The organism is Paraplanobispora takensis (genome assembly GCF_016863195.1).
GTDB classification, from domain to species: Bacteria; Actinomycetota; Actinomycetes; order Streptosporangiales; family Streptosporangiaceae; genus Planobispora; species Planobispora takensis.
In genome coordinates, this window is sequence record NZ_BOOK01000057.1 from 1 (window position 1) to 55660 (window position 55660).

At 72.8% G+C, this 55660-nt stretch carries 53 protein-coding genes and 1 pseudogene (1 of these 54 cut by a window edge); 31 read left to right on the top strand and 23 right to left on the bottom strand.

Translation table 11 applies throughout. The features are described from left to right. Window positions 1-149 precede the first annotated feature (149 nt). Window positions 150-1799 carry an ATP-binding protein gene (locus tag Pta02_RS33875; protein WP_203879084.1) on the bottom strand — a complete coding sequence of 550 codons (1650 nt, stop codon included), beginning with the start codon at window positions 1797-1799 and terminating at the stop codon, window positions 150-152. 257 nt (window positions 1800-2056) lie between these two features. Here Pta02_RS33875 and Pta02_RS33880 point away from each other — a divergent pair, with 257 nt between their 5' ends. Next, on the top strand, window positions 2057-2536 hold the full coding sequence (locus Pta02_RS33880; RefSeq protein ID WP_203879085.1) for an STAS domain-containing protein: 480 nt from the start codon (window positions 2057-2059) through the stop codon (window positions 2534-2536). An 800-nt stretch (window positions 2537-3336) separates the two neighbouring features. Here the strand turns inward: Pta02_RS33880 and Pta02_RS42390 are convergent. Beyond that, window positions 3337-4632 carry a sensor histidine kinase gene (locus Pta02_RS42390; protein WP_203879086.1) on the bottom strand — a complete coding sequence of 432 codons (1296 nt, stop codon included), beginning with the start codon at window positions 4630-4632 and terminating at the stop codon, window positions 3337-3339. Window positions 4633-5374: 742 nt separating this feature from the next. On the opposite strand from Pta02_RS42390, the gene Pta02_RS33890 reads away from it, so the two are divergent. Further along, complete coding sequence (locus Pta02_RS33890; RefSeq protein WP_239131441.1) at window positions 5375-5599, top strand: hypothetical protein; 225 nt, start codon at window positions 5375-5377, stop codon at window positions 5597-5599. Here Pta02_RS33890 and Pta02_RS33895 read toward each other — a convergent pair. Next, window positions 5586-5867: a sulfurtransferase TusA family protein gene (locus Pta02_RS33895; RefSeq protein WP_239131442.1), complete on the bottom strand. Its 282-nt coding sequence runs from the start codon at window positions 5865-5867 to the stop codon at window positions 5586-5588. The two genes, Pta02_RS33890 and Pta02_RS33895, sit on opposite strands and share 14 nt — an antisense overlap. A gap of 53 nt (window positions 5868-5920) precedes the next feature. After that, window positions 5921-6577, bottom strand: coding sequence for an ArsR/SmtB family transcription factor (locus tag Pta02_RS33900; RefSeq protein WP_203879088.1), 657 nt, complete (start codon window positions 6575-6577; stop codon window positions 5921-5923). A gap of 58 nt (window positions 6578-6635) precedes the next feature. On the opposite strand from Pta02_RS33900, the gene Pta02_RS33905 reads away from it, so the two are divergent. Together Pta02_RS33905 and Pta02_RS33910 are read left to right on the top strand one after the other, a co-directional pair. Continuing rightward, window positions 6636-7979: an MBL fold metallo-hydrolase gene (locus tag Pta02_RS33905; RefSeq protein ID WP_203879089.1), complete on the top strand. Its 1344-nt coding sequence runs from the start codon at window positions 6636-6638 to the stop codon at window positions 7977-7979. Window positions 7980-8143: 164 nt separating this feature from the next. Next, a complete protein-coding gene (locus Pta02_RS33910) occupies window positions 8144-9430 on the top strand; it encodes an MFS transporter (RefSeq protein ID WP_203879090.1) in 1287 nt (428 codons plus the stop codon). A 576-nt stretch (window positions 9431-10006) separates the two neighbouring features. On the opposite strand, the gene Pta02_RS33915 is transcribed toward Pta02_RS33910, so the two are convergent. Then, window positions 10007-10474, bottom strand: a complete 468-nt coding sequence (locus Pta02_RS33915; RefSeq protein WP_203879091.1) for a hypothetical protein — start codon at window positions 10472-10474, stop codon at window positions 10007-10009. Between the two features lie 187 nt (window positions 10475-10661). Between Pta02_RS33915 and Pta02_RS33920 the strand changes: the two genes are divergently transcribed. From Pta02_RS33920 to Pta02_RS33935, 4 genes and pseudogenes are all read left to right on the top strand, one after another. Continuing rightward, window positions 10662-11114 carry an RNA polymerase sigma factor gene (locus tag Pta02_RS33920; RefSeq protein WP_275423639.1) on the top strand — a complete coding sequence of 151 codons (453 nt, stop codon included), beginning with the start codon at window positions 10662-10664 and terminating at the stop codon, window positions 11112-11114. Further along, window positions 11111-12055: a hypothetical protein gene (locus tag Pta02_RS33925; RefSeq protein WP_203879093.1), complete on the top strand. Its 945-nt coding sequence runs from the start codon at window positions 11111-11113 to the stop codon at window positions 12053-12055. The genes Pta02_RS33920 and Pta02_RS33925 overlap by 4 nt, the downstream gene beginning before the upstream one ends. Before the next feature lie 219 nt (window positions 12056-12274). Beyond that, the gene (locus Pta02_RS41600) at window positions 12275-12349 is read left to right on the top strand and encodes an SAM-dependent methyltransferase (RefSeq protein WP_239131448.1); all 75 of its coding nucleotides are present in this window, start codon (window positions 12275-12277) and stop codon (window positions 12347-12349) included. Next, window positions 12334-12627, top strand: a pseudogene (locus tag Pta02_RS33935) (SAM-dependent methyltransferase); the annotation flags it as partial. The gene Pta02_RS41600 and the pseudogene Pta02_RS33935, both read left to right, overlap by 16 nt. Window positions 12628-12791: 164 nt before the next feature. Here Pta02_RS33935 and Pta02_RS33940 read toward each other — a convergent pair. Together Pta02_RS33940 and Pta02_RS33945 are read right to left on the bottom strand one after the other, a co-directional pair. Next, window positions 12792-13202 (bottom strand): VOC family protein, encoded by a 411-nt coding sequence (locus Pta02_RS33940; RefSeq protein WP_203879095.1) that lies wholly within the window; start codon window positions 13200-13202, stop codon window positions 12792-12794. A 20-nt stretch (window positions 13203-13222) separates the two neighbouring features. After that, window positions 13223-13657 carry a helix-turn-helix transcriptional regulator gene (locus Pta02_RS33945; RefSeq protein ID WP_203879096.1) on the bottom strand — a complete coding sequence of 145 codons (435 nt, stop codon included), beginning with the start codon at window positions 13655-13657 and terminating at the stop codon, window positions 13223-13225. Window positions 13658-13753: 96 nt separating this feature from the next. On the opposite strand from Pta02_RS33945, the gene Pta02_RS33950 reads away from it, so the two are divergent. From Pta02_RS33950 to Pta02_RS33965, 4 genes are all read left to right on the top strand, one after another. After that, window positions 13754-14128: a hypothetical protein gene (locus Pta02_RS33950; protein WP_203879097.1), complete on the top strand. Its 375-nt coding sequence runs from the start codon at window positions 13754-13756 to the stop codon at window positions 14126-14128. A gap of 395 nt (window positions 14129-14523) precedes the next feature. Further along, entirely contained in the window at window positions 14524-14865 is a 342-nt protein-coding gene (locus Pta02_RS33955) for a TraR/DksA family transcriptional regulator (RefSeq protein ID WP_203879098.1), read from the top strand. A gap of 59 nt (window positions 14866-14924) precedes the next feature. Then, window positions 14925-16499 (top strand): PucR family transcriptional regulator, encoded by a 1575-nt coding sequence (locus Pta02_RS33960; protein WP_203879099.1) that lies wholly within the window; start codon window positions 14925-14927, stop codon window positions 16497-16499. A 152-nt stretch (window positions 16500-16651) separates the two neighbouring features. After that, window positions 16652-17896 carry an NAD(P)/FAD-dependent oxidoreductase gene (locus Pta02_RS33965; RefSeq protein WP_203879100.1) on the top strand — a complete coding sequence of 415 codons (1245 nt, stop codon included), beginning with the start codon at window positions 16652-16654 and terminating at the stop codon, window positions 17894-17896. Between the two features lie 41 nt (window positions 17897-17937). Here Pta02_RS33965 and Pta02_RS33970 read toward each other — a convergent pair whose 3' ends face one another. Further along, window positions 17938-18552 (bottom strand): TetR/AcrR family transcriptional regulator, encoded by a 615-nt coding sequence (locus Pta02_RS33970; RefSeq protein ID WP_203879101.1) that lies wholly within the window; start codon window positions 18550-18552, stop codon window positions 17938-17940. A 183-nt stretch (window positions 18553-18735) separates the two neighbouring features. Between Pta02_RS33970 and Pta02_RS33975 the strand changes: the two genes are divergently transcribed. Further along, on the top strand, window positions 18736-19110 hold the full coding sequence (locus Pta02_RS33975) for a nitroreductase family deazaflavin-dependent oxidoreductase (protein WP_203879102.1): 375 nt from the start codon (window positions 18736-18738) through the stop codon (window positions 19108-19110). Between the two features lie 159 nt (window positions 19111-19269). Continuing rightward, window positions 19270-19836: a hypothetical protein gene (locus tag Pta02_RS33980; RefSeq protein ID WP_203879103.1), complete on the top strand. Its 567-nt coding sequence runs from the start codon at window positions 19270-19272 to the stop codon at window positions 19834-19836. Between the two features lie 51 nt (window positions 19837-19887). Here the strand turns inward: Pta02_RS33980 and Pta02_RS33985 are convergent, their stop codons facing one another. The 5 genes from Pta02_RS33985 to Pta02_RS34005 all read right to left on the bottom strand — a co-directional run bounded on the left by Pta02_RS33985 (window position 19888) and on the right by Pta02_RS34005 (window position 24741). Further along, entirely contained in the window at window positions 19888-20235 is a 348-nt protein-coding gene (locus Pta02_RS33985) for a helix-turn-helix transcriptional regulator (RefSeq protein ID WP_203879104.1), read from the bottom strand. Between the two features lie 329 nt (window positions 20236-20564). Beyond that, window positions 20565-20936, bottom strand: coding sequence for a hypothetical protein (locus Pta02_RS33990; protein ID WP_203879105.1), 372 nt, complete (start codon window positions 20934-20936; stop codon window positions 20565-20567). A 365-nt stretch (window positions 20937-21301) separates the two neighbouring features. Continuing rightward, complete coding sequence (locus Pta02_RS33995; RefSeq protein ID WP_239131443.1) at window positions 21302-22054, bottom strand: MBL fold metallo-hydrolase; 753 nt, start codon at window positions 22052-22054, stop codon at window positions 21302-21304. Window positions 22055-22126: 72 nt separating this feature from the next. Beyond that, window positions 22127-23320 carry a L,D-transpeptidase gene (locus Pta02_RS34000; RefSeq protein ID WP_239131449.1) on the bottom strand — a complete coding sequence of 398 codons (1194 nt, stop codon included), beginning with the start codon at window positions 23318-23320 and terminating at the stop codon, window positions 22127-22129. Window positions 23321-23487: 167 nt separating this feature from the next. Next, complete coding sequence (locus tag Pta02_RS34005; RefSeq protein ID WP_203879107.1) at window positions 23488-24741, bottom strand: MFS transporter; 1254 nt, start codon at window positions 24739-24741, stop codon at window positions 23488-23490. 232 nt (window positions 24742-24973) lie between these two features. On the opposite strand from Pta02_RS34005, the gene Pta02_RS34010 reads away from it, so the two are divergent. Next, window positions 24974-25714: an ArsR/SmtB family transcription factor gene (locus Pta02_RS34010; RefSeq protein WP_203879108.1), complete on the top strand. Its 741-nt coding sequence runs from the start codon at window positions 24974-24976 to the stop codon at window positions 25712-25714. A 13-nt stretch (window positions 25715-25727) separates the two neighbouring features. Here Pta02_RS34010 and Pta02_RS34015 read toward each other — a convergent pair whose 3' ends face one another. Continuing rightward, on the bottom strand, window positions 25728-26387 hold the full coding sequence (locus tag Pta02_RS34015; RefSeq protein WP_203879109.1) for a DUF2278 family protein: 660 nt from the start codon (window positions 26385-26387) through the stop codon (window positions 25728-25730). A gap of 89 nt (window positions 26388-26476) precedes the next feature. Next, on the bottom strand, window positions 26477-28708 hold the full coding sequence (gene recD2 / locus Pta02_RS34020; RefSeq protein WP_203879110.1) for an SF1B family DNA helicase RecD2: 2232 nt from the start codon (window positions 28706-28708) through the stop codon (window positions 26477-26479). Window positions 28709-28808: 100 nt separating this feature from the next. On the opposite strand from recD2, the gene Pta02_RS34025 reads away from it, so the two are divergent. Beyond that, a complete protein-coding gene (locus tag Pta02_RS34025) occupies window positions 28809-30086 on the top strand; it encodes a winged helix DNA-binding domain-containing protein (protein ID WP_203879111.1) in 1278 nt (425 codons plus the stop codon). A 40-nt stretch (window positions 30087-30126) separates the two neighbouring features. On the opposite strand, the gene Pta02_RS34030 is transcribed toward Pta02_RS34025, so the two are convergent. After that, entirely contained in the window at window positions 30127-30615 is a 489-nt protein-coding gene (locus Pta02_RS34030) for a hypothetical protein (protein ID WP_203879112.1), read from the bottom strand. 248 nt (window positions 30616-30863) lie between these two features. Here Pta02_RS34030 and Pta02_RS34035 point away from each other — a divergent pair, with 248 nt between their 5' ends. The 3 genes from Pta02_RS34035 to Pta02_RS34045 all read left to right on the top strand — a co-directional run bounded on the left by Pta02_RS34035 (window position 30864) and on the right by Pta02_RS34045 (window position 36818). Next, the gene (locus tag Pta02_RS34035) at window positions 30864-32423 is read left to right on the top strand and encodes a hypothetical protein (protein ID WP_203879113.1); all 1560 of its coding nucleotides are present in this window, start codon (window positions 30864-30866) and stop codon (window positions 32421-32423) included. Window positions 32424-32701: 278 nt separating this feature from the next. After that, window positions 32702-35368: a HelD family protein gene (locus tag Pta02_RS34040; protein ID WP_203879114.1), complete on the top strand. Its 2667-nt coding sequence runs from the start codon at window positions 32702-32704 to the stop codon at window positions 35366-35368. A gap of 94 nt (window positions 35369-35462) precedes the next feature. Further along, entirely contained in the window at window positions 35463-36818 is a 1356-nt protein-coding gene (locus Pta02_RS34045; RefSeq protein WP_203879115.1) for a serine hydrolase domain-containing protein, read from the top strand. Window positions 36819-36931: 113 nt separating this feature from the next. On the opposite strand, the gene Pta02_RS34050 is transcribed toward Pta02_RS34045, so the two are convergent. Next, window positions 36932-37963, bottom strand: coding sequence for a LysR family transcriptional regulator (locus Pta02_RS34050; protein WP_203879116.1), 1032 nt, complete (start codon window positions 37961-37963; stop codon window positions 36932-36934). A 78-nt stretch (window positions 37964-38041) separates the two neighbouring features. On the opposite strand from Pta02_RS34050, the gene Pta02_RS34055 reads away from it, so the two are divergent. After that, window positions 38042-38746: a CTP synthase C-terminal region-related (seleno)protein gene (locus Pta02_RS34055; RefSeq protein ID WP_203879117.1), complete on the top strand. Its 705-nt coding sequence runs from the start codon at window positions 38042-38044 to the stop codon at window positions 38744-38746. A gap of 101 nt (window positions 38747-38847) precedes the next feature. Here the strand turns inward: Pta02_RS34055 and Pta02_RS34060 are convergent, their stop codons facing one another. Beyond that, window positions 38848-39276, bottom strand: coding sequence for a ribosomal protein L7/L12 (locus Pta02_RS34060; RefSeq protein ID WP_203879118.1), 429 nt, complete (start codon window positions 39274-39276; stop codon window positions 38848-38850). A gap of 51 nt (window positions 39277-39327) precedes the next feature. After that, complete coding sequence (locus Pta02_RS34065; RefSeq protein ID WP_203879119.1) at window positions 39328-40671, bottom strand: MFS transporter; 1344 nt, start codon at window positions 40669-40671, stop codon at window positions 39328-39330. 175 nt (window positions 40672-40846) lie between these two features. On the opposite strand from Pta02_RS34065, the gene Pta02_RS34070 reads away from it, so the two are divergent. From Pta02_RS34070 to Pta02_RS34090, 5 genes are all read left to right on the top strand, one after another. After that, entirely contained in the window at window positions 40847-41827 is a 981-nt protein-coding gene (locus Pta02_RS34070; RefSeq protein WP_203879120.1) for a DUF5937 family protein, read from the top strand. Window positions 41828-42008: 181 nt separating this feature from the next. Beyond that, window positions 42009-43310, top strand: coding sequence for a serine/threonine-protein kinase (locus tag Pta02_RS34075; RefSeq protein ID WP_203879121.1), 1302 nt, complete (start codon window positions 42009-42011; stop codon window positions 43308-43310). Between the two features lie 78 nt (window positions 43311-43388). Further along, window positions 43389-44477, top strand: a complete 1089-nt coding sequence (locus tag Pta02_RS34080) for a tyrosine-type recombinase/integrase (protein WP_203879122.1) — start codon at window positions 43389-43391, stop codon at window positions 44475-44477. Window positions 44478-44674: 197 nt separating this feature from the next. Continuing rightward, complete coding sequence (locus Pta02_RS34085; protein WP_203879123.1) at window positions 44675-45280, top strand: RICIN domain-containing protein; 606 nt, start codon at window positions 44675-44677, stop codon at window positions 45278-45280. 119 nt (window positions 45281-45399) lie between these two features. Beyond that, window positions 45400-46287 (top strand): flagellin, encoded by an 888-nt coding sequence (locus Pta02_RS34090; RefSeq protein WP_203879124.1) that lies wholly within the window; start codon window positions 45400-45402, stop codon window positions 46285-46287. Window positions 46288-46334: 47 nt separating this feature from the next. Here Pta02_RS34090 and Pta02_RS34095 read toward each other — a convergent pair whose 3' ends face one another. Then, window positions 46335-46589, bottom strand: a complete 255-nt coding sequence (locus Pta02_RS34095; RefSeq protein WP_203879125.1) for a helix-turn-helix domain-containing protein — start codon at window positions 46587-46589, stop codon at window positions 46335-46337. Window positions 46590-46654: 65 nt separating this feature from the next. On the opposite strand from Pta02_RS34095, the gene map reads away from it, so the two are divergent. Further along, on the top strand, window positions 46655-47422 hold the full coding sequence (map, locus tag Pta02_RS34100) for a type I methionyl aminopeptidase (protein WP_203879126.1): 768 nt from the start codon (window positions 46655-46657) through the stop codon (window positions 47420-47422). A 21-nt stretch (window positions 47423-47443) separates the two neighbouring features. Here the strand turns inward: map and Pta02_RS34105 are convergent, their stop codons facing one another. Further along, window positions 47444-48313, bottom strand: coding sequence for a MerR family transcriptional regulator (locus Pta02_RS34105; protein ID WP_239131444.1), 870 nt, complete (start codon window positions 48311-48313; stop codon window positions 47444-47446). A gap of 162 nt (window positions 48314-48475) precedes the next feature. Between Pta02_RS34105 and Pta02_RS34110 the strand changes: the two genes are divergently transcribed. The 4 genes from Pta02_RS34110 to Pta02_RS34125 all read left to right on the top strand — a co-directional run bounded on the left by Pta02_RS34110 (window position 48476) and on the right by Pta02_RS34125 (window position 53003). Beyond that, window positions 48476-51103, top strand: a complete 2628-nt coding sequence (locus Pta02_RS34110; RefSeq protein ID WP_203879127.1) for a heparin lyase I family protein — start codon at window positions 48476-48478, stop codon at window positions 51101-51103. Window positions 51104-51192: 89 nt separating this feature from the next. Then, window positions 51193-51954, top strand: a complete 762-nt coding sequence (locus Pta02_RS34115) for a MerR family transcriptional regulator (protein WP_203879128.1) — start codon at window positions 51193-51195, stop codon at window positions 51952-51954. A 131-nt stretch (window positions 51955-52085) separates the two neighbouring features. Further along, on the top strand, window positions 52086-52571 hold the full coding sequence (locus Pta02_RS34120; protein WP_203879129.1) for a DnaJ family domain-containing protein: 486 nt from the start codon (window positions 52086-52088) through the stop codon (window positions 52569-52571). 126 nt (window positions 52572-52697) lie between these two features. Continuing rightward, window positions 52698-53003 carry a DUF3817 domain-containing protein gene (locus tag Pta02_RS34125; RefSeq protein WP_203879130.1) on the top strand — a complete coding sequence of 102 codons (306 nt, stop codon included), beginning with the start codon at window positions 52698-52700 and terminating at the stop codon, window positions 53001-53003. A gap of 118 nt (window positions 53004-53121) precedes the next feature. On the opposite strand, the gene Pta02_RS34130 is transcribed toward Pta02_RS34125, so the two are convergent. Next, window positions 53122-53607 carry a carboxymuconolactone decarboxylase family protein gene (locus tag Pta02_RS34130; RefSeq protein ID WP_203879131.1) on the bottom strand — a complete coding sequence of 162 codons (486 nt, stop codon included), beginning with the start codon at window positions 53605-53607 and terminating at the stop codon, window positions 53122-53124. Window positions 53608-53794: 187 nt separating this feature from the next. Between Pta02_RS34130 and Pta02_RS34135 the strand changes: the two genes are divergently transcribed. Next, on the top strand, window positions 53795-54751 hold the full coding sequence (locus tag Pta02_RS34135; protein WP_275423638.1) for an RNA polymerase sigma-70 factor: 957 nt from the start codon (window positions 53795-53797) through the stop codon (window positions 54749-54751). A gap of 72 nt (window positions 54752-54823) precedes the next feature. Here Pta02_RS34135 and Pta02_RS34140 read toward each other — a convergent pair whose 3' ends face one another. Continuing rightward, a protein-coding gene (locus Pta02_RS34140; protein ID WP_203879133.1) for a DUF418 domain-containing protein crosses the window boundary here: on the bottom strand, window positions 54824-55660 show its 3' portion. 378 nt of this gene lie beyond the right edge of the window; only the last 837 of its 1215 coding nucleotides appear in the window; its start codon lies off the right edge, out of view; the stop codon is at window positions 54824-54826.

Consider the following 55660-nt stretch of genomic DNA (forward strand, 5'->3'; position numbering starts at 1 on the left):
CAACCGAGACCGGGCTCAAGCCCCGCGCACGCGCGGCCAGGCCGTACCCTCCGGCGGGCGGGCCGATCATCCGGCCCGCGCGATCGCGGGATGTGATCGCGCGTCGCAGCGGCCACACCACGGCCGACGCCGGTGCGGGTGTCGGCACTTCAGCGGTCAGCGGCACTGGGGAGACGCACGGTGAAGGTGGAGCCCTCACCAAGGGTGCTGACGGCGGTGGCGGTGCCGCCGTGGGCCTCGGCGATCGCCTTGACCAGCCACAGTCCCAGCCCGACGCCCTGGATGGCGTTGTCGTAGGCATAAGCGGTGCGGTAGAAGCGCTCGAAGACGTGCGGCAGTTCCTCAGCGGCGATGCCGACGCCGTGGTCGGTGACGGCGATCGCGACCTGCCCGCCGACCGGAAAGGCGTGCACGATGATCGGGGTGTCGATGGGGGAGTACTTGACCGCGTTGGACAACAACGCGCCGATCGCCCGCACCAGCAGGTCATAATCGGCGCTGATGATCTGCGCATCGGCATCGACGCTCACCTCGATGCGGTGGCCGCTGCTGCGGGCCTGGGCGCTGGCGGCGCGCACCGCCTCGCTCATCACCTGCTCCACCGGCACCGCCGCGGCGTTGACGACCGGCTCACCGGCGGCCAGGGTGCTGACCGCCAGCAGATCCTCGACCAGGTTCTGCAGCCGGGCCGCATTACGCGTCATCGCCTGAAGCATCCGGGCCTGGCCGGGATCGAAGGCGCCCGCATCGGCATCGGCGAAGATCTCCAGGTAGCCGGCCAGGGTGGTCAGCGGGGTGCGCAGCTCATGGGAGATGGTGGCGATGAAGGTGTCCTTGGCCGCATCCAGTTCTTTGAGCCGGGCCACGGTGGCCTGTTCGGCCGCATAGGCCTGGCGCAGCGCGGCCTCGGCGCGGCGGCGCTCGGTGATGTCGTGGATGAAGGCGTGAAAGGCCCACACCCCGGCCTCGCGGGTGGCCCACACCACGATCTCGATGGGGAACTCACTGCCGTCGGGTCGGGCTCCGGCCAGCTCCAACCGGCGGCCCAGCACATTGGAGCGCCCGGTGGCCAGAAACCGGGTCCGGCCGGCGGCATCGGCACCGCGATAGCGCTCGGGCACGATGGCCTCATGCACCAGCCGGCCCAGCACCTGGGTGCGCGAGCGGCCGAACATGCGCGTCGCGGCCGCATTCCACTCGGTGATGTGCCCGGCCGCATCAGTGGAGACGAAGGCCTCCACCGAGGCGTCGATGATCTGCCGCAGCCGGTCGTGACCGGCCGCGGTGGCGGTGCGGACCGTGCGGCGATCAGCCACCCGGCCCAGCTGGTAGCCGATGGCCGTCATCACCCGCAGCAGCGGCTCATCCCGGGCGATGATCTGCGGGGAGAAGAACTGCAGCACCGCCGCCACCCCCTCGACCGCGATGACCGGAAAAGCGAAGGCCGCCCGCACGCCCGGGTCACGGCCGCCCAGCAGAGCCGCCACCACCGGGTCGTCGGTCAGATCGCGCGACCAGACCGGCTGGCCGCTGGCCGCGACCTGGCCGATGATGCCGGTGCCGGGCGCGAACCGGGTGGCATCGGCGATCTGGCGCAACGCCGGGAAGTCCTCGATCGGCCCGGCCCACACCCCCGCCGAGACGAACGCCTGCCCGTCGGCGGCCGGCACCCCCAGATGCCCCAGCGGCCAGCCGGTCACCTCACACACCGCACTCAACGCGGCCCGGCAGGCCTCCGGCAGGTCATCGGTGGCAGCGGCCAGCGCGGTGACATCATCGATCAGCGCGATCAGCGCCATCTCCCGCCGGGTGTCGGCCACCGCCCGTCCCCCCTGCTTGGCCATCGGCAGCGGTGCACCGGCGCGACCGCTACCTGCCGAATCTACCGTTTCAGTATCCGATCGATCACGTACCGGCACGATCGGGGGCCGGGATGATTCCCCCCAGCGGAGAAAACAACCCGCAAGAGCCCCAGCGCGGGTGTGTCACATATTGCGCGTACGTGGCACGCCCCCCTTCACCCGCCCTGGATCCCGCGGGCCCGAGGAGCCTGACCATGCCCCTGCCCTCCGGCCGGCCTCCGGCCCTCACCGCCTCGGCCGGCCTGCACGACGATGCGATCATCGTGCGCGCCGTCGGTGAACTCGACCTGGCCACCGGCCCGGTGCTGACCGAGCAGCTGGAGCGCATCTGGGCACTGCCCGAGGTCGCCGTGCTCATCGTGGATGTCAGTGGACTGACCTTTTGCGACTCCACCGGCTTGACGGTGCCGATCCGGGCGCTGCGGCGCAGCCGGGAGCGCGACAGCCGGCTGCTGCTGGCGGGCGTCGGCGGCCGGTTGGCCCGGCTGCTGGCCACCACCGGCCTGAAGGCGGCCTTCGCCTGCCATCCCGACGTCACTGCCGCGCTGCAGGCGGCCGCCGACCAGCGCGCTGATTCCCGGGGTGCGGCTGCGGCGGGGCCGGATACCGCCCCGGCCGCCGCCTTCTCACCGTGCGACCCCAGCCCGGGCCGGGGATGCGGGTTGAGCCGGTAGATTCCGCAGGCGGGCACGTCCCGTGAGGTGGTGATCCGGCGTGCGGGCGCGGAGGACCTCGGTCCCGGGTCTTTGGGGGTTGCTACGCGCAGGCACACCGGCCTCTGACCGCCCGGCGTCTCGGGTCTTCGTCTTTCGTCGCGCGGGAAAGCAGCCGGTCGTTTCCTCGGGTAAGTTGCTACATCAGGATGATAGTGCCTTAAGGGTATTTTGTGTCACTTTAATTATTCGCTCAATTATTAGTGGCAAGCCGGTGAAATGCTCAATCATCTCCCCGGTCCCACTGCGGAACCAGGTGGACGCGCACAGGAGGCTCAGGCGCGGGCACAGCGCGCCGGGGTCCGCGAACAGAGTGCTCGCGTACGTGCCCGGCAGGCCAGGGAACGGGCGCGCTCCGCCAAGGAACGGGCGCAGTGGATCGCAAGGATGCAGCGACTTCAGGCGGCTGCGCCGGCGAGAACCGCGGCCCCGTCCCTGCCTCATGAAGTCAGCCATGCGGGTTCTCTCCTCCCAAGGTCTTTGGCGACCGGTAACACGTGAGCGTCTCTACGATTGGCGAGGGGCTCGGAATCCCCGTTCACGACGATCTGGAAACCCGGCTTATCGGACGTGCATCGCGGGCTGTCGACCCAGCACCCGGTGATCCGTCTCCCGGAGCGCGAGCGCACGCCTGCTCGGCGGCATGCACCAAGCGCTGGTCTTGCGGAAGGCCGGTGGGTGGCCATGAGGGCAAGTGCAGTTGTAGGCACATGATGCCGCACATCCTGTTGAGAATGACGGAAGACAGGCAGGCCCGGTGGTCAGGTGCCGGAGTCGTCCGGTGCGGCGGGCAGGGTGAAGACGAAGCGGGCGCCGCCGCCGGGATTGTCGCCGGCGGTGATGGTGCCGCCATGGCGCTCGACGACCCGCTGGCAGATGGCCAGCCCCAGGCCGGTGCCGCTGTAGGCGTCGGCAGCCCCGGCGGCGCGGTGGAAGCCGGTGAAGATGGCCTCATGTTCGCCCGTCGGGATGCCGATGCCGCGGTCGGCGACGCTCAGGCGTACCCATCCGTCGCCGGTGAGCCCGCCGGTGATGTCGATGCGGGCGGCCTGACCGGCCGGCGTGTACTTGATCGCATTGCCGATCAGGTTGTTGAACAGCTGACGCAGCAAGGGAGGGTTGCCGCGCACCGGCGGCAGCGTGCCGATGTAGACCTGCGGCACCGCACCGGCCTCCTCGATCCCGGCCAGGTGATCGTCGACGATCTGACGCACCAGGTGAGCGGTGTCGATATCCAGGAGAGTCAATGCGGCGTCGCGGGCGCTGGCGTAGGTGAGCAGGTCGTCGATCAGCTGGTTGGTCTGCTCGGTGACGGTCAGCACCCGCTGCAGATGACCCAGGTCCTCTTGCCGGACATGCTGGTCGGCGAGGCTGTGCAGGGCGATCTCGGTGAAGCCGCCTATCACGCTGAGCGGGCGTTTGAGGTCATGGGCGACGATGCCGGCGAACACGTGCAGCTCGGCCTCGCGCCGCCGGCTTTGCTCATACAGCCGCGCGTTGGCGATGGCCACGCCCGCGGCGGTGGCCAGCGCGGTGACGATGATCTCGTCTTCTTCCTCGAACGGCCCGCCGCCCACCTTCTCGGTCAGATACAGGTTGCCGAACACCTTCTCGCGCACCCGGATCGGCACCCCCAAAAAACTGCGCATCGGCGGATGCCCTTCGGGAAAGCCATAGGAGGCCGGATGGTCGGCCAGGTTCGCCAGGCGCAGGGTTTGGGGTTTGCGCACCAGCAGGCCGAGCAGCCCTTCCCCGTAGGGCCAGTGGTCGACGATCGCGATCTGCTGCTCGGTCATGCCCACCGGGATGAACCGCTTGAGCGTGCCGCCTTCACCGATCACCCCCAAGGCCCCGTAGCGGGCATCGACCAGCCGGGTGGCCGCAATGATGACGCGCCGCAGCGCGCTTTCCAGATCCAGCTCGCCGCCGATCGCGATCACGGCCTCCAGCAGGGTATGGATGCGCTCTTGAGCCGCAGCCAGCACCTGCAGGCGCTCTTGCAGCTCGGTCAGCAGCTCGTTGGTTCGCATCCGTGGCAGCAACGGCTCGTCGTTCACATCCCCGCCCCCGTCACTCTCCCCGTCCGGTTATGACCAGGCCACCCATGTCACACACGCAGCAGTGACTACTCAAGGGGTACCCGTCTTCAGCTGACAGTCACCGGTCGTATCGGCGGTTTTCCGACCAGGCCGCATGGTAGAGGGCGTTTGATCCCGTGATGTCCGTCTGACCGCCGATGACGATCACGTTGCCGGCACACCGGGCCAGGAATGCCCAATCGGGGCCCGCCACGCCGGCTCATGAGACCTGGGCCGGGACGACACAAACTTGATCGGACTACGATTGGCCAGGGCATCGACAGTGGTGGCGATGGAGGCTTCTCGCGAGGTGATGCTCCCCTCGTTGATGCGTCGCAGGAGGCTCAACTGCCGCTCGTCGATCTTTGTTGCACGCTGCGTGTAACGAGCCGACTACAACCCATCGAAAAACGCATCGCGCTGAACACCCTGCGTTGCCTGGCCGGGCCACTCCACCGGCCGCCCGCTTTCAAGATCAGCTCTAGGAGATCCCGACTGCTCGTTCTGTTACTCCCCGGATAAGAAGGAGACGGCCGACCATGGGCGCCCGAGGCCGCACTGGAGCCGCGACCGCCGGCGCTGCGGTGGTGCCGATCCGGCCCGCCACCGACCCGACCGCCGGGCCCGAGGCCGCAGCCGAGGGCGCGCTGGCCGCCTGGCGCCGCCACCTGCTCAGCTCCGGAGTGGCCCCGGCCACCGTCAACCAGGCCCTGGCCGCCTGGTGCTGCTGGCTGAGCAGGACCGCGCCCGGTGGGACCGGGCGGCGATCGAGGAGGCCATCGCGCTGCTGACGCGTACCGCTCGCGTCTGCCGGCGGCCGGGGCCCTACCAGCTGCAGGATCTCGGGCGCCGGGCCGAGGCCCGGCGGGCCGACGTGCGGGCATCGGAGCTGACGGCCAATCCCGCTCAGCAGGTGCTGCTGGAAGAACGGCTCACCTGGACCTGACCGGCAGATCGTCAGGGCCCGGCCGTGCCCCTCGCCGGTCGCTGAGGCGCCACGGCGAATCGGCCTGCGTCGCCCGGGCGGTGGCCTGCACACGCAACGCGTAGGTCGGGCGCCCGGTGTCGGGCAGTGCGCCGAGATAGGCATGGCCGGTCAGGTGGCACCAGGCGGGCAGGTCGATTGGGGCGGCCGGATCGGTCGTGATCAGATGCACCATGGTCTCGGGAGCAAGTGCTTCAGTCAGACGGCGCAGTTCGATCAGCAGCTGCACGCAGCGTCGATCACCACCGTCCAGGACCGTCGGCTCGCAGGCGGCAGCTGCGCTCATACGGCTACCGGCAGGTCAGCCAGGCGCCACTCCAGCATGCCCTCGGCCAGGCGCGCCGCACGGCGGCCGCGGGCGGTCAGCTCCCGCACCGCCTCGTGCGCCATAACGCAGTAGGCGCCCCGGCAGTAGGCCACGATCTGCCCGGTATCGGGCAGATCGGCCAGGCGGTCGGCGAGCTGCTCCAGCGGGATCGACACGGCGCCGGGGATGTGGCCGGCGGCGTACTCGGCGGCCGGGCGCACATCGAGCACGGTGACGTCTCCGGCCCGGATGCGGGCCAGCAGCTCTTCCCGGGTGACCTGCTCGGTGTCGTCGGCACCCAGGTAGGCGGCGCGGGCCCGCCCGGTCTCGGCCAGGTGCGCGGCGGCGACCCGGCGCAGCTGGGCCCACAGCGCGGCCACATCGGTGCCGGCCAGCCGGTAGAAGACCTTGGTGCCTTCCTTGCGGGTGGCCACCAGCCCGGCCTGGCGCAGCACCTGCAGGTGGTTGGAGGCGGTGGTCAGGCCGAGTCCGGCCACGATCGCGAGGGCCTCGACCGAGCGCTCGCCCTGCGCCAGCAGATCCACCAGCTCCAGTCGCTTGCCGTTGGCCAGCGCTTTTCCGACCGAGGCGAAGGCCTCGAACAACGCCGTCTTGGCGGCTGCGTCACCCATTTGACGTTCCTCCAAATATTTCTGGAATAGTGTAGAAGGTGAGGGCGGAGGACACAACATGATCATCCCGATTGTGGACGAAGGGCTGGGCAACAGCTCCTACCTGGTCGATCTCGGTGACGGTCGAGCGTTGGCGGTGGACGCGAGCCGGGATCTGCGCGCTCTGCGGGCGCAGACGGAAAAGCACGGACTGAGGGTGGCCTTCGCCGCCGAGACCCACCTGCACGCCGACTTCCTGTCCGGCGCCCTCCAGCTGGCCGCCGACGATCGGGCACGGGTGCTGGCCTCGGCCGCCGGAAAGCGGGCCTTCGACCACACTCCTCTGGCCGACGGCGACGAGGTCGATCTGGGCGGCCTGACCCTGCGGGCCCTGGCCACCCCCGGGCATACCGGCGAGCACCTGGCCTTCGTGCTGCTGGACGGCGCCGCTCCGGTCGGCGTCTTCTCCGGCGGATCCTTGATCGTCGGCTCGGCCGCCCGTACCGACCTGTCGGGAGCCGAGCACACCGAGACGCTGGCCCGCGCCCAGTACCGCTCGCTGCGGCGCCTGGCGGAGCTGCCGGAGGAGACCGCGCTGTGGCCCACCCACGGGGCGGGCTCGTTCTGCTCGGCCCCGCCCGGCGAAAAGCGCACCTCCACCATCGGCGCCGAGAAGGCCGCCAACGCGCTGCTGCGGGCGCCCGACGAAAAAACGTTCGTCGCCGAGCTGCTGGGCAGCCTGGGCAGCTTCCCGCCGTACTTCTCGACCCTGCCCGAGGCCAACCGGCGCGGTCCGGCCATCATGACCGGCGAGCCCGGGGTCGCGGGACTGGACGCCGGCGCGGTGCGTTCCCTGCGGGCCGACGGCGCAGTCATCATCGACGTACGGCCGGTGCGCGCCTTCGCCGCCGCGCATATCCCCGGCGCGATCTCCATCCGGCTGCGCGGGCAGTTCGCCTCCTGGCTGGGCTGGCTGCTCGATCCGGCCACGCCGTACGTCATCGTCCGCGAGGCCGGTCAGGACGCCGCGGAGGTCGCCTGGCAGGCCGCCAAAATCGGCTATGAGGCGTGCGCCGGGGAGCTGAGCGGCGGCATGAGCGCTTGGGACGGCCCGACGCAGAGCATCGACCTGGTCGGCGCCGACCGGCTGGAGGGCGCGCGCGTGCTGGACGTGCGCCAGGACGCCGAGTACGCCGCCGGGCACGTCCCCGGCGCGGCGCACATCGAGCTCGGTGACCTGCCGGCCCGGGCCGCCGACGTGCCGGGCGGGCCGACGCTGGTGATGTGCGGGCACGGCGAGCGCGCCATGACCGCCGCCAGCCTGCTGGCGGGCACCGGCCACCGCGACCTGCGGGTGCTGGAGGGCGGTCCGGACGACTGGGCCGAGGCCACCGGGCGCGCACTCGTGGACGGTACGGCGTGAGCACCTTCATTCCGGCCATGACAGCCCGGCCGGGCTTGAGGCGCGGTACGGCATGAGCGTCCCGGCCTCCGCTCCGATGAGCGTCCGGCTGGGCCGTACGGCATGAGCGCCCCCGCCTCCTGTCCCGCCTCCACTCCGGCGGGTATCCGGCCGGGCCGTACGGCATGAGCGCCCCTGTCCCGGCCTCCACTCCGGCACCCTCCCCCGGCCCGGCGGGTATCCGGCTGGGCCTGGCCGCCAACCTTCCCCAGTTCGTCCTGCTGGTGGCGGTCAACGCCCTGGTCGGCGGCATGCTCGGCCAAGAACGCATCACCCTGCCGCTGCTGGCCGAGAGCGCCTTCGGCCTGTCGGCCCACACCGCGGCGCTGACCTACATCCTGGCTTTCGGCGCCACCAAGGCGATCACGAACTTCTTCGCCGGCACGCTCTCGGACGCTTTCGGCCGCAAACCCGTGCTGGTGGCCGGATGGCTGATCGCACTGCCCGTCCCGGCGATGCCGGCCTGGGGCCCGTCCTGGGCCTGGATCATCGCCGCCAACGTGCTGCTGGGCATCTCCCAGGGGCTGACCTGGTCGACCACCGTCATCATGAAGATCGACCTGGCCGGGCCGGAGCGGCGCGGCCTGGCCATGGGCCTCAACGAGGCCGCCGGTTACCTCGCGGTCGCCGCCACCGCCCTGGCCACCGGCTATCTGGCCGAGGTCTACGGGCTGCGTCCGGCGCCGTTCCTACTGGGCGCCGCCTACGCCGCCCTCGGCCTGGGCCTGTCGACCCTGGTCGTACGCGAGACCCGCGGGCACGCCCGGGCCGAGGCCGCCGCCCGCCCGACAGGAGGCCACCACCACGCCGAGCTGTCCACGCGGCAGATCGTCTGGCGCACCAGCATCAGTGATCGCTCGCTGTCGGCGGCCAGTCAGGCCGGGATGGTCAACAACCTCAACGACGCCCTGGCCTGGGGCATCTTCCCGGTCATCTTCGCCACCCGCGGCTTGAGCGTCGCGCAGATCGGCGTGCTGGGTGCGCTGTATCCGGCCATCTGGGGGCTGGGACAGACGGTCACCGGCTGGTGGTCCGACCACGTCGGCCGCAAGCACCTGATCACCACCGGGATGCTCGTCCAGGCCGCCGCCATCGCGCTGGTGGCGCTGGGCGAGGGTTTCCCGGCGTGGGCGGCGGCGCAGGTGCTGCTCGGCGCCGGAACCGCGCTGGTCTATCCCACTCTGCTGGCGGTCGTCGGCGATGTCGCCCACCCGGCCTGGCGGGCCCGCGCGGTCGGCGTCTACCGGCTGTGGCGCGACGGCGGCTTCGCCCTCGGCGCACTGCTGGCCGGGACCGTGGCCGACCTGTGGAGCCTGGAGGCGGCCGTCTGGACGGTCGCCGCGCTGACAGCGGCCTCGGGAGCGGTGGTGGCGGCACGCATGACCGAGACCCACCCGGAGAAGATTCGATGAGCCGTCCCAGCCTGGCCGACGGCGCGACCTCAGCCCAGGACCATTTGGAAGATCTGACCCACCGCCCAGGCCGCGAGCACCGAGACGAAGCCCAGCACGATCGAGTACAGGCAGCCGCGGCGGGGAGGCCAGCATGATGACGAAGGTGACCGCCCAGGCGGCGGCGACCCACCACAGACCGGAGCCGCCCAGAAACGCGAAGGGCCAGTCAGGCAGGATGCCGTTGCCCACGACCTGCCCATACGCGGGGCTTCGCACCACGGACGGCCGGACGGACTCGCGGCGCGCATCGGCCCGCAGCCGCACCGCCGTGTACGCCCCCTCGGCATCGGCGATTCGGCCCCTGACCTCGTGCCAGATCAGCGGTGACTCCGACCACACCAGGGACGCCAGTTCACCGGTGTGATCGGCTATCCGATAGCTGACCCGGTCGACCTCACCGGCCGCCAGCGCACTGCGGAACCAGACCTGGGACGAGGCTGGGAAACGGTGCTGGCGAACGGCTTGTGGATCACTGAACGGTCCGGGCGGCGACGCCCCCGCCATGCGCCGATGCGGCACGCGGCTGCGGAGCCGTCACGTATTGGACGCGATCATGCCGGCGACCACGCCCGCCACTCCTGCCGCGGCCACCGTACCGGCGGCGGACATGAACGGCCACCACCTGTCCAGCGAGGAGAAGAACACCAGGCCCATCAGCGTCGCACCCAGCAGAATCAGACCGAAGAACGCGGTCGTCAGCGGGGCCAGCACACCCTTGACCCCCCGCAGCCCGGCCTCGTCCCGCTCCGGAGTGATCCGGGCGTCGTAGACGTCGCCGGGATCGGCCCGTCCGTGGGCACGGACCCGCACCGTCTCACCGGTGGTGTCGTAGACGAAGTCCCCCTCGCAGTACCGCCGGCTCTTCGAGCTGTTGGCGTACTTGCGATACTCGCACTCCAGGACGGTCACGGTTCCGGTCGCGGCGCTCTCGTCGAGCGCCAGCCGGACGGCGGGGGCGAGCGGCTTTCTGCGGGCTGTCCGGGTACGGCGCGAGCGGCTCATGGGCGCATCCTGGACTGGAGCGCTTGGAAGACATTTGCGGATCACTGGTGAGTCGACAGGGCTGACCGCGCTTCTCAGCTGCCGGTACGCGGGACGCGTCATCGGTATGTGACCAATGCCCGCCCAGTTCCGTCTCCTGTGATGTGATAAATCCACCCTTGTCCCGGAGGCGACCATCGGCACCCGGATCGAGCGGCTCTACCGGGAGCATTGGCCCTTGGTCTGCGGCTATCTCCTGCGCCGTACCCGCGACCCCCACCTCGCAGAGGATCTCGCCCAGGAGACCTTCGTCAAGGCCACCCGGGCCATGCTCGGCTGGCGCGGGGAATCACCGGCCTCGTGGCTCCTCAGCATCGCGCGCAACGTGCTCGTGGACCACCTGCGGCGCAGCCGTACCGAACTGCCGCTGCCCAGTCCCGAAGAGCTGGGCGCGCCGGAACTGGCCATCGACGCCGTCGCGGTCCACGACGTGCTCGGGCGGTTGCCCGAACAGCAGCGACGGCTGCTCGTCCTCGTCTACTTCGAGGGGTTTTCCCTGGTGGAGGTGGCCGCGATGACCGGCCGGTCCACCGCGTCAGTCAAAACCGCGCTCTGGCGCGCCCGCGCCGCCTTCGCCGAGATGTACGGAGCCCTGCGATGAGCGAATCGACCGACCCCGGCACACCCGGCTTCGAGATCCCCGACTTCGATCCGAAGAGGACGCGCAGAGCCGTACGGACGGGCGTCATGCGCACCGCGTCGACGGTGCTGGCCGCGTTGCTGGTGATGTGCCTGCTGGCGACGGCAGGGTCGGCATGGATCCAGCGGCGCGGCGACCGGGAGCAGCGCATGTCCGACGTGCTGGGCACCGCGCTGCAGGTCGCCAACCCCGGCTACCGGATCCGGCTCGGCGAGACCAGCGTCACCCCTTTGTCGCTGTCCCTGGAGGTGGGCATCAGCCCGCTGCGTGCCTCGGGCGGCTTCGCCGCCGGGACCGCCTTCGCCGACACCAGGGACGAGATCACCCAGGACTTCTTCGGCCGGGTACGGCAGCCGCCGCTCGGTCACGGCACCGACACCTCACTGACCTATGCCCTCTACAACATCGGGACGGGCAACGACCCCAAGGACCGGATGCGAAAGGTGCTGGCCCGCCTGCCCGAGACGATGAGAGCCCTGGCGGTCGTCGAGTTCGCCAAGCCGATGACCAGTGCGGAACTCGTCGCCTTCGCCCGGCAGTACGAGGAGTGCCCGGAAACCGTGGTCTACGAGAAGCGGCCACGGGCCACCCCGATCACCTGGGAGATGACCAGGACACCCGGTCCCGTGGATCTGCCCGAAGGGGGGATGTGCAGCGACGCGCCCCCGCAGACCCTCAAGGGCCTGCGGGGCTGGGTGGAGATGTTGCGCGATTACGATGAGCGCAACCTCCGGCAGTTCGGGCTGGACCTTGCCCGCCTGCGCAAGGCGGCGGCCGAGGGCGAGGCCTACGCCTACGTCAACGAGCTGTCCCCGATCGGGCGCCTACGGAAGATCATCGAGGATCCCCGGGTCGCGACGGTCCGGGTGGCCGACGTCGCCTTCGACCTGCAAGCGCCCTAGCAGCCGGGCAGTAGGGGGCAGGCGGCGGGCGGCCGCAGGGGCGCTGCTCGCCGCTGCCGGTCCTCGTTCCGTTGCGGTGAAACGCCCGCTCAGCGGCACCGCAGGAAATCGTGAATTTATCGATCTTATGCGCTATTTCTGCGCTATTTCAGATCATGCTCCAGGATCCGGATTATCTGCCCCCCGGAGATCGACACCGGCAAACCCAGCATCGCCCGGGTGTACGACGCGTTCCTGGGCGGCAAGGACAACTTCGCGGTGGAGGCGACGAGGAGGACCCTGAGGGCCTGGTGAACGCCTACAGGGCCAGGCTGGCCCCGGGCAGCTATCTCCAGCTGACCCACTTCTGCTCCTGCGCCCCGGAGGTACGGGACCTGGAAGGAGTCCTGCTGGCGATGCTGGGCACCGGACGGGCCCGGGACCTTCCCGAGATCGTGGGGTTCTTCGACGGCCTGGAACCGGTCGAGCCGGGAGTGGTGCACCTGCCCGAGTGGAAGCCCGACCGGGAGGTCGCCTGCCCGCTGGGCCTGGGCGGCATCTGCATCGCCGGCGGGATGGGGCGCAAGCCCTGAGAGCGGGGCCGGGCGCCGCGCCGTACCGCGCGGGCATCGTACCCCCGCCGCTTCGACGTCCCCGGTCAGGCCGCCCGGGCCGGTGCCCACCGGCCCGGGCGGCCTTGACGATGTGCGTGCCGCGATCGTCGAAGCGGCGGCCGCCGGAGTCTTCGCGGCCCCGCTCAGGTGAGCTGGTTGATGCGGATGAGGTTGCCGGCCGGGTCGCGGAAGGCGCAGTCACGCACTCCGTAGTCCTGGTCGATGGGCTCCTGGACCACGTCGGCGCCGGCGGCCTCCAGGCGCTTGAAGAGGCCGTCGAGGTCGTCGGTGGCCAAGGTGATCCCGGTGTAGGTGCCCTTGGCGATCAGCTCCAGGATGGTGCGGCGCTCCTCCTCGGTGATGCCGGGGTCGGCGGCCGGCGGGTGCAGCACGATGGAGGTTCCGGGCTGCCCGACCGGCCCGACGGTGATCCAGCGCATGTCCTCGTAGCCGACGTCCTTGCGGATCTCGAATCCGAGGATGTCGCGGTAGAAGGCCAGAGCGGCCTCGGGGTCGGTGTGCGGGAGGAAGGCGTAGTGAATGGTGATGTCCATGCCCCTCACGCTAGGCGCGGCTACGTCGGGGACGCTTCTTGATTCCTGACCGGTCTGGTCACCTGTTTGGCCAGGCACGGCGGGATGCCCGCCGCCGCCTGCCAGTGGTCGCGGCGGTAGACGCTCGGCGGCACGCCGACCAGCTCGGTGAATCTCGTGCTGAACGTCCCCAGTGAGGAGGAGCCCACCGCGAAGCAGACCTCGGTGACGCTGAGGTCCCCGCGGCGCAGCAGCGTCATCGCCCGTTCGATCCGCCGGGTCATCAGATAGGAGTACGGCGACTCGCCGTAGACGCGGCGGAACTCCCTGCTCAGATGCCCGACCGACATGTGCGCCCCGCGGGCCAGCGCCTCGACGTTCAACGGCTTGGCGTACTCGCGGTCGATCCGGTCACGGACGCGGCGGATGGCGGCGAGGTCGCGCAACCGCCGCTCCTGCGCGCGCATGCCGGACATGGACGCCATCATCCCACGCCGCGCCGCCGTACCCCGCGCTCACGCCGGTGACGGCCTGACATGCCTTTTGCGATGCTCTGGGCTATGGTCGGCCCTATGACGGGACCGTGGAGAACACCACGAGGGTCCATCGCGTTCGCCGGCGTGATGGGCCTGGTCCTGCTGTCCCTGGTGCTGGCCGGCGCTCCGGTCATGGTGGGCGGCGGGTCGGCCGTCGCCCAGGGTCCGGCCTCCGGTCCGGCGTGGAGCCTGGGCGGATGGGACATCGACCTGTCCAGCCTGCCGCCGCAGGCGGGCGGCGCCCGAGAGCACCACGTGCTGTCGCTGTGGCCGCCGATGCGCGGCGAACGCCATGGCGAGCTCGCGCATCTGGCGCTGCTGCCGTCGCCGGGCCCGGACGCGGACATGCTCCGCGATCCGCAACAGCTGGCGCACCGCATCGCGGGTTCGCGCAGCCCTCCGCTGATCTGACCGACGCCTTCCCGGCCGGGCTCCGCGGCCACGCGCGCCGCGGACACCGGCAACGCCCTCCCGCGTCCGGGGCTTCCCGGCGCCGGCCGGTGCGTGCCGTTGTGCCCGAAGACCTCTCCCGGCCGTTCCCTTCGCAGGAAAGCGGCGGAGCCGTATCCGTCCTGGCCGCCTCCGTTCAGGCCGCCTCCGTTCAGACCGCCTCCGTTCAGGCCGCCCTGTCCGGGTCGCCTGCTGCCGCCCTGCGCCGCCCTCCCCTTCGGTGACAGCCGGGGCCGGTCATCGCCATGGCCGTCGCCAGGCCGGTTCACGCCCGTCCGCGGCCTGATGCGCCCGTGCCCGCAGCCGGCCCCTCCCCCTCCCCGTCACCCGCCCTCCGCAGAAAGGACCACATGACCATGACCGATCCCCACGCGAGCACCCACCTCAGCAGCGTGCAGCTGCAGTCGCTGCGCCAGGACCTGCAGGAGCAACTGGATCAGCGCCGGCGGCAGCTGCACGACCTGCGGGAACAGGAGCAGGACGGCAGCGGCGCCGACGGCACCTGGCAGGAGCTGGTCCTCTCGCTCACCACCGCCGAGCGCGCCGTCGCCGAACTGTCCCAGGCCTTCGACAGGCTGGCGGCCGGCACCTACGGCCGTTGCACCCACTGTCGGACGGCCATCCCGTTCGAACGGCTCAAGGTCCGGCCGCTGGCGCGTACCTGCATCGACTGCCAGCGGCGGCGCGAGGCCGCCTGACACCGCGGAGGGGAGGGCGGGGCCGCCCCGCCCTCCCCTCAGACGACCCGGAGCCAATCATGATCACATTGGATCGCCTGGTGAACGTGCTGGGCGGGTACGGGGTGCGGCTGTACGGCCGTGCCGAGGCACGCTCGGCGTGGCTGCGCAGCGTGGTGATGCCGGAGGCCGCCGACCGTCACGTCGCCGGCGACGTACTCCTGGCCGTCGGCGCCTCTTCTCTCGCCGAGGCGGTACGGTGGGCGGCCGCGGCCGGGGCCACCGCGGTCCTGGTGCGCCCCACCGGGACGGACGCCGCAGGAGAAGGCCGCAGCGGCGCGGACCTCGAGCGGGAGGCCGCCGCGATCGGCGACCGGCACGGGATGGCCGTGTTGCTGGCCGACCCCGCCGTCTCATGGAGCCAGTTGGCCGGCGTGGTGTACGGGCTGGTGCTCGAGAGCCGCGAGACCGCCTCCGGACGCGGCCCGACCGACCTGTTCGCCCTGGCCGACAACCTGGCCGACGTCATCGGCGGAGCGGTGACCATCGAGGACCGGCACTCGCGGGTGCTGGCCTACTCCCGCTCCCAGCAGGCCGGTGATCCCGCCCGGCTGGAGACCATCCTCGCCCGGCGGGTCCCCGATCGGCTGCGTGAGCTGCTGCAGCGACAGGGGGTGTTCGCCCACCTGGCGGCGACGGACGAACCGGTGTTCGTCCCGGCCGACCCCGCGCAGGGCCTGACCGGGCGGATGGCGGTGGCGGTGCGGGCCGGCCAGGAACTGCTCGGTTCGGTATGGGTCAGCTGCGACAGAGCGCTGACCGGCGCCCACCGCCGCGCCCTGGCCGACGGCGCGCGCACGGTGGCTCTGCACCTGCTGCGCTCCCGGGCCAGCGCCGACCTGGAGCGGCAGGTGGAGTCCGACCTGGTCATCCGGTTGCTGGAGGGCGGCGCCGACGCCGAGCCGGTGATCGGCCGGCTGGGCCTGGCGCCGCAGGCACTGCGCGTCATCGCCGTCCGCGCGTCCACCCCCGATGATCGCCACGCCGCGCTGCTGCTGGCCTTCGAGCAGGCCACCACCGGCTTCGGCTGGTCCAGGCCCGGGCGCAGCGCGCTGCTCGGCGACACGCTCTACACCATCCTGTCGGCCGAGCGGGCGGACGCGGCCCGGCAGTGGATCACGGCCCTGCGCTCCGAGCTGCCCGCCCGGGTGCGCGTCGCGGCCGGGATCGGCGCGCCCGCCGGGGTCGCGGAGCTGCCCGCCGGCCGCCAGGAGGCCGATGAATGCCTGGCGCTGCACGAAGGCGCCGACCCCGCAGCCGTCCCGCCCGCCTACGACGAGTCCTGGGACGACATCCTGCTGCGGCGGCTGCGCGCGGCCGCGGAGACCGGCCGGGCTCCGGCCCGCGGGCCGGTGAGCACGCTGCTGCGGCACGACACCCGTCACGGCACCGGCTTCGCCGCCACGCTGCGGGCCTGGCTGGAGGCCCAGGGCGATCTCACCCTGGCCGCCGAGCGCCTCGGCGTGCATCCCAACACCGTACGCAACCGGCTGCGCAGGATGGGCGAGCTCACCCCGCTGGACCTGGCCGACGCCCGCCAGCGCCTGGCCATGACCATCATGCTGGCCGCCTGCGCGGACGAACCCCGCCGATGACCCGGCGCAGGACCGCCGGCGGTTCCCGGCGACGGCGTTGTGCCGGATCCACAACGGCGGTCCCGCGATTGTCGATCGCCCACAACCTCGCCGGTCGTCATCCGGGACACGCTGACTGTGACACCGGCATTCACACTCATCGGAGGTTGGACATGGTCGGCAACTGGCCGCGATCGGTGATCGTGGTGGGCGCGGGCATCGTGGGCCTGTCGACCGCGTGGTTCCTGCAGGAGCGCGGCGTGCAGGTCGACGTGATCGACCGCGGCGGCGTGGCGGCCGGCGCGTCCTGGGGCAACGCCGGCTGGATCGCGCCGGGCCTGGCCGTCCCGCTCAACGAACCCGCCGTCCTGCGCTACGGCCTGCGCTCGCTGCTGAACCCGGCCGCGCCGCTGCACGTGCCCGCGAGCCTCGACCCGGGCCTGTGGAGGTTCCTGGCCCGCTTCGCCGCCAACAGCCACTGGCGCTGCTGGACCCTCGCCGCGCGGGCCAACCTGCCGCTCAACGACGAGTGCGTGGAGGCCTACGAGGTGCTCGCCGCCGACGGCGTGTCCGCACCGGTCGTCGCGGCGCCGATCACCGCCGCGTTCCGCACGCCCCGCCGAGCCGAGAACCTGCTGCGCGAGCTGCGCAGACTGGCGGCGATCGGCCAGCACGTCGAGCACACCGTGCTGGAGGGCGACCGGCTCGCCGAGCACGTCCCGCTCGCCGGCGAGGCGCTGACGGCGGGAGTGCGCATCGACGGCCAGCGTTACGTCGACCCGGGCGCCTTCGTACACGCCCTGGGCAAGGCCGTCATGCGACGCGGTGCGACCGTGTACGCCGTCGAGGTCGACGAGGTGCGCACCGACGACAGGAAGGCGGTCGTCCGCTCGGCCAAGGGCACCGTCCTGTCCGCCGACGCGGTGGTGCTGGCCACCGGCGCGTGGCTGCCGCGCCTGGCCCGGCAGTGGGGCGTGCGCGTTCCCGTGCGGGCGGGCCGCGGCTACTCCTTCACCGTGCCGGTCGACCGCCCCGTCCCCTGCCCGGTCTACCTGCCCGAGGTGCGGGTCGCGTGCACGCCCTACCGGGGCGGGCTGCGGGTGGCGGGCACGATGGAGTTCCGCGACCCGGACGCCCCGCAGGTGCCCGCGCGGCTGGAGGCCGTCATCGCCTCCGCCCGTCCCCTCCTGCGGGGTGTGCGCTGGGAGGAACGCACCGACGCCTGGGTGGGGCCCCGCCCCGTCACCCCGGACGGGCGGCCGCTCATCGGCGCGACGGTGGCCCCCACCGTCTACGTGGCGGGCGGCCACGGCATGTGGGGCCTGGCCCACGGCCCCGTCACCGGCCGGCTGCTGGCCGAGCAGATCACCACCGGCAAGCAGCCCGCCGCCCTGGCCGGCTTCGATCCCCTGCGCTGACTTCGGAGGCGGTCGCGGACCGGGTGCGCCGGGCCGTGGCTCTACTTCCGGCGAGCTTCGAGCGCGTCCAGGATCAGGTCCAGGCCGTAGCCGAACTCGGCCGTGTAGTCGTAGCCCGGTCGCAGGGCGTGATCGACGATCATCTCGGTGAGGTACGGCAGCTCGTCCGCCGGCAGGTTCTCCAGGATGCCGCCGGCCACCTCCTTGACCTCGTCCGGCGTCATCACCGGCAGATTCACCTCCTGGATCACGAACCCGCTGATGTAGCTGTCGATGAGCGAGATGGCGTGCGCGGCCATCGGCAGCGTGAACCCCGCCCTGCGCAGGACGCCGAGAACGGCGTCGTGGTGGCGTAGCGTCGCCGGCCCCGGGGTGCGGCGGGAGTCCACGAGGCCGAGAGCCCAGCTGTGCCGTGACAGGACCGAGCGCGCGGAGGAGGCGCGCGCACGGATCGCGTCGCGCCAGTCGCCGCACCCGGCGTCGGGGAGCTCGATCGCCGCGAACACCACGTCGACCACGCCGTCGAGGATCGCGTCCTTGTTCGGCACATGGTGGTAGAGAGACATCGCCTCCACGCCCAGTTCCTGCGCCACCCGCCGCATCGTGATCGCCTCCGCGCCGCCGCGGTCCGCGACCCGGATCGCGGCCTCCAGCACGCGATCTCTACTGAGCGGTCGCCGTGGCGGGGGCACCGGCACTCCAGGATCCGAACACGTTGACAACCTTACACCTGTAAGTCAGCCTTACAGGTGTAAGTCCCCCGGAATGGGGCCAGCTGCGAGCTCGACGAACATCCGACCCGTGACCACGCCCCGCCGGGGCGGGAGAAGGAGGTCCCGATGCCGATGCCGAAGTGGTGGGGGCACGTGAACAAGCGGGTGTTCAACCCGCTCACCATGGCGCTCGGCAAGTCGCCGGTGCTGATCCACGTCGGTCGCGTCTCCGGCGCGACGTACCGCACGCCGCTCGACGCGCATCCCGTCGACGGCGGCTACCTGTTCATCCTGGTGTACGGATCGGGCTCGGACTGGGTGCGGAACGTCCTGGCGGCCGGCGGTGCGCGGCTGCGGGTCGACGGGCGGGAGGTGGAACTCGCCGCCCCGCGCCTCCTGGGGGAGGCCGAGGCGTTCCGGGCCCTCTCCGAGGAGGTGACGCGCCCGCCGAGGCTGCTGCGCATCACCGAGTTCCTCCGCATGGACCTGGTCACAGCCTGACGGGGGGCGGCACGGGGGGCGGCACGGCCCGGGCCGCACGCCGGGACGGCCGCCGCAGGCCCTCATCGAATATGCAGCGCCTCCCGGACCCCCGTTGCCCCTCCCGCCCGGAGCGCTCACCATGTGCGTACCGACGCAAGCCAGAAGGGAGCGCGGGGTATGCCCAGGTTCGATGCCCTTCCCGCACCCGTCCGGGAGGACTGCATATGTCTCCTGGAGGCCGGGCTGGAGGCCGCGTCCGCCGGATGGACCCGGCACTCGGGAGTCCCCATCCTCACGGTCACCCTGCACGACGCCTGCGAGATACGGGTGAGGCGGGCGCGATACGCCGACTACGCCTTCGGGGACCCGTGGGACCCCATGGACCCGGTGGAGATGAGCGCGCACCCCCTGCTGGCCGAGGCCCGGTGCGGCGCCCTGGTGTACGGGGACCGCGTCCACCGGCACCACTCGGGCCGCCTGCTCAGGTCGGCGCTGTCCACGCTGGGCGTGGAGGCTCCACACGAACCGGACAAGGCGGTGAAGATCCAGGTGGTGCACACGGCCGTCGCCCCAGGCGCCCCGGACCCCGCGATCTTCAAATTCCGCATCGCGGGAAGCGGGCCCGCGCCCGCGCGGCTCCGCTACGCGGAAAGCCCGCAGCAGATTCTCGGGGCGCTGGAGCGGCCCGTGGCGCTGAGGCTGGACTGTCGGCCCGGAGACACCATCACGCTGACCCCGGCCTGATCACGCTCCCCGCGGTCGGGGTGGATCCGCGAGAGCAGGCCGGGGCGGTCGTCATCGCCCGGGCACGTGGCGGACCGCGGGGGCGTCGTCGGACAGGTCGCGCTGGGTGAACAGGTCGATGAGCAGCCGCACCGGCAGGTCGGCCTCGGTCGGATAGCGGAACCCGCGCTCGGGGTTGAGGGTGTAGTGGTTGCGGCGGCCGATTTTACCGCGGGTCAGATAGCCCTCCTGGTGCAGGTCGGACACGATGCCCTGCACGGCGCGCTCGGTGATGCCGATGCGGGTGGCGATGTCGCGCAGGCGCACCTGCGGATCGCGGGCGATCTCCACCAGCACCCGGGCGTGGTGGGTCAGAAACGTCCAAGTGGAGGCGGGCTCACCGGAGCCGGGTGGGGCCATGTGACCTCTCTTCGGGGCCAGCTGATCCGGCCGGGGGGGCGTCGATGACGGACCATCTCTACCACAGCATTCCCACCGGAAGTACTTTTCCGGTAATAGAATTCTTCAATAATGGCGCCGGTGAGATGGTGTCGGCCAATCGGTCCCGTATCCGAATGGGAGTCCACGTGCCGACTCCACGGCGCCGGCGGGGTACACGCCGGCGCCGTGGAGTCCGGATATACCGGGTGGTGCGCTCGACGGGGAAGAGACTTTCGGGAATGGCGGACGGCGGCACGCCGTATTGCGGTGCGGCCCGCACCCGGCCGGGCGCGGGCCGCACCGGCGGCTCAGACCTCGAGTTTCTCCTCGATGGCGCGCAGAGTATGCCGCGCCAGCGCCAGATTGGACCGGTTGCGGTCGAGTGCGAGATACAGGAAGAGCCCCTTGCCGCTACGGCCGGTGATCGGCCGGATCACGTGGTACTGGCTGGTGAGGGTGATGAGGATGTCCTCGATGGCGTCCTTGAGGCCCAGGGAGTCCATGGTGCGGAGCTTGGCCTTGACGACCTCGGTGTTGCCGGCCGCCGCCACCTGGAGATCCAGGCCCTTGGAGCCGCCGAGCGCGCCCAGCGCCATCCCGCTGTCGTAGTCCACGACCGCCGCACCGAGGGCGCCGTCGATCGCCATCATCTCCTTGAGGGAGACCTCCATGCTGGCCATTGATTCCTCCGATTACTGGGTGCACATGGGCCGGCTTGACCAGAAAAGCGTTATCGGTCAGCGTAGAGGTCCCCGGCGGATGCCACGCGAGCCCGCCGGCCGGGATATACGACAAGGGACAGAATTCAAATACCAAGTAGAAAGATCCGCATCCCGGATGAACCGTCGATGCAGGTCCCGGGCGGCGAGTGCTTTTTTCCTCAGACGGGACGGACGGCCGATTCCGTCGATAGAAAATTCCTGAACCGAATTTCCGGAATCTTCATTCTTCACTTATGTCCCCGAACTCATTTCCTATGTTCCCGAGCCGAGGACGCATATGAGACCGCGCGCCGTACGGCACTCGGGCGCTCCGTCGCCGGCTCCTACGACTGGTGGCGGGCCAGTTCCAGGGCGTCGTGGGCGCTGAAGACCTCCACCCGGGAGGGCAGCTCCCGCAGCCGTGCCAGGTTGGCCAGGCGCTGGGCGTGGTCGACGGCGACGGCGCGCTGGGCGGCGCGCAGCATCAGGGGGCAGCGCGGCGGCGTGCCGATCTCACCGTGGAAGTAGTAGGCGTCCCCGGCGTGCAGCAGCCAGCCCGCGCCGGTGTCCACCGCCACCCCGGAGTGGCCGCGGGTGTGACCGGCCAGCGGGACCAGGGCCAGGCCGTCGACCCCCTCCAGCGGCCGGGCACGCAGGCCGAACAGCTCCTCGCCGGCGTCGTCGTAGGTCATCCAGTCGGGGTGGTGTGCCCACTGGGCGGGCAGATAGCGGCGGCGTTCGCCGGCGGTGACCGGGTGGACGGCGGCGGCCAGCTCGGCGGCGTGCAGGTGCACCCGGGCGCGGGGGAAGTCGCGCAGGCCGCCGGCGTGGTCGGGGTCGAGGTGTGTCAGCACGATGTGGCGCACGTCCCCGGGGTCCAGGCCGAGCTCCCGGATCCGGTTCAGGGCGGCCTCGGCCGGGTCCAGGGTGGGGCGGACCATCCGGGTGAAGCCGCGCGCCAGCCGGTCCTCGCCCACGGCGAAGCCGGTGTCGACCAGCACCAGGTCACCGCCGGTCTCGATGAGCAGGCAGTGGGCGACCATGCGGGGTGAGGCCGGCGGGAGCATCGTCCCGCAGTTGAGGTGGTGTACCTTCACCCCGCACATACTGACCGGCGGGGGGCCGCCCGGCCAGCCGGTGTGATCCAGATCACCCCGGCGTGCGCAGGATCACCCGGAGGCGCCGGCGGCCAGGGCGCTTCCCTTCTTCCACTCCTTGAACGACAGCTGCCAGTAGCTCCAGCCGTTGTTCCACTCCACCTCGCGGTCGGTGCCCTTGATGATGACCACGTCACCGCGCTGGGCGATGTCGTAGAACCACTTGGCCTGGTCGGGGCGGGCGTTGATGCAGCCGTGGCTGACGTTGCGCCGGCCCTGGGCCCAGACGTTGTTCTTGGCGTGGACGTACTCGCCGCTGTTGGAGAAGCGCACGGCGTGGTTGATCATCACGTCGTAGTACTCCGGGTGGCCCTTCTCGAAGCCGGGGGAGATCATCCGCTCGGGGTTGGACTTGCCCATGGTCAGGTGCACGCCGCTGGTGGTGGTGTAGGCCCGGGTGGTGGCCATGCCCGCGCTGATGAGCATCTTCTTGGCGACCTTGCCGTCCCGCTTGACGATCATGGTGTGCTTGCGGGTGTCGATGTAGGAGATCTGGGACGCGCCGATGTTGATGGTCTTGGTGAAGTCCTCGACCCCGTACATGTTCTTGGCGCCCTGCACCCCCTCGAGGTGGGCGGTGAAGGTGACCTTCTGGTGGGCCTTCCAGTACTTCCGCGTGCGGTAGATCACGGTCTTGTCGTCGATCCACCGCCAGGCCCCCACGGCGGGCTTCTCGGAGGTGACCTCCAGCGCCTCCTCGACGTTGGCCTTGCCTGCCTTGGAGGGGATCGGGTTGTTGAAGGTGACGATGATCGGGGCCCCCACGCCGACCTTCTCCCCCTTGACCGCCGGGGTCACGTCGGCCACGGCCAGCTCGATCTCCGGCTTGAGCGTGGTGAAGCTGCTGCTGGCGGTGGTGCCGCCCGCGGCGGTCGCCGAGACGGTGTAGTCGCTGGCGGGCTTGAGCGGCGCCTTGGAGACCCACTTGGTACGGCCGGCGTCGAAGTCGCCCTCGACCTCCTCGCCGCCGCTCTCGACCGTGACCTGCTCCAGCGGGCCGCCGTCGGCGGTCACGACGACCTTCTTGTCCGGGCGGACGGTGGAGCTGCCCTCCGTGGGGCTGATCTTTATGACCGGGGCGGCCGGGGCCGACTGCGCCTGCTTGCCGGGCTCCCCGTTGGCGGCGGAGGGTGTGCCTGCCGGCTCGTCGGAGCATGAGGCGGTCAGCAGGGCGGTGACCGCCACAGCCAGTCCGGCCACCGGCATCCTCAGGCGTCGGCTTTCAACGTTCAGCACAAAGCTCTCCCCCATAGTGCAAACTCGTCCAAAAACACTAATAGGAGATGCGCATAGGACGCGACGGGTTCAGCCTGGAAAGGTTACATTTTGGCTACTTTCCATGGTCAACGTCCTGCCGACTCTGAGTAAACCTGCTAGAGGACGTCCTTTCGGACTGTCCGAATCGGGTGATCGGGCCGGTCAGAGCGGGAACGGCGGGCCGCCAGAGTGTAGGCCGCACCGATTCCCAAGATCGCGATCGGGAAGACCGTTCCAACGAGAAGACCGGTGCGCAGTCCCGAACCGCCGCCCGGTGCGGCGGTGACGGTCGCGTCGGCGACGGCGCCGGCCAGCCACGGCCCGGCCGCCGCCCCGGCGTCGCCGAACACGGCCAGCACCCCGAACATCGCGGCGCCGCCCATGGGGAAGCGGGCGGAGGTGAGGCTGAAGGTCCCCGGCCACATCAGGCTGACCGCCAGCCCGCACAGCGCGCAACCGGCCAGGGCGAGCACCGGGTCGTCGGCCAGCGCGGCCAGCAGATAGCAGGCGGTCGCCAGCCCGGCGCAGGCGATCATCGCGGGCAGCAGGGGGACGCGCTGTCCCCACAGGCCGTAGACGATCCGGCCGATCCCCATCAGCACGGCGAACAGGCACGGACCGGCCAGGTCGCCCCACACCTTGGAGACCCCCAGCCCCTGCTCGGCGAACAGCGACGACCACTGGGACATGGTCAGCTCCGAGGCGCCGGCGCACAGCATCAGCAGCAGTGCCCCGGCGAAGGCCGGAGAGCGCAGCAGCGCGCGCAGCGGGGTGCGGTGCTCATCGGGGACCGTCGGGGGCAGCGGCACCCGCGCGAAGACCACGAGGTTGGCCAGCGGCACCAGCGCCCACATCAGCGGCAGCACCTGCCAGGCGGACTCGCCCACGGCCGCCAGCATCAGCGTCGTGCCCAGCACCACGGCGACCTGGCCCCAGCAGTAGAAGGAGTGCAGCAGGCTCATCGTGGCGGCCCGGTGCTCCTGCGGGCTGGGCAGGGCGTCCACGACCGGGCTGACCAGGACCTCCAGCAGGCCCCCGCCGATCCCGTAGACCACGACCGCCACCGCCAGGCCGGTGTACGGCGAGGGCGTCAGGGACGGCGCCACCGCCAGCAGCACGAGCCCGGCGACGCTGAACAGGTGGGCCAGGACCATGGGCAGGCGGTAGCCCGTGCGGTCCACCACCTTGACCGCCACCAGGTCGGTGACCAGCTGGGTGGCGAAGTTCAGCAGGATCAGGCGGCCGAGCATCTCGTAGGGCACGTCGTAACGCGTCTGGAAGACGATGAACAGCAGCGGGGCGAGGTTGTTCACGATCGCCTGGGTGACGTACCCGAGATAGCAGGCCCGGCGGGTGTGGTCGAAGGTCATGGACTCTCTTCACGGTGGTGGTGCGGCAGGCCCGGGCGGCTCACACCACGCGCGGGTCCGGCCCGAGAGTACGGCAGGGGATCACCCTCACCTGCGGGCGGCCCCTCCCCCGCCATCCGGGCGGCAGGGGAGATCCCGGGCGCCGCCCGCAGCGGACCGTACGCCGCCCGGAACCGTGCCGCCCCGGGATCGTGCGGCGCCCGCCGAAACGTCCGCCCCCGATGATGGGGGCATGACGGTCACCGCACGCGTTCCCCTCGCCGACCTCGCCGCCCTGCTGGCCGACGGCACCCGGGCGCGGTTCTGCCTGGCGCTGCTGGACGGGCGCGCCTGGACCGCCGGGGAACTGGCCCGCCACGCCGGGGTCGCGGCCTCCACCGCCAGCGAGCACCTGTCACTGCTGGTGCGGGGCGGCATCCTCGCCGAGGAGCGCCAGGGACGGCACCGCTACGTGCGCCTGGCCGGGCCGCGGGTGGCCCAGCTCATCGAGGACCTGGCCGCCCACGCCGACCTGGCCGCGCCCGCCCCTCCCCCGCCGACGCTGCGGGCCGCCTCCTCGGCCAGGGCCATGGCCGCCGCCCGCACCTGCTACGACCACCTGGCCGGGCGCCTGGGCGTGGCCGTCACCGACGCGCTGACCGCCCGCGGCCTGCTGCGCCAGGACACCGGCTTCGCGCTCAGCGACGACGGGCTGGCCTGGTTCGCGGCCGACCTCGGCGTACGGCTGGCGCCCCGCGGCAGGCGGCCGATGGCCAAGGCCTGCCTGGACTGGACCGAACGCCGCCACCACCTGGCCGGCGTCGCCGGGGCCGTGCTGTGCGCGACTCTGCTGGAGCGCGGCTGGGTCACCCGGATCGGCACCGGCCGCGCGCTGCGCGTCACCGCCCCCGGCGCCCGGGCCCTGGAGGACCTGCTCGGCCTCAAGAGCGTCGAGAGCGCCGGGAGTGAGGCCGCGGCGGGGAGTCGGCCCTGATGAGCGCGGACGGTCACACGGGATGGCCGCCGGCGTCGGTGCGGTAGGCCTGGCTGGAGAACTTGGAGATGAAGACGTCGAAGCGGCCGTCGGGCCGCTCGCACAGCGTGCCGCCGTCCTGCCAGATGCCGTTCTCCTGCCACCACTGGCTGCCGGCCGGGTCGCCCTGGTTCTGGTGGACGTTGTGCATCCCGAGGCCGCCGGTGAACGGCTCGCCGAAGACGAGGATCCGCCGCCCGGCCACGAGCATGGACTCCAGGGCCTGGGCGGCCTGCAGGTTCGAGCCCGCGGTCCAGGACCGGCCGGTCCCGGCCAGGGCGAGCAGCCACCCCAGCCAGGCGGGCGGCCGCCGGACGAACACGCACCCCGGGGCGCCGGCCAGGGCCGGGTGGCGCTGGTAGTCGAGGGCACCGGAGCCGGGCAGGCGGGTCAGGTCGTGGTAGCCGGGCGCCAGAGCGGCCGCCGGGGCCGGCGCGGAGGCGTCGAGGGTGAGCCTCTTCCACTGGACGCCCGTCTGGGACTGCTTGCTGTCGACGTCGATCGCGCAGCGGTACGACCCGGCGGGCGCGTCCACCTCCAGGTTGACGTGGAACCAGCGTCCCTGGGTGTCGGGCTGGTCGCGGTGGTGGCGGTTCAGGGTCCCCACGAGCACGCCGTACCGGTCAAGAGGCATGGACGGGAGTCAACCAGCTCACCCGGGGACGGACAACGTCCCCCGCCGGGCCCGCCGGGATCCGGGCGGCGGACGGTTGCGACCGCGGGTCAGGACCTGCCCGCGCCCTGACGCAGGCGGTGGGTGAGGCTGGTGTGGCGACGCCCGGCGCCGCGGGTGCGCACCGCCTGGGCCAGCGCGCGGCGCGAGCCGATGATGACGACGAGCTTCTTGGCCCGGGTGATGGCGGTGTAGAGCAGGTTGCGCTGGAGCATCATCCACGCGCTGGTGGCCAGTGGGATCACCACCGCGGGGTACTCGCTGCCCTGGGAGCGGTGGATCGACACCGCGTAGGCGTGGGCCAGCTCGTCGAGCTCGTCGAAGGAGTATTCGACGTCCTCGTCCTCGTCGGTGCGCACGATCAGCTTGTGGTCGTCCGGCTTGACGTCGACGACCATGCCGACGGTGCCGTTGAACACCCCGGCGGCGCCCTTGTCGTAGTTGTTGCGCAGCTGGGTCACCTTGTCGCCGACCCGGAACACCCGCCCGCCGTAGCGGCGCTCGGGCATGCCCTCGCGGGAGGGGGTCAGCGCCTCCTGCAGGACGGTGTTGAGGTTGCCCGCCCCGGCCGCGCCGCGGTGCATCGGCGCCAGCACCTGCACGTCGCGGCGGGAGTTGAGGCCGAACTTGCGGGGGATGCGGTTGGCGACCACGTCGACGGTCAGCGCCGCGATCTCCTCGGGCTCCTCGCAGGGGAACAGGAAGAAGTCCTTCATGCCCTCCAGCACCGGGGGCAGACCGGTGTTGACCCGGTGCGCGTTGGTGACCACGCCCGACTCCTGGGCCTGGCGGAAGATGTGCGTCAGCCGGACCCGGGGGATCTCGTCCTCGGCGGCCAGCAGGTCGCGCAGGACCTCGCCCGCGCCCACCGACGGCAGCTGGTCGACGTCGCCCACGAACAACAGGTGGGTGCCCGGGGCCACGGCCTTGACCAGCTTGTTGGCCAGCAGCAGGTCCAGCATCGAGGCCTCGTCGACCACGACCAGGTCGGCGTCCAGCGGGTTGTCGCGGTCGAAGGTGGCCTCTCCCCCGGGGCGCAGCTGCAGCAGCCGGTGCACGGTGGTGGCCTCGTGGCCGGTCAGCTCGGCCAGCCGCTTGGCCGCCCGGCCGGTGGGCGCCGCCAGGATGACCTTGGCCTTCTTGGCGCGGGCCAGCGTGACGACGGAGCGCACGGTGAAGCTCTTGCCGCAGCCGGGCCCGCCGGTCAGCACCGCGACCTTCTCGGTCAGCGCCAGCCGTACGGCCTGCGACTGCTCGGCGGCCAGGTCGGCGCCGGTCCTGCCGCGCAGCCACTCCAGCGCCACGTCCCAGTCGACGTCGTGGAAGACGCCGAGGCGGTCGTGGGAGGAGGTCAGCAGGGCGCGCAGCGACCCGGCCAGCGACAGCTCGGCGCGGTGGAAGGGCACCAGGTAGATCGCGGGGATCGTGTTGTCCCCGGCCGGCAGCTCCTCGCGGACCACGCCCTCCTCGGCGACCAGCTCCTCCAGGCAGGAGGCCACCAGCTCGGCGGGGACCTGAAGGATCTTGACCGCGTCGGCGATCAGGTTGGGCGCCGGCAGATAGCAGTGGCCGTCGTCGGCGCCCTGCGACAGCGTGTAGCGCAGGCCCGCTTTGACCCGCTCGGGGCTGTCGTGCGGGATGCCGACGGCCTGGGCGATGGTGTCGGCGGTCTTGAAGCCGATGCCCCACACGTCGTCGGCCAGCCGGTAGGGCTCGTTCTTGACGATCGTGATGGAGGCGTCGCCGTACTGCTTGAAGATGCGCACCGCGATCGAGGTGGACACCCCGACGCCCTGCAGGAAGATCATCACCTCTTTGATGATCTTCTGTTCCTCCCAGGCGACCCCGATCATCTTGGTCCGCTTCGGGCCCAGCCCGGGAACCTCGACCAGCCGCTCCGGAGCGGTCTCGATGATCTCCAGGGTGTCGGTGCCGAAGTGGTCGACGATGCGCTCGGCCATCTTCGGCCCGATGCCCTTGATCAGCCCTGAGCCGAGATAGCGCTGGATGCCCTGCACGGTCGCCGGCAGCACGGTGGTGTAGGACCACACCTCGAACTGCCTGCCGTAACGCGGGTGCGACCCCCACCGGCCGGTCAGCCGCAGCGACTCGCCGACCTGCGCCCCCAGCAGCGGCCCCACCACGGTCAGCAGCTCGGTGCCCGACCGCTCGGTGGCCACTCTGGCGATGGTGTAACCGGTCTCCTCGTTGGCGTAGGTGATGCGTTCGAGCACCGCCTCGAGCACGGTGCCGGGGGGACGCTGCGCCTCCGGAGTGGTCATGGCGGGTATTGTGCCGCACGCGCCCGACATCCTCGAAAAATCCGGATGGGTTCGCCTACGCGGAACGATTCTTTCCGCATTGGGTGACACCGTCGCAGTCATGAGCACTCCGCGCCCCCTTCCGGCCAAGAGCACTCCGCGCCCCCTTCCGGCCAAGAGCACTCCGCGCACTCTGACCACGAGGGCGCTCAACCGCATCACGCTGGAGCGGCAGCTGCTGTTGCGGCGCAGCGGCATGTCCGCCCTGGCGGCCGTCGAGCATCTGACCGGCCTGCAGGCCCAGGCGGGCAACGCCCCCTATCTCGGGCTGGCGGCCCGCCTGTCGGACTTCGCCCACGACGATCTGACCGCCCTGCTGTACGGCAGGCAGGCCGTGCGCTCCTCGGTCCTGCGCGGCACCCTGCACCTGGTCTCCGCCGCCGACTACCGGTGGCTGCGCCCCCTGGTGCAGCCCGTCCTGACCCGCGGGCGCCAGGCCGCCTTCGGCAGGGTCACCGCCGGGGTGGACCTGTCCGAGCTCGCCGCCGCGGCCCGGGACCTGCTGGCCGGACGCACGCTCACCCGCCCGCAGCTGGGCCGGATGCTCGCCGAGCGCTGGCCCGGCGTCCCGCCCGAGGCTCTGGGCTGGTCGGCCCAGAGCCTGCTGCCGCTGGTGCACGTCCCGCCGCAGGGCACCTGGAACAGGGGCGGCGCCACCCCCTTCGCCCTGGCCGAGGAGTGGCTGGCCGAGGAGTGGCTGGCCGGGGAGTGGCTGGCCGGGGAGTGGCTGGCCGGGGAGTGGCGCGACGGGCCGCCGGAGCGGGCGCCCGAGGAGAGCTCGCCGGAGGAGACCGCGGCCGGCGGGCGGACCGGCCGGGAATGCGCCGGACCCGCCGGCACCGGGGCCGAGGCGCCGGTGGAACGGATGATCCGCCGGTACCTGGCGGCCTTCGGCCCGGCCGGGGTCATGGACATGCAGGCCTGGTCGGGCCTGACCCGCCTGCGCGAGGTCGTCGCCGGCATGGATTTGCGGATCCTGCGCGGGGAAGACGGCCGCGAGCTGTTCGACCTGCCCGGCGCCCCGCCGCCACCCGACCCGGGGACGCCGGCCCCGGCGCGCTTCCTGCCGGAGTTCGACAACCTCATGGTCGCCTACGCCGACCGCACCCGGATCATGACCGACGAGTACCGCCGGCGCGTGTGCGTCGGCGCGATGGTCGCGCCGACCATCCTGGTCGACGGCACCGTCCGGGGCACCTGGAAGCTCGCCGGCGGGCGCCTGAGCGTCCAGCCGTTCGAACCGCTCACCGCGCGGGCCAGGGCCGGGCTGACCGCGGAGGCCGATCGCCTGCTGGCCTTCGCCGGCGCCCGGGACCTGGAGTTCCTGCCCGTCGCGTGAGGCGGCCGAAGCCCCGCAGGACCGCAGGTGTGCGGCCGGGCTACCAGGCCAGGTCCTCGTCGCGGATCGTCTCGGTCCGGCAGTGGGAGACCGGCCCCCGGCGGCCGTCGGCGACGCAGATCCTCAGATCCACGCGCCTGATCTCGCCCCTGGACTCCAACAGGTAGCCCGTGCGGCTGCGGCCGTAGGAGGCGCAGAAGCGGCGTTCGGGCGACCGGCCGGAGCCGCCCTTCAGATAGTGGAACTCGGCCCGGATGGAGGCGCAGTGCCCCGGGTGGCGGTCGAGGTCGTAGAGGCTGCCGTAGGCCTGGAAGTGCTTCTCGCTGAAGCTGGTGATCCACAGCTTGGCCTTGGCGTGGCCGGAGTGCTTGCGGGAGGACCGGATCGTCCCCAGGTCGTAGTCTCCCGCCGTCCGCGCGGCCGCTCCCGTCCCCGCCTCGGCGGCGGCGGGCGCGGTGGTGGACAGGGCGGCGGGCAGTCCCGTCGCGAGCACTCCGGCCAGCAGCAGTCCCCGGACAACCGTGCGCATCGTCTTCCCCTCTCGACTGGTTCGTCCCCAGTCATAGGGGCGGCCGCTTGGAACCGGCTTGCGGCTCACTGATCCTCTCCGTGCGCGGCCCGGGGCCGGTCCGCAGGGGAAAGCGGGCGGAATGGAAAACGGGCGCGATCCCCAACATTGCGGATCTTCTCAGCGTCCAACCATCGGGATAGGAACGGGGGGACGCACCGGCGCCTGCGGGGCCGCGCGTGCCGTCGACACACGAACGGGGAGATCAGATGACAAGACAGGTGATCATCGAACCGGTCGACCGGCCGGGGCTCTCGGCCGAGCAGGTCAGGCAGGTGGCCGCGGCGCATCCGGCCGTGCTGGCCCAGCTGGAGACCGCCGACGCCGACCGGCTCGTCCTGGGCGAGGCCCTGGCCCTGACGCACGATCCGGACGGGCGGGCCCCGTTCCGGGCGAGCGTCTTCGACCCGGTCTCCAACCGGGGGGTGGAACTGCGCGGCACCCTCGACCGGCCGGAGAAGGCCGAGGTCGTGCCCAGCGCCTACCGGCCCAACCCGGACGCGCGGGAACTGCGCGCGGCCGCGGAGATCCTCCGGGCCGACGAGCGCTTCCCCGCCGGGGACGACGTCGTGATCTACCAGCCGATGCCGCCGCTGGCCGATCTGGAGAACACCGACGGCACCACCGTGCGCCGCCCCACGCTGGGCCTCTACACCCCCTCGCAGGACGTCAAACACCGCATCGTCGCCGTCGACCCCGTCGCCCGGACCGTCGACTGGTCCCCGGCCGGAGTCGGCGCGGCCATGCACCCCGACCACCCCGACGACTGCGAGTCGCACCTGCCCACGCCGGTGGAGAGCCTGCGCGACCGGGGCGGTCCCGACGCGGTACGGCTGCGCGTGATCGAGGGCGGCACCGAGCTGTGGAACCTGATCGTGGTACGGCCCCGCGCCTCGGCCCCGCAGAACCCCGGCGACGGCTCGGGGGTGGAGCTGCGCGAGGTCCGCTACCGGGGCAGGCTGGTCTTCCGCCAGGCCCACGTGCCGATCCTCAACGTCCAGTACGAGGAGGACGGCGTCACCTTCCGCGACTGGCAGAACGAGGAGACCCGCTTCTCGGCCACCGGCGCCGACCCGGTCGGCTGGGGCTGGCGGATCTGCGACCGGGCGCCCAGGACCATCCTGGAGCGGCCCGACAACGACGCCGGCAACTTCCAGGGCGTGGCCTTCCACGACGACGGCGGGCAGCTGCGGATCGTCAGCGAGATCGCGGCCGGCTGGTACCGCTACGTCTCGGAGTGGCGCCTGGCCGACGACGGCGCGGTCCGGCCGCGCTTCGGCTTCGCCGGGGTGCGCAACCCGCGCACCTGCATGCGTCACCGCCACCACGTCTACTGGCGCTTCGACTTCGACATCGAGGGCTCCGACAACGACGTGATCGAGCAGCTCGACGAGACCGGCCCCGGGACCACGACGGCGACCCAGATCGTGCGGGAGGTGGCCCGCAGACGCCGCAGCCCGGCGCGGTTCTGGCAGATCACCGACAAGTCCAGCGGGCGCGGCTACCGGATCGTCCCCGGCGAGCACGACAACACCGCCGACCCCTACGGCATCGCCGACCTGTGGTTCCTGCGCCGGCGCGGGACCGAGCTGTACGACGGCAACCCCGACGAGAACAACCGCGCGATGCTCGACCGGTTCGTCAACGGCGAGAGCGTCAGCGGCACCAACGTCGTCGTCTGGTACGCCGGCCACTTCCGCCACGACCAGAACGCCCCCCACCCGCACCAGGGCCACATCGTCGGCCCCGACCTGGTCCCGGTCACCTGACCGGCCACGGCCGCGCCGCCGGGAGGGCCACCTCCCGGCGGCGCACGCCGTACGAGCGGGAAAGCGGTTGGAAGAGCCCTGCGGGGGCGAGCACGCCGCAGGAGGAGCGGCGGAGGAAACGGGGGATCCGGTCGTCGCCGGAGACGGGAACGGCGCTGTCTGCGGTATGGCGCAGACGACGGCAGCCGATGACAAGGCAGTGGGCGGGCGCTACACTCGTATGCCCGGGATCTAATCAAGCACACAGGAAACCCACCATGAGGGAGTCTACCAAAACGATGGCACTCCGTCAATCCGGAACCGCTCCCCGTCCCGGCGGCGCGGCGACCGCGCTCACCGAGGCCCTGCGCACCGAACAGGACCGTCTGACCTTGCTCTACGAGCGTCTGGACGCCGCCCGCGAGCAGGCGCACGCCGCGCTCACCTCCGCTTTCGCCTCGGGCCACGCCGGCGGCACCCGTCAGGCCAGGGTCGAGCGCGAGGTCTCCGCCGGGGAGCACTCCAGCCGCCTGGCCCGGCTGACCGGCGTCGAGCGCGGCCTGTGCTTCGGCAGGATCGACGAGACCGACGGCGAGACCCGCTACATCGGCCGGATCGGGCTGCGGGACGCCGACGGCGAGATCATGCTCACCGACTGGCGCGCCCCGGCCGCCCGCCCCTTCTACACCGCCACCCCGGGCGACCCCGGGCCGCTGGTGCGCCGCCGCCACCTGCACACCCGCGACCGGACCGTGGTCGGCATCGACGACGAGGTGTTCGACCTCGACCGCCTGGGCGAGGGCGCCCGGCGCACCCTCGTCGGCGAGGCCGCGCTGCTGGCGACGTTGCGGCGGGGCCGTACCGGCCGGATGGAGCAGGTGGTGGCCACCATCCAGACGGAGCAGGACCGGGTGATCCGCTCCGGCCTGGCGGGGGCGCTGGTCGTGCACGGCGGCCCCGGCACCGGCAAGACCGTCGCGGCGCTGCACCGGGCCGCCTATCTGCTCTACACCCACCGCGACGTGCTGGAGCGGCGCGGCGTGCTCATCGTCGGGCCCAACACGCTGTTCTCCCGCTACATCGGCCAGGTGCTGCCCTCGCTGGGCGAGACCGACGTGGTGGTGGCCACGCTCGGCGAGCTGCATCCGGGGGTGCGCGCCACCGCCGCCGACTCCCCCGCCGCCGCGGTCGTCAAAGGTGAGGCGCGCATGGCCGAGGTCGTGGCCGCCGCGATGCGCGACCGCCGGCGCCTGCCCGAGGGCGACCTCGAGGTGACGATCCCGGTGCGGACCTCGCTGCGCGACGGGGTGGAGGTCGTGGTGGAGGAGATGACGATCAGCGCCCCGCACGCCGCCTGCGCCGCCGCCCGCGACCGGGCCGGGAACTCGGGCCTGCCGCACAACACGGCGCGGCGGCTGTTCGTGCTGGACGTGCTCACCGCACTCGCCCTCGACCAGGCCGCCCGGCTGGAGGCGCAGGGCACGCTCGGCGCCGAGGAGGCCGCCGAACTGGACGCGCTCATCGCCGAGGCCGAGGCCAGGGGGGCCGCCTGGCTGGACGCCCTGGCCGACGCCGGGGAGGGGGCCGAGGCGGATGCGCTGACCGCCGAGGAACTCGCCGGGCTGGATCCGTTCACCGTCGAGGAGGACGCGTGGCTGGACGGGCGCCGGGTCGACACCGATCCGGACACCGGAGCCGGGGCGCTCATCGCCGACGCCGCGGACCTGCGCTACGCCCGCCAGGTGCTGTGGACCTACCCGGCGGTGCGCGAGGCGGTGGAGGGGCTGTGGCCGTACCTCACCCCGGAGCGGCTGATCGGTGAGTTCCTGGCCGATCCGGACGCGATCGCCTCGGCCGCCCCGCACCTGTCGCCCGCCGAGCGCGAGGCCCTGCTGCGGCCGTACGGCGCGCCGTGGACGCCCGGCGACGTACCGCTGCTGGACGAGGCCGCCGAACTGCTCGGCGTCGACGAGACCGAGCAGCGGGCCGCGCGCGAGGCCGAGGCGGAGCGGCGCAGGCAGGAGGAGGCCTACGCCCAGGGCGTGCTGGAGTTCACCGGCCTGGTCGACAGCGGGCTGGTGGAGACCAGGCTGCTGGAGGCCGGCATGCTCGCCGAGCGCCATGAGGACTCCGGCCCGGACAGGACCACCGCCCAGCGGGCCGCGGCCGACCGCACCTGGGCCTACGGGCACGTCATCGTCGACGAGGCGCAGGAGCTGTCGGCGATGGCGTGGCGGACGGTGATGCGGCGGGTCCCGGCCCGTTCGCTGACGGTCGTCGGCGACCTGTCGCAGACGGGTTCGGCGGCCGGGGCCCGCTCGTGGGGCGAGATGCTCGATCCCTACCTGGAGGGCCGCTGGCGCGAGGAGCGGCTGACGGTCAACTACCGCACCACGGCCCGGATCATGGCGGTCGCCGCCGACGTGCTGGCCGCGGTCGACCCCGGCGCCCGGGCACCCGAGCCGGTCCGCGAGGACGGGGAGGCGCCGCGCGCGGTGCGGCTGGAGGCCGCAGGCGGGATCGCGGGCCTGCCCGCGCTGGTGGAGGCCGAGCTGACGGCGGTCAGGGCCGGCCTGGCCGAGCCGGAGACCGGGCCCGCCGGATCCGGCGTCACGACCGGCGGCTCCGGCGGCTCCGGCGACTTGGGGGACTACGGTGTCGCGGCCGGAGCCGACGCGGGGCGGCTGGCGGTGATCGTCCCCGACGCCCGCCACGCCGAGGTGGCCGCGCTGTTCCCGTACGACGCCCAGGACGTGCTCGACCGCCCGGTCGCCGTGCTGACGCCCGCCACCGCCAAGGGCCTGGAGTTCGACGCGGTCGTGGTGGTCGAGCCCGCCGAGATCCTCGCCCGGGGTCCCGCGGGCGGGCGCGACCTCTACGTCGCGCTCACCCGCGCCACCCGGCGGCTGACCGTGGCGCACCGGGGCCCGCTGCCGGAGATGCTCTCCCGTCTGCAGCACTGTTAGAGATCCTCACCCGCCGGTCCCGGGACCGGCGGGGACGCGGGCCGACGACCATTAACCTGGGCGGATCGTGTCGTTCTCGAGGAGGAGATCGTCAATGTCGCCGGTTCTGGAGAGTACGGCCCGCGCCCTGTCGCACAGGGTCGCCGCCGAGCAGGCCGAGTCGCGCCTGCCGTCGCTGGCCGTGGCCGTGGTGCGCGACGGGCGGGTCGCCTGGTTCGGGGCGCGCGGCCTGGCCGGGGAGGCCGCGCCCACCCGCGCCACCCAGTACCGGATCGGCTCGATCACCAAGAGCATGGTCGCCGTCGTGATCATGCGGCTGCGCGACGAGGGGCGGCTGGACCTGCTCGACCCGATCGGCAAGCACATCCCCGGCACGCCCGTGGACGAGGTGACGATCGCCCAGCTGCTGTCGCACACCGGGGGGCTGACCGCCGAACCGCCCGGCCGGTGGTGGGAGCGCACGCCCGGCATGCCGTTCGAGGAACTGCTGGCGCTGCTGGGCCCGGAGACCTCCCGGCACCGGCCGGGGCGCCGCTTCCACTACTCCAACCTGGGCTTCGGTCTGCTGGGCGAGCTGGTGGCCCGCCAGCGCGGGACGGACTGGGCGCACGCCGTACAGCAGGAGATCCTGGCCCCGCTGGGCATGCGCGACACCACCACGCGCCCGCGCGCCCCGCACGCCACCGGCTACGCCGTGCACCCGTGGGCCGACGTGCTGCTGCCCGAGCCCGAACACGACGCGGTCGCCCTGGCCCCGGCCGGGCAGATCTGGTCCACCCCGGACGACCTGGCCCGGTGGGCGGCGTTCGTGGCCGGTGACACCGGCGGCGTGCTGGCCGAGGCCACCCTGGCGGAGATGCACGAGCCCGCGACCGTCGACGACGGTGACGCCTGGACCGGCGGGTACGGCCTGGGCCTGCAGCTGGCCAGGGCCGGCGGCCGCCGCCTGGCCGGGCACACCGGCTCCATGCCGGGCTTCCTGGCCACGGTCTGGGCCGACCCCGCCGACCGGGTGGGCGTGCTGTTCATGGCCAACTCCACCTCCGGGGTGCGCCGGACGCTGCTGACCGACCTGCTGGCCATCCTGGACGAGCACGAGCCGCGCCTGCCGGCCGAGTGGGCGCCCTCGGCCGTCGATCCGGAGCTGCTGGCGCTGACCGGGCCGTGGTACTGGGGGCCGGCCGCCTACGCGCTGCGGCTGCTGGGCGGCCGGGACCTGTCGCTGACCCCGATCGGCGGCACCGGGCGCGCCTCCCGCTTCTCGGCCCGGCCCGACGGCACCTGGCTGGGCCTGGACGGCTACTACGCCGGGGAGACGATGCGCCTGGTCCGCAACCCCGACGGCTCTCCCGGCCACCTGGACCTCAACACGTTCGTCTTCACCCGCACCCCCTACGACCCGCAGGCGGAGGTGCCCGGCGGCGTGGACCCGGACGGCTGGCGGGCCTGAGGCGGGCCATGCGGCCGGGCCCCGGACAGCCGAGCCACCCGGCCCGGAAGCCGGTCGCCCGAGTCATCCGGCCGGATCCGGGGAGCTCCTGCGGCCGGGCCCGGGGAGCCGAGTCACCCGGCCGGATCCGGGAAACCGGTCAGCTCGCTCACCAGGGCGGCCGGTGCGCCGCTCGGGGGACCGTGCAGCACCTCCACCCGGTGCACCACGCGCGGCGCGGCCAGCGGGACGCCGACGACGCCGGGTCCGGTGACGGGGCCCGGCGTGCCGGCGTGCGGCGCTCCCCCGGTGCCACCCTGTCCCGGCGTCCCCGGCGTCCCCGGCGTCCCCGGCGTCCCCGGCGTCCCCGGCGTCCCCGGCCGTTCCGGTTGCTCCGGCTGCTCCGCGTGGCCCGTCAGGGCGGAGACCGGCAGCAGGGCCAGACCGTGCCCGGCGGCGACCAGGGACGTCACCGTACGCAGATCGTGGCCGTCGTAGCGGAACACGCCCCGGAAGCCCTCCTGCCCGGCGGGCAGGCCCGCCACCTCGCGCAGCCGCTCCACCGCGACCGCGGCCGGGGCCCGCAGCCACAGCGCTCCGGCCAGGTCGGCCAGGTCCAGGCCCCGCCTGCGCGCCAGCGGGTGACCGGAGGGCAGGACGACCACCAGGGGCTCCTCGGCCACGCCGACGGCGGTCAAGGGGCCGACGTCGGGCAGGCGGAGCGGGTCGCTGGGCGCGGCGATCCCGTCGAGCAGCCCCACCTCGGCCGCGCCGGAGGCGACCTGCCGGGCGACGTCCCGGCGGCCCACAGTGCGCAGCGTCACCTCCAGGCGCGGCCCGCGCAGGCGGCGGGCGAGCGCGGGCGGGCAGGCCAGCGGGGAGGCCGCCACGACCAGCCGGCGCGGCGGTCCGGCCGCGGCGCGCAGCACGTCGGCGCGGGCCGCGCGATGGCGCAGCAGCAGCGGTTCGGCGTGCTCCAGCAGGCGCTGCCCGGCAGGGGTGGGCGCCACCGGGCGGCGGTGCAGCAGCGGCGTCCCCAGGTCCGCCTCCAAGGCCGCGACCTGCTGCGACACCGCCGACTGGGTGTAGCCGAGTTCTCCGGCCGCCGCGGAGAAGGAGCTCAGGCGGGCGACGGTGACGAACGTGCGCAGCAGATGCGGGTCCACGATGCATCAGTATCGCTTATCGATCCACCACTAATCATCGTTGGCGCTTACCTGGGCCCCGCCACCAGGATGAGGGACATGACCACCGCGACAGTCGCCCTGATCGGCGACCGATCCCCCAGCGTCCAGGCCCACACCCGCATCCCCGCCCTGCTGGCGGCGCTGCACGAGCGCGACGGGCTGACGCTGGACGCCTACTGGATCCCCACCACCGACGCCGGCGACCTCGCCGGGTTCGACGCGATCTGGATGCTGCCCGGCAGCCCCTACCGCAGTGAGGCCGGGGCGGTGAACGCCGCCCGCACCGCCCGCGAGCACGGCATCCCGTTCCTGGGCACCTGCGGCGGTTTCCAGCACACCATGCTGGAGTACGCCCGCAACGTCCTGGACCTGGCCGTGGCGCACGCCGAGAACGACCCGGACGCCGAGGACTTCCTGCTGGTGCCGCTGGAGTGCTCACTGGCCGGTCACGAGGACGAGGTACGGCTGACGCCCGGCTCGCTGGCCGAGCGGATCGTCGGGGCGGAGCGGACCATGGAGCGCTACTCCTGCAACTTCGGGCTCAACGCCGCCTACCTGCCGCGCCTGGAGGCGGGCGGGCTGCGCTTCACCGGCCGGGACGGGGCGGGAGCCGTACGGATCCTGGAACTGCCGGACCACCCGTTCTTCCTGGCCACGCTCTTCCAGCCCGAACTCGCCGGGGACGGCACCCGCCCCCACCCGATCATCGCCGCCTTCGCCGCGGCCGCCGTCGCCCACGCCGCACGGGTGCCGGTGTCCTGAGCCATGTGAGTGCCGGCGTCCTGTTGCTACACGGGTGCGGCACTCCGAGCCGGTCGGCCGCAGGGCCGGCGGACCGCCGGGCCCCGTCCGGCGGGCGGGGCTCAGCCGATCGCGCCGACGAAGCGCCGGGCCTCGTCCTCGGTCATCCCGGTCTCCCCGCGGACCAGCAGGACCGCCTGCTCGGTCCGCCCCGCCTCCTTGAGGCCGCGGACCCGGTCGGCCAGGTCGCCGCGGAGCGGGGCCGCGCCCTTGAGGGGCAGAGGCACTCCGCCCGCGGCCAGGTCCTCGACGTACCGCTTGGCCTCGGCGAGACCGAGACCGGTCTGCTCGCGGACGAGCTTGATCGCGTGGATCTTCTTGTTCCGCGCGATCAGCGCCTGCGCCCGCGCGTTCAGGTCGGCCGGGCTCAGGCGGGGCTGCGGCGGGCCCGCCGCCCGCCGCGCCGACCGGACCATTCCGATCACCGCCAGGACCACGATCGCGATGATCACTGCGATGATGAGGAGTTCCGTCCACCCGAGGCCGACCATGGCCTGATCCTATTATCCGGATCCGCCCGGAAAGCGACTCCATGCGGATTTTCAGTCCAGCGCCGTCCCGGGCCCCGCCTCCCCTCCCTCGGGAAGGTCGCGCATCGTCCGCAGCGGCGAGAGCATGATCGGCAGGAAGCTGACGGCGAGCACCGCCGCACCCGCCCACAGCGCGGCCCGCACGCCGGCCAGCTCGCCGATCAGCCCGGCCGCCGCGGCCCCGGCGGCCAGCGCCCCGGTGAGCAGGAAGCGCATCGTCGCGGTGACCCGGCCCAGCAGGTGCCCCGGGGTGATCCGCTGCCGGAAGCTCACCTTGATCACGTTGGAGACGCCGACCTTCCAGGTGACCGCCATCCAGCCGACCCCGGCCAGCCACATCCCCGCTCCGGTGTCCAGCAGCGGGATCAACGGCGTGAACGGCACGATCGCCACGCTGGTCAGCCAGACCGCGCGGCCGTCCCCGATCCGCCGCCCCAGCCGGTTGGCACTGGCCGAGCCGAGCATGAAGCCGACCCCGCCCATGGTCAGGAACACCCCCAGCCACACCGGCGACAGGCCCAGCTCCCGGACGAACAGCAGGGGGAGCATCGTCTGGATGATCTGGATCGCCAGGTTGGTCAGCGCCCCCTCGGCGGCGATGGCCCGCAGGATCGGGTGACGGGCGACCATTCGCACGCCCTCCCCGATGTCGCGCCGCAGGCTCGTCTCCCCGGTGCGCTCGGGGCGGGGCTCGACGCGGCTGATCCCGCGCAGGAACAGGGCCGACCACAGATAGCTCAGCGCGTCCAGCACGATCGCCACCGGGGCCGACAGCAGCTGGATGAGATAGCCGCCGATCGCACGGCCCGCGAGGTTGTCGGCCGCGTCCATGGTCACCAGCGCGGTGTTGGCGGCCGTCAGGCGGTCCGGGCCGACCAGGTGCGGCAGGTAGCTCTGGTCGGCCAGCTCGAAGAACAACGTGGCGACCCCGCAGACCAGCACCACCGCGCACAGGTGGGCGAAGGTGAGCACGTCCAGCCACCAGGCCAGCGGCACCGAGCCCAGCAGCATGGCCCGCGCCAGGTCCGTCACGACCATGACCGGCCGCCGCCGCATCCGGTCGACCCACGCCCCCGCCGGCAGGCCGATCAGCAGGTAGGCCACGGTGCTGAACATGGCCAGCACGCCCAGCTCGCCGGGAGTGGCCGCCAGCGCGGTGACGGCGGCCAGCGGGACGGCCAGGTCGCCGATCGAGGTGCCCAGCCGGCTCGCGGTCGCCGCGGCGAACAGTTTCCGGAAGTCGCGGTCGGCGAAGACCGACCGCTGCGGCGGCGCCGGTGCCGTGGACGTCGGCGCCGCGGCTGCCGGAGGTGTCGTGGATGTGGGGGGTGTGGGTGTCCCGGGTGTCGCCGTCATGGGCACGACCATGACGGCGCCCTTACGCTCTCTCCATTGATTCGGGCAGCGTCGAATCCATCGCGCCGGACCCACCGGCCCGCCGTACGGTGGGACCCGGCAAAGGGCCGGTCACGGCCGGGTCTGCGGCGCGGGAGCCGACGGCGCGGGGCTGGGCGGCGCGGAAGGAGGAGGCGTGCTGGAGCTGGGGTTCGGGCTCGCGGATCTGGCGTGCACCCGCTTCGCGTTCTCACCCCTGTGGGAGGTGGTCGCCAGCGTCAGGGTGCTCAAGAGCCCGCAGGAGCATCCCCTGCACCGGGCGTGGGTCGCGGCGGTACGGCCGCGGCTGGACGCCTCGGGCCTGGACTGGGGCATGCTGGCGGACCTGGTGCCGGTGCCGACCCGGGTGATCCCCGCCTTCGTCTGCCCGCCTCCGGTCACCACCTCCCCCGACCTGGAGGTGGAGCTGGCCACATTGCGCTCGACCCCGCCCGGGCACGTGGACGTCGGCGACAGCCCGCGCCTGGCCGTCCTGCGCGAGGACCCCGGGGCCGGGCTCGAACGGCTGGCCGGGGTGATCAGGGACTACTGGGCGATCACGCTGGCGCCGTACTGGCCCAGGATCCGCACCCTGCTGGAGGGCGACATCCTGTACCGCGCCCGGCAGCTCGCCGAGGGCGGAGCCGCCCGGCTCCTCAACGACCTCGACCCGGCCGTCAGCTGGCGCGACGACACCCTGTCCATCGTGCACCGGCACGTGTCGGGGGTCAGGGAGCTGGGCGGGCGGGGCCTGCTCCTGGTGCCCTCGGTGTTCGTCTGGCCGCGCCTGTTCTCGGTGACCGCCCCGCCCTGGCAGCCCACGCTGCGCTATTCGCCGCGCGGCGTGGCGACCCTGTGGGAGCGCCGCGGCTCCGGTGCGCCGCAGGCGCTGGCCGCCGTACTCGGCCGCTCGCGCGCCCTGATCCTGGCCGAGCTGGACGTGCCCGCCTCGACCACCGGGCTGAGCGGCGGCACCGGGATGTCGATGGGCGGGATCTCCGGGCACCTGACCGCCCTGCGTGACGCCGGTCTGGTCAACGCCCACCGCAGCGGCCGCCACGTGCTGTACTCACGCAGCGAGGCGGGGGAGGCGCTGCTCGCCGCGGCGCGTCCCTCCCCCGAAGGTCCGGCGGGCTGACAACGCCCGCCACCCGGCCCGGAGCGGGATCGGCGGCCGGACGGCCCGGCTCCGCGTGACGGCGTCGTAGCGACCGCGTCTCTCGCGAGGTGTCCGCCGGAGTGCCACGATCGGTATCCTCCATGGCCATCGGATGCCGTCACCGGTTCGGCTCCGACGGCCGAACGGGAAGAGGTGAGCGGTGTCCGATCTCGGTCGGCTGGAAGCGCGGGATCCGCAGCACGTCGGCGTCTACCGGCTGGCCGGCGTCCTGGGCGAGGGCGGCCAGGGCACGGTCTACCTGGGCCACGACCCCTCGGGGCGGCGGGTGGCCGTCAAGGTCCTGCACGCCCGGATGGCCGCCGAGGACGTCGTCCGGCAGCGGTTCGAGCGGGAGGCGGACCTGGCCCGCCGGGTGGCGGCGTTCTGCACCGCCCAGGTGCTGGCGGCGGGCGTCAGCGACGGGCGGCTCTATCTCGTCAGCGAGTACGTCCCCGGCCCGTCCCTCCAGCAGCTGGTCACCGCCGAGGGTCCCCGTGCCGGGGGCGGGCTGCACCGCCTGGCCGTGGCCACCGCGACCGCGCTGTCGGCCATCCACCGCACCGGGGTCGTGCACCGCGACTTCAAACCGGCCAATGTGATCATGGGACCGGAGGGTCCGGTGGTCATCGACTTCGGCATCGCGCGTGCGCTGGAGGCCGGCACGACCCGTTCGGCGCTGGTGGGCAGTCCCGGCTACATGGCCCCCGAGCAGCTGTCCGGCCATCCGGCCTCTCCGGCCTCCGACGTCTTCGCCTGGGCCGCCACCATGGTCTACGCCGCGACCGGTCGCCCGGCGTTCGCCGGGCAGCACCCGGCGGCGGTGATGGGCGCCGTCCTGAACAGCGCGCCGGACCTGTCCGGGGTCCCGGAGGGCCTGCGGCCGCTGCTGGCGTCGTGCCTGGCCAAGGATCCCGCCGCCCGGCCCGACGCGGCTCGGGTGCTCACCGCCCTGACCGGCGGCGGCGCCGGTGCCGCCCCGGCCGGCGGGAACGGTCCGCAGCCGGCCGCGTGGACGGCACCCGGAACGGCACCGGCCCCCACGCGGTGGCCGGCGTCCGCACAGGGATCGGCGTCCGGAACGGCACCGGTTCCCCCGCGGTGGCCGGCGTCCGCACCACCGGGTGCCGGGGGGCCGGGCGCCTCCACCGTCCCCCGGCCGGTTCCGGCCGGCGGGCAGAGCGGCGCGGCCGGTCCCGCCCGGCCGTACGGGACGGTGCGCAGTCTCGGCGTCGCGGCTCTCGTGTTCGGCGGGGCGCAGGTCGCGGTGATCTACGGTGGCGCCTTCGGCGACCTCAGCGAGACGGCCCTGCTGAAGCTCGCGCCACTGTGGATCTTCTGTCTCGCCTTCGGCGGCGGCGGGCTGCTGCTGCCGCGGCCCACCCTGCTCAAGGCCGGCGTCGTCGCCGTCACGGCCGTCCTCCTCGCGGTCGTCTTCTACTGGACGTTGTGGCCCCTGCTGTAGGGCGGCGGGAGAAGGAATGATCGTTGTCGGTGCGGCGCGGTACGGTCGTGCGGACCGAGAAAGGATGGCCCTGCGATCATGCGGCCCGCGGATCTGAATCGCCTCACCGTCCAGGAGTCTGCCGACCGTTACGTGGAGCTGGTGCGCGCCAGGACCTCCACCGGGGCGCTCTCGCCCGCCACCGCCGAGCTCTACTCGCGCGACGTGGCCACGTTCGTGGAACTGGCCGGCGCCGAGCGGGTGCTGGACGACCTGAACGGCGAGGACGTCGACGCGATCCTGCTGGCCTTCGCGCGCAAGCCCGACGGGCGGCGCAGGGCCGACTCCGACGGGCCGCGGCCGGTCCCCTCCCAGCCGGTGCAGTCGCCCTCCTCCCAGGCGCGCTTCCGCCGTTCGATCTCGGCGCTGTTCAAGCACGCGACACTGGCCGGCTGGGTGCAGGTCAACCCGATGACGGCCGCGACCGTCACGGCCCGGGAGCGCGGAGGGCTGCGCCCGGAGCGGCGGGCCCTGACCCGCGAGCAGGCCCAGGGACTGATCGGCGCGGCACGCAGCCTGGGCGAGACCGGCGCCGAGCCGCCCACCGCGCCCGGAGAGCGGGGGCGCAGGCGGCGCGACCAGCGCACCGAGCTGCGCGACGGGTTGATCGTGCTGCTGCTGTCGACTCTGGGCCCCCGGGTCTCCGAGCTGGTCAAGGCCAACGTCGAGGACTTCTACACCAACGACGGGGTGCGCTACTGGCGCATCTTCGGCAAGGGCGGCAGGACGCGCGACGTGCCGCTGCCCGGCGACGTCGCGCGGGTGCTGGAGGTCTACCTGCTCCACGGGCGGCCCGAGTCCCCGGACAAGGCGCTGCTGCTGTCGTGGCGGGGCAGGCGGCTGGCCCGCGGGGACGTGCAGGCGGTGATCGACCGGGTGCAGCGGCGGGTCGACCCCGACCGGCGGCGGTCGGTGACGCCCCACGGGCTGCGGCACACCACGGCCACGCACCTGTTGGCCGACGCGGTCGACATGGACGCGGTACGCCGGGTGCTGGGCCACAGCGACCTGGCGACGCTGGGCCGCTACCGCGACGAGCTGCCCGGAGAGCTGGAGGTGGCGATGCGCACCCACCCGCTGCTGCGCGGCGACCGCGGCGCGGGACCGGGCGAGGGCGCGACCGGATGATCCCGTCCGCTCCGGGAGTCCGGCGGCGATCCGGGCGAACCGGCCCGGAGGCCTGCCTCCCCGCAGGCGGTGGATCAGGTGAGACGACGTGGAGGCCAGCCTCCCCGTAGACGAGGGCTGGCCTGAATGCGGCTCGCCCGCCTGCTTGCCACGATGGCCTTCCACCCGATGTCCATCGGCGTAAGGCAGGAGCAGTCATGCGTACGCTTCGGAAAACCACACAGCTCACCGTCGCCGCAGCCGGCCTGGTCGCCGGTGTGCTCCTCGCTCCCGGGGCGGCCGCGGCGTCGGCCTCGTCGCCCGGGCCCGTCTACTGGTATCGGATCATCGCCGGGCACAGCAGCCAGTGCCTGGATGTGGCCCACGCCCACCGGCACAACGGGGCCAGGGTCGTCCAGGGCATCTGCGGAGGCCCGGGAGCCGGCTCCAACCAGCATTGGCGCATCCAGTACGCCAACGGCTCCGACGGCCCCGTCCGCATCGTGGTCCGGCACAGCGGCAAGTGCCTGGACGTGGCCGGTGCCAGCCGTGCGCACGCGGCCGACGTCGTCCAGGCCACCTGCTGGGGCCCGGCCGCCACCAGCCAGCTGTGGCGCTTCAAGTACGTCAAGAGCCTGGGGTCCCACGACTGGTACTGGATCGTCAACCAGAACAGCGGGAAGTGCCTGGATGTGGCCCACGGCTACATCAACCACGCGGCCAGGGTCGTCCAGGGCACCTGCGGAGGCCCGGGAGCCGGCTCCAACCAGCTGTGGCGGCGCCAGACGACCGCCGTCACCTGGACCGAGTCGGGACGTGGCTGAGGGGCGTCGTGACGGCCCGGCGGAGATCTGAGGACATCCGCCGAGAAGAAACCAGAAAAAACCCGTGAAGAAACCTCAGTACACCTCTCCGCCCGCCGAACAGAAGGACAGAGCGGACCATGGACGGAACCGCACGGGCCCGTCCGGGGAGGAAGATCATGGGCCTGCGCATCGACCAGAGCACCGGCGTGACGAACGCCCACCGGCGCCCGCCCGCCGAGGCCGACCGTCCGCCGGTGTCACCGGAGGTCGCGCCCGGTGACCCCCGCCCCGGCCGGTCGGTGAGCGAGATCGCGGAGTCCTCCCCCGGCGGCGATCGCCGTACCCGGGTCGGCGAGCTCAGGGCCGTCGTGCGCAGCGCCCAGGACGGCATCTCGGCCATCCAGACGGCGGAGGCGGCGCTCACCCAGGCCCACTCCGTCCTGCACCACATGCGCGGCCTTGCCTCCCGGGCCGCGGGCGGCGGGCAGGACGCCCGGGTCCAGCAGGCGGACGACCGCAGGTTCACCCAGCTCAAAAGGGAGCTCGACCGGATCTCCGCCGTCGTCTCCGGTACCGGTGAGTCGCTGGACGGCCTCTCCTCCCCGGCCCTGCGGACCGGGGACGGCATCGACTCCGCCGGCCGGCGGATCGGCGGCGGAGACGGCCTCGACGCGTTCTCCCTGGGGGTGGGGGCGGCCTCCCTGGTGGACGGCGCCGACCCCGGCGATCAGACGCTGAACGCCGCCGCCGCGCAGGCCGCGGTCACCTCCATCGACACGGCCCTGCAGGCGGTCTCGGACACCCGGGCGAGGCTCGGCGCCGCCCAGGACCGCTTCCAGCACGCCATCAGCGGCCTGAACCTGGTGATCGAGCAGCTGTCCGCCCCGGAGGCCCGCATCCGCGACGCCGCCACGGCCCGTCAGATGGCCGCCGTCATCCGCGACCGGATCGTCCCCCAGGCCGGCGCCGCGCTGCCCGCGCAGGCCAACCAGACGCCGCGGTCGGCGCTGAAGCTCGTGAGCTGACCGGCCCGGCCCTGCCCCGTCGCCCGGCGCGGCCCGTCCGGCGGGCCTCAAGCGGCGCGGTCGGCGGCGCTGATCTCGGCCAGGACGTCCAGCGAGACCCCCAGCACCTGGGCGAGCGCGGCGATGGTGAAGAAGGCCGGGGTGGGGACCCGCCCCGTCTCGATCTTGCGGAGGGTCTCGGCGGACAGGCCCGCGGCGGCGGCCACCTCGGCCATGCTCCGGGTTCCGCGCGCCTGGCGCAGGGTCGCCCCCAGGCGGTGCCCGCGTTCGCGGTCGACTTCGGTCAGCGGTGGTCTCACCATGCGCAGAATCCTAGCAACCGTGATAACAATACCGGTATAACTATTGCGAGAACGGAGTCCGCAGCATGGTGGAGATCAAAACCGCAGCCGAGATCGAGGCCATGGCCGAGGCAGGGAAGGTCGTGGCCACGGCGCTGGCCGCGGTGAGCGCGCAGGCCGCCGTCGGGGTGAGCCTGCTGGAACTCGACGAGGTCGCCAGGACCGTGATCGCCGAGGCCGGTGCCCGCTCGGCCTTCCTGCACTACAAGCCCGGCTTCGCGCCCACCCCCTTCCCCGCGGTGATCTGCGCCTCGGTCAACGAGGTGATCGTCCACGGCATCCCCGGCGACTACCGGTTGCGCGAGGGGGACCTGCTCAGCGTCGACTTCGGGGTCTATCTGGACGGCTGGGCGGCCGACGCCGCGGTCAGCCTCGTCGTCGGCGCCCCCCGGCCCGGGGACCTGGCGCTCATCGAGACCGCGCAGGCCGCGCTGGAGGCCGGGATCGCCGCCTGCGTGCCGGGCGGGCGACTGGGCGACGTCGGCCACGCGATCGCCGCCGCCGGGCGGGGCGCCGGGTACGGCATCCCCGAGGACTTCGGCGGCCACGGCATCGGCCGGGCCATGCACGAGGACCCGCACGTGCCCAACCACGGCCGCCCCGGCCGCGGCATGGCCCTGCGGCCCGGCCTGGTGCTGGCCATCGAGCCGATGTTCGCCGCCGGGGGCGGCGACGACTACGTGATCGCCGCCGACGGCTGGACCATGTCCACCGCCGACGGCAGCCGCGCCGCCCACGTGGAGCACACGGTGGCGATCACCGAGGACGGCCCGCGCGTGCTCACCCGCCTGTGAGCGCGCCGCCGTGACACCGGGTCACGAGGGTTCCTCCAGCCGGACCATCAGGTCGGTGACCAGCCGCTCGGGCGGCGTGGTCGCCGGGTCGGACAGATAGACCTCGCGGACGGGGCCGCGCACGGGATGCCCGCGCTCGGCGCACCAGGCGAAGAGCGCGTGGTAGGCGAGAGTGATCTGGTCGTACGGCCCGACGTGGGTGACGCGGGCGAAGTCTCCCCCGGGCAGCAGGTCCGCCACGATCCCGGGCGGCGGGTCCGGCGCCGTGGCCGGTGAGCCGGGGGCGGCGCGGGGCGTCTCCAGGGCGACCGCGACGGGAAGGGGCTCGTCGGGCTCGACGGGGAACAGGCCGATCAGCCGGGCGGGACCCGGACCGGGACCGCCGGAATCTCCGGGACCGCCGGGCACGGCCGCCGTCAGCCGCGCCACGCAGGCGGACACCGCCCGGCCGACGTCCCCCGTCGAGACCGCCACCTCCCGCGCCAGGACCACCCGGCGGACCGGTTCGGTGACGACGTCGACCGGCGCGCCGGGGATCCCCTCGGCCAGCACCCGCTCCAGCGTCGCCAGGGTACGGCGCCGCCGCGCCAGCTCGGCCTCCAGGTCGTCGCGGACCCGGCTCAGCGCCCGGGCGGCGGCCGTACCGGACAGCACCTCGCCGATCACGGTCAGCGGCACGTCCAGGGAGCGCAGCAACCCGATCGAGAGGGCGTCGCGCACCTGACCGGCCCGGTAGTAGCGGTATCCGGTGGCCGGGTCGACCCACGCCGGTTCCAGCAACCCCAGGTCGGCGTAGTTGCGCAGCTGCTTGACGCTGAGCCGGCACAGCCGCGCGAAGCGGCCGATCGCCATGAGGTCCCCGCCGGGCCCCCGTTCCAGGTCCTCGTTCACGCCACCAGCATGGACTCTCCCGGGGAGGGAGGGTCCACCGGCGGCAGTCCTCAGTTCCTCGCCTACCGCACCGATATGTGGTCAACGACTCATGGAGGAGGCGGCATGACCGCATTATGGACAGGCCTAAGGACAGGCCGAAGATGGCGTTCCCTGCTGGCCGTGTCGGCGGCCGCGGCGCTGCTGGGCCCCACCGCCGCGGCCAACGCCGCCGGCACGTTCGACGTGGCGCTCTACGGGGCGCGTTCGGGAGACGATCTCGACGACACCGCGGCGTTCGCCGCGGCCCTGAACGCGGCGGCGAACGCGGGCGGCGGCACGGTGCGGATGTCCTCCGGCACGTATCTGGTACGGCCGGACCGGCTCAGCGTCGGCCCCGGGGTGACCCTCTACACCTCCGCCGGGGTGCTCAAGCCCTTCGAGCACGGGTTCTCCCTGCTCACGGTGCGCGGCGGCGGCACCGTCAGCGGCGTGACCGTCGACGGCCAGGACATGGTCGTGCGGGGCATCACGGTGGCCGTGGGAGCCACCGGCGTCAACCTGACCGGCGTGAAGGTCCGCTCCATCGCCCAGCCCCGCGACCCCTCCGCCACCGGCTACGCCCTGAACGCCTCGCAGTCACCGGCGGGCATCCACATCTCCGGCGACGCCAACAACGTGGTGCTCGACCAGGTCACCGTCGACGGGGTCCGGGCCACGGCCACCGCCAGCCCGAACGTGCAGTTCACCGGCGCCTTCGAGGGCGCCAGCCCGACGGGCGGATGGCGGCGGCACAACGCCAACGACTACTACCTGCAGGAGAACCCGCGGCCGTCACCGTGGGCCTGGAGGGCGGTGACCTCGCCGGTCCGCTCTGGCACCCAGGCGCTCCGCAGCGAGCTGCGCATCGAGGACCGGCCGGTGTACGGCGGATCCCGCTCGGAGGTGCTGCTGAACCCCGAGAGCCCCCGCGAGGAGCACTGGTACGGCTTCAGCATCCTGCTGCCGAAGGGCGGAGACGAGGACTACGGCCCGGACCGGTCGGCGGAGGTCGTCGCCCAGTGGCACAGCAGCCCCGACACGTGGGAGCAGAATGAGAGCATCTCCCCGCCGCTGGCGCTGTACACGGTCAACGGCACCTGGGAGATCCGGCGCCTGTGGGACCACCGCGAGTGGTCCAGCAACGCCAGCATGGCGGCCGCGGGCCAGCGCGAGACGACCTCTCTCGGCTCCTACGAGGCCGACAAGGGGCAGTGGACGGACTGGGCCTTCCACGTCCGGTGGGGATGGCTGGCCGAGCACAGGCCGCTGCTGGAGATCTACAAGAACCGGCAGCTGGTGTACCGGACGACCGGGCCGAACACGACCAACGACGTCGTCGGCAACTACTTCAAGATGGGCCTGTACAAGTGGGACTGGTCCGACGGCCGGGCCTCCGACACCACCCGCAGGGTGATCTACCACGACGAGTACCGGGTGGACGACGCCTCCGGCAGCCTGGACACCGTCTCCCCGCCCGTCCCGCCGCTGCCGCCCGGCGCCTGGCCGTACCCGGTCGCCCGCGGGGTGCTCATCTCCTCGGGGCCCGGCCAGACGATCCCGCGCAACGTCACGATCCGAGCCTCGACGTTCCGCAACGTCGGGCCGAAGGACGACGGCGACTGCGTCGTCATCCAGGGCAACGGCGCCGACGCCGAGCCGGACGCCAACCTGACGCTCTTCGGCAACACGTTCACCGGCTGCGCCAAGCGGGCCGTGAAGATCCAGGTGAACGGGGTGACGATGATCAGCAACCGCATCGACAACCCGTTCCTGGGCACCAACCCCTACGTCCTGCGCCCCGCCGGCATCGACACCACGGACATGTTCTCCGCCATCTCGGTGTACGGCTCCCGGGTGAAGATCGCCAGCAACCAGCTGAGCGGCGTCGGCAGCTCCTACGCGGCCGTCGACATCGGCACGGGCCCCGGTGACCCGCCGCTGGAGAACGTGGAGCTGACCGGCAACCAGATCGCCAACGGCGCCGCCTCCCGGCTCGGCCCGGCCAGCCTCATCCGGTTGCACTCCGCGGTCCGGCGGCTGACGGTGCAGAACAACGTGATGCAGTACGGCTCCTGGGGGATGCGCTGCGACGTGCTGCCCGAGCAGCCCGTATACAGCGCGAACACGGTCTCGAGCGTGACCACCCCCTACCAGGGCTGCCTGCCGGCGCCCGCGGTGGGTTCGGCGAACGCGCTGAGCCACCTCGGGGGCGACCCGCTGACCGTGACCGGGACGGGTTTCGGGGCCACCCTGGAGGCGTTCCGCGCGGCCCAGATCACCGCGAAGGTCGCCGGCGTCTCCACCGCGGTGACGTGGGTGAACGACACGACCCTGCGGGTGACGACGCCGGCCGGCGCACTCGGTACACAGCCGTCGGTCACGCTGGCCCGCGGCGGGGTGACCGCCCCGGCGGTGCCGGCGCCCGGACGGTACGCGGCGACCGTGACCTCGCCCTCCGCCACCGCCGTACGGCTCTCCGGCGGTGTCAGCGTGAACCTCCAGGGCATCGGGTTCCGCGACTCCACCGGGTGGGTGATCAGAGGTGCCGCGACCGTGCAGCTGCCCCGGGTCGCCACGCTGACGGAGCTGTCGGGTGTCCCGGCCGGTGTCGTCGTGCTCGGCGACACCTCGGCGGTCGTCAAGCTGCCCCCGGCGCCGGACACCACCGGCGACGGCCTTCCCGACCCCGGTGCTTACACACCGGCATTCACTCCCGCGGGCGGCGTGCCGTACCTCATGCCCGCGAATGTGAGGTTCACCTACTCCTGAGGGCCGACCGGCGCTGACCCCGCCGGTCGGCTTGACCCTCACGTAACGGCAGGCTCCACTCTGGAGCGCGTAAGGGAGAGGGGGAGGCCATGGGCCATTCCGTCGGGCAGGTGGCCCGTCTCGCCGGGGTGACGGTGCGCACGCTGCACCACTACGACGAGATCGGGCTGCTGTCGCCCGGGCAGCGCACGGCGTCGGGCTACCGGCGCTACACCGACGCCGACCTGGAACGGCTGCAGCACGTGCTGTTCTACCGGGAGCTCGGCTTCCCCCTCGAGGAGATCGCGGTCATCCTCGACGAACCGGGCAGCGACACGCTGACGCACCTGCGGCGCCAGCACGAGCTGCTCAGCCGGCGCATCGGCCGGTTGCGGGAGATGACCGCGGCGATCGAACGCGCCATGGAGGCGAACACGATGGGGATATCACTGACGCCCGAGGAGCGCTTCGAGCTCTTCGGTGACTTCCGGCCGGAGGAGCACGAGGCCGAGGCCGGGGAGCTCTGGGGCGGAACCGAGGCCTTCGAGCAGTCGCGGCGCCGCATGGCGAAGATGACCAAGGACGACTGGGCGCGCTTCACCGCCGAGGCCGCCCGGACGACCGAGGGCTTCGCCAAGGCGTTCACCGACGGGCTGCCCGCCGACGGCGAGGTGGCCATGGGCCTGGCCGAGGAGCACCGGGCGCACATCACCCGCTGGTGCTACGACTGCTCCTACGAGATCCACCGCGGCCTGGGTGAGATGTACGTGGCCGACCCGCGCTTCGCGGCCAACTACGAGCCGCTCGCGCCGGGCCTGACGCGCTACATCCGCGACGCCTTCCACGCCAACGCCGACCGCGCCGGGTCCTGAGGCCCGGCCCGGCCGCGACGGTGCCGGGCACCCCGCCGACGGGGTGCCCGTCCTGTCCGGCCACGGACCCCCGCCCACCGGCTGGTTATCCTCGAAAGGACGGTCGGTCACGGGACACGAGGGGATGATCCATGACAGAGCGCAAGCCGGTCGGGGTGAGCTTCGAGACCTGGATCGACCGGCAGATCCGTGAAGCCGCCGAGCGCGGGGAGTTCGACGACCTCCCGGGGGCGGGCAAGCCTCTGCCCGACCAGGGCGGGCCGGACGACGACATGTGGTGGATCAGGCAGAAGATGCAGGCGGAGAACCTGTCGTTCCCGCTGCCGGGCACGCTCGCACTGCGCAAGGACGCCGAGGACTCCCGGGCCGCGGCGCTCCGGGCGCGCACGGAGGCCGAGGCGCGCAGGATCATCGAGGAGCTCAACGGCAGGATCCGCGAGGGCCACGGCAAGCCCCTGTCCGGCCCGCCGGTCTTCCAGCCGCTGCTGGAGGTGGAGGAGGTCCTGGCCGGATGGCGGGCCGCCCATCCCGTCGAGGAGGCGCCCGCCGAGCCGCAGGCGCCCGCCGTACCGCCCCGCCGGCGGAGCTCCCTGCTGAGGTGGATCAGGCGCGGCTGAGGAACCGCGGCGGCCCCGGTCACCCTACCGGCGCGGCCGCCCGCCCTCCCGTCCGGGACCCCGGCGGCCACCGCCTACCCTGGGAAGCCGTTTCCCCGAGGTCCGTGAAGGAAGGGTGGTCCCCTCGTGCCCACCGCACTGCGTCTGTTCCGTTACGTCGCGATCGCCGAGGCGTGCTCGTGGGCCGGACTGCTCATCGGCATGTACTTCAAGTACATCGCCGCCACCGGCGAACTCGGCGTGAAGATCTTCGGCCCGATCCACGGCGCGCTGTTCGTGCTGTACGTCGCCGGGGTGCTCGCCGCCGCCCGCACCGCCGGGTGGAGCCGGGGCACGATCGTGCTCGGTCTGGCGTGCTCGGTGCCCCCGTTCACCTCGTTGTGGTTCGAGCGGCGCATGCTGTCCCGCTTCCGCGAGCCCGTCGCCGCCTGAAGCGGGTGAGTCCCGGCGCCGAGGGCGGGGTACGGCGGCGCCGATCGCCGGGCCCGTCTCCCACGCCCGGCCGAACCGTACGCGGGAGACGGACTCCTACCGGGCCGGGACCCGCCGGTCAGCTCGCGAAGTCGGCGTGCATGCCGGGCTCGTAGGAACCTCCCTTCTGGTGCACGATCACGGCGAGCCGGTTGGCCGCGTTGATCAGGGCGACCAGGGAGACCAGCGCGGCGGTCTGGTCGTCGTCGTAGTGCTTGCGTACCCGCGCCCAGGTCTCGTCGGACACGCCGTGGTGGGCGTCGGCGAGCCGGGTGCCCTCCTCGGCGAGCGCCAGCGCGGCCTGCTCGGCCTCGGTGAACACGGTGGACTCGCGCCAGGCGGCGACCAGGTGGAGGCGGACCGCGCTCTCACCGGCGGCCGCGGCCTCCTTGGTGTGCATGTCGATGCAGTGTCCGCAGCCGTTGATCTGGCTGGCGCGCAGCGACACCAGTTCCTGCGTGGACTTCGGCAGCGGTGACTGGACGATCACCAGGGCGGCGTTGGCGAACCGCTTGGCGAACCTCAGGGCGATCTCGTTGTCGAACAGGTTGAATCGGGCGTCCATGACTTCCGTCCTCGCTTCCGGTGATGTCTCGTGGTGGTGCACTGGACGAACACGAGATGCCGGTGACCCGCCCCGCGTGACAGGACGGCGATGTGAGGTACGTCACCGGTCGCGGATGTCACACGGCCGTACGGCCCGGCGTCTCGTGCGCGTGACACCGTTGAGGGCGGACAGGGAGGAGCAGCCGGTGAAGAGCGGGCGCGCACAGGACACGGCCGGCCGGCTCACCGGCGGCGCGCACACGGGCCCGGCCGCCGGCGCACGCACGGACCCCGCCACCGAGGCGTTCGTCGCCCATCGCAACCTGCTGTTCACCGTCGCCTACGAGATGCTCGGCTCGGCCGCCGACGCCGAGGACGTCCTGCAGGAGACCTGGCTGCGGTGGACGGGCGTCGATCTCGGCACGGTGCGCGACCGTCGTGCGTACCTGGTCCGGATCACCACCCGCCAGGCACTCACCCGGCTGCGCACGCTCGGCCGCCGCAAGGAGTCCTACGTCGGCCCCTGGCTGCCCGAGCCGCTGCTCACCACGCCCGACGTGGCCGAGGACGTCGAGCTGGCCGACAGCGTCTCGATGGCGATGCTGCTGGTGCTGGAGACGCTCACGCCGACCGAGCGGGCGGTGTTCGTGCTGCGCGAGGTTTTCGACCTGGGATACGACGAGATCGCCGAAGCCGTCGGCAAGAACCCGGCCGCGGTCCGCCAGGTCGCGCATCGGGCGCGGGAGCACGTCGCGGCGCGCCGGCCGCGCGGGCCGGTGTCCCCGGCCGAGACCCGGGACGCGCTCGACGCGTTCCGGCGCGCGGCCGAGACGGGCGATCTGCAGGGCCTGCTCGACGTCCTCGCGCCGGACGTCGTCCTGCTGAGCGACGGCGGCGGGGTCAAGCAGGCCGTCCTGCGGCCCGTCGCGGGGGCCGGCAAGGTGGCCCGCCTGCTGATCGCCGGACTGGACAGGATCGCCGCCGCGGGGTCACTGCGACCGGCACAGGTCAACGGCCACCCGGCGCTGGTCCTCCGCCTCGACGGCGAGCTCGACACCGTCGTGGCGGTGCGCGTCGACGACGGCCTCATCACCGGGCTCTACGCCGTGCGCAACCCCGAGAAACTGTCGCACATGCGGTGTGAGACCGTCCTGCGCCGCTGAGCCCGGAGCCCTCGGGCACGGACGCGGCCCTCACCCCGGTGACGCCCCGGCACGGCCCGCAGCGCCGCCGCGTCAGGGCCTGCGCGCGTTCGTGAGCCACCGCAGCAGCCACTCGGCCGGGCCGTAACGGTGGCGGCTCAGCCACAGGCGGCTGTATCCGGACTGGAACAGGAAGATCCCGACGGCGATCGCCACCACGGTCAGCGGGCTGAGCCGGTCCACCAGGCCCAGCCCGTAACCGGTGAACACCATCGAGCAGATCAGCGACTGGCCGAGGTAGTTGCTCAGCGCCATCCGCCCCGGCGGCACGAGCGCGCCCGTCAGCCGCGGCGCCCGGGGCAGCAGCCGCAGCAGCGTCGCGGCGTAGGCGGCGGCCAGCAGCGGCGCGGTGAGCAGGTCCACCGCCTGGCCGGCCATGTGGTAGGCGCCGTGGTGGACGCCGCCGCCCGACCAGGTCGAGTGCGCGTACAGCAGCGCCCCGGCCAGGCCCACGGGGAAGCCCACCCGCTGGATCCTCCCGAGCACGGCGGTGTGCCCCGAGACGTCGGCGAGCGCCCGGTGCCTGCCGACGGCCAGCCCGACCAGGCAGGCGGCCAGGACGGCGGGCCCCTGGAAGAGCACCCGGAGTATGACGATCTTCCCCAGCTCGTGCATGTGCTCGGCGATGATCGCCGTCGCCGGGCCGCCGAGGGCCCGGTCGGTACGCGCCGCCTCGGCCGCGCCTCCCGCCACCGTCCCTGAGGCGTCGGCGCCGAGCAGGGCCAGCGCGCTCAGCAGGAGCAGGCCCATCGCGAGCAGCGCGGTCAGCGCGAGGGCGCAGGCCATCGCCGCGCGGGGGGACAGCCGCCGGGCCGCCAGCAGGACCAGTCCGACGACGGAGTAGGTGACCAGGATGTCGCCGGGGAACAG

What these genes read in the sequence shown, in the direction of transcription:
- Pta02_RS33875 (WP_203879084.1), bottom strand. Translation starts at nt 1,799, where the DNA reads ATGGCGCTGATCGCGCTGATCGATGATGTCACCGCGCTGGCCGCTGCC.
- Pta02_RS33880 (WP_203879085.1), top strand. Translation starts at nt 2,057, where the DNA reads ATGCCCCTGCCCTCCGGCCGGCCTCCGGCCCTCACCGCCTCGGCCGGC.
- Pta02_RS33900 (WP_203879088.1), bottom strand. Translation starts at nt 6,577, where the DNA reads ATGGGTGACGCAGCCGCCAAGACGGCGTTGTTCGAGGCCTTCGCCTCG.
- Pta02_RS33905 (WP_203879089.1), top strand. Translation starts at nt 6,636, where the DNA reads ATGATCATCCCGATTGTGGACGAAGGGCTGGGCAACAGCTCCTACCTG.
- Pta02_RS33910 (WP_203879090.1), top strand. Translation starts at nt 8,144, where the DNA reads ATGAGCGCCCCTGTCCCGGCCTCCACTCCGGCACCCTCCCCCGGCCCG.
- Pta02_RS33915 (WP_203879091.1), bottom strand. Translation starts at nt 10,474, where the DNA reads ATGAGCCGCTCGCGCCGTACCCGGACAGCCCGCAGAAAGCCGCTCGCC.
- Pta02_RS33925 (WP_203879093.1), top strand. Translation starts at nt 11,111, where the DNA reads ATGAGCGAATCGACCGACCCCGGCACACCCGGCTTCGAGATCCCCGAC.
- Pta02_RS33940 (WP_203879095.1), bottom strand. Translation starts at nt 13,202, where the DNA reads ATGGACATCACCATTCACTACGCCTTCCTCCCGCACACCGACCCCGAG.
- Pta02_RS33945 (WP_203879096.1), bottom strand. Translation starts at nt 13,657, where the DNA reads ATGTCCGGCATGCGCGCGCAGGAGCGGCGGTTGCGCGACCTCGCCGCC.
- Pta02_RS33950 (WP_203879097.1), top strand. Translation starts at nt 13,754, where the DNA reads ATGACGGGACCGTGGAGAACACCACGAGGGTCCATCGCGTTCGCCGGC.
- Pta02_RS33955 (WP_203879098.1), top strand. Translation starts at nt 14,524, where the DNA reads ATGACCGATCCCCACGCGAGCACCCACCTCAGCAGCGTGCAGCTGCAG.
- Pta02_RS33960 (WP_203879099.1), top strand. Translation starts at nt 14,925, where the DNA reads ATGATCACATTGGATCGCCTGGTGAACGTGCTGGGCGGGTACGGGGTG.
- Pta02_RS33965 (WP_203879100.1), top strand. Translation starts at nt 16,652, where the DNA reads ATGGTCGGCAACTGGCCGCGATCGGTGATCGTGGTGGGCGCGGGCATC.
- Pta02_RS33975 (WP_203879102.1), top strand. Translation starts at nt 18,736, where the DNA reads ATGCCGATGCCGAAGTGGTGGGGGCACGTGAACAAGCGGGTGTTCAAC.
- Pta02_RS33980 (WP_203879103.1), top strand. Translation starts at nt 19,270, where the DNA reads ATGCCCAGGTTCGATGCCCTTCCCGCACCCGTCCGGGAGGACTGCATA.
- Pta02_RS33985 (WP_203879104.1), bottom strand. Translation starts at nt 20,235, where the DNA reads ATGGCCCCACCCGGCTCCGGTGAGCCCGCCTCCACTTGGACGTTTCTG.
- Pta02_RS33990 (WP_203879105.1), bottom strand. Translation starts at nt 20,936, where the DNA reads ATGGCCAGCATGGAGGTCTCCCTCAAGGAGATGATGGCGATCGACGGC.
- Pta02_RS34000 (WP_239131449.1), bottom strand. Translation starts at nt 23,320, where the DNA reads ATGCCGGTGGCCGGACTGGCTGTGGCGGTCACCGCCCTGCTGACCGCC.
- Pta02_RS34005 (WP_203879107.1), bottom strand. Translation starts at nt 24,741, where the DNA reads ATGACCTTCGACCACACCCGCCGGGCCTGCTATCTCGGGTACGTCACC.
- Pta02_RS34010 (WP_203879108.1), top strand. Translation starts at nt 24,974, where the DNA reads ATGACGGTCACCGCACGCGTTCCCCTCGCCGACCTCGCCGCCCTGCTG.
- Pta02_RS34015 (WP_203879109.1), bottom strand. Translation starts at nt 26,387, where the DNA reads ATGCCTCTTGACCGGTACGGCGTGCTCGTGGGGACCCTGAACCGCCAC.
- recD2 (WP_203879110.1), bottom strand. Translation starts at nt 28,708, where the DNA reads ATGACCACTCCGGAGGCGCAGCGTCCCCCCGGCACCGTGCTCGAGGCG.
- Pta02_RS34025 (WP_203879111.1), top strand. Translation starts at nt 28,809, where the DNA reads ATGAGCACTCCGCGCCCCCTTCCGGCCAAGAGCACTCCGCGCCCCCTT.
- Pta02_RS34030 (WP_203879112.1), bottom strand. Translation starts at nt 30,615, where the DNA reads ATGCGCACGGTTGTCCGGGGACTGCTGCTGGCCGGAGTGCTCGCGACG.
- Pta02_RS34035 (WP_203879113.1), top strand. Translation starts at nt 30,864, where the DNA reads ATGACAAGACAGGTGATCATCGAACCGGTCGACCGGCCGGGGCTCTCG.
- Pta02_RS34040 (WP_203879114.1), top strand. Translation starts at nt 32,702, where the DNA reads ATGGCACTCCGTCAATCCGGAACCGCTCCCCGTCCCGGCGGCGCGGCG.
- Pta02_RS34045 (WP_203879115.1), top strand. Translation starts at nt 35,463, where the DNA reads ATGTCGCCGGTTCTGGAGAGTACGGCCCGCGCCCTGTCGCACAGGGTC.
- Pta02_RS34055 (WP_203879117.1), top strand. Translation starts at nt 38,042, where the DNA reads ATGACCACCGCGACAGTCGCCCTGATCGGCGACCGATCCCCCAGCGTC.
- Pta02_RS34060 (WP_203879118.1), bottom strand. Translation starts at nt 39,276, where the DNA reads ATGGTCGGCCTCGGGTGGACGGAACTCCTCATCATCGCAGTGATCATC.
- Pta02_RS34065 (WP_203879119.1), bottom strand. Translation starts at nt 40,671, where the DNA reads ATGACGGCGACACCCGGGACACCCACACCCCCCACATCCACGACACCT.
- Pta02_RS34080 (WP_203879122.1), top strand. Translation starts at nt 43,389, where the DNA reads ATGCGGCCCGCGGATCTGAATCGCCTCACCGTCCAGGAGTCTGCCGAC.
- Pta02_RS34085 (WP_203879123.1), top strand. Translation starts at nt 44,675, where the DNA reads ATGCGTACGCTTCGGAAAACCACACAGCTCACCGTCGCCGCAGCCGGC.
- Pta02_RS34090 (WP_203879124.1), top strand. Translation starts at nt 45,400, where the DNA reads ATGGACGGAACCGCACGGGCCCGTCCGGGGAGGAAGATCATGGGCCTG.
- Pta02_RS34095 (WP_203879125.1), bottom strand. Translation starts at nt 46,589, where the DNA reads ATGGTGAGACCACCGCTGACCGAAGTCGACCGCGAACGCGGGCACCGC.
- map (WP_203879126.1), top strand. Translation starts at nt 46,655, where the DNA reads ATGGTGGAGATCAAAACCGCAGCCGAGATCGAGGCCATGGCCGAGGCA.
- Pta02_RS34115 (WP_203879128.1), top strand. Translation starts at nt 51,193, where the DNA reads ATGGGCCATTCCGTCGGGCAGGTGGCCCGTCTCGCCGGGGTGACGGTG.
- Pta02_RS34120 (WP_203879129.1), top strand. Translation starts at nt 52,086, where the DNA reads ATGACAGAGCGCAAGCCGGTCGGGGTGAGCTTCGAGACCTGGATCGAC.
- Pta02_RS34130 (WP_203879131.1), bottom strand. Translation starts at nt 53,607, where the DNA reads ATGGACGCCCGATTCAACCTGTTCGACAACGAGATCGCCCTGAGGTTC.